Origin of the sequence: Tenacibaculum sp. 190524A05c (assembly GCF_964036595.1) — a bacterium.
In the GTDB taxonomy this organism is placed as follows: Bacteria; Bacteroidota; Bacteroidia; order Flavobacteriales; family Flavobacteriaceae; genus Polaribacter; species Polaribacter platacis.
In genome coordinates, this window is record NZ_OZ038523.1 from 3,876,347 (window position 1) to 3,934,017 (window position 57,671).

The 57,671-nt window shown below is 30.8% G+C and carries 52 protein-coding genes (2 of these 52 running past the window's edge); 24 read left to right on the forward strand and 28 right to left on the reverse strand.

Features of this window, described 5'->3' with window-relative positions:
* The 3 genes from ABNT61_RS17425 to ABNT61_RS17435 all read left to right on the forward strand — a co-directional run.
* Window positions 1-233: the 3' portion of a DUF1569 domain-containing protein gene (locus ABNT61_RS17425; RefSeq protein ID WP_348744145.1), read on the forward strand. Its footprint begins 220 nt before the window's first position; only the last 233 of its 453 coding nucleotides appear in the window; its start codon lies off the left edge, out of view; it ends in the stop codon at window positions 231-233.
* 58 nt (window positions 234-291) lie between these two features.
* Complete coding sequence (locus ABNT61_RS17430; RefSeq protein ID WP_348744146.1) at window positions 292-1,212, forward strand: SRPBCC family protein; 921 nt, start codon at window positions 292-294, stop codon at window positions 1,210-1,212.
* Between the two features lie 61 nt (window positions 1,213-1,273).
* Window positions 1,274-2,074, forward strand: a complete 801-nt coding sequence (locus ABNT61_RS17435; protein ID WP_348744147.1) for a DNA alkylation repair protein — start codon at window positions 1,274-1,276, stop codon at window positions 2,072-2,074.
* 87 nt (window positions 2,075-2,161) lie between these two features.
* Here the strand turns inward: ABNT61_RS17435 and ABNT61_RS17440 are convergent, their stop codons facing one another.
* From ABNT61_RS17440 to ABNT61_RS17470, 7 genes are all read right to left on the reverse strand, one after another.
* The gene (locus ABNT61_RS17440) at window positions 2,162-2,524 is read right to left on the reverse strand and encodes a DUF1304 domain-containing protein (RefSeq protein WP_348744148.1); all 363 of its coding nucleotides are present in this window, start codon (window positions 2,522-2,524) and stop codon (window positions 2,162-2,164) included.
* 73 nt (window positions 2,525-2,597) lie between these two features.
* Complete coding sequence (locus ABNT61_RS17445) at window positions 2,598-3,638, reverse strand: M28 family metallopeptidase (RefSeq protein ID WP_348744149.1); 1,041 nt, start codon at window positions 3,636-3,638, stop codon at window positions 2,598-2,600.
* A gap of 71 nt (window positions 3,639-3,709) precedes the next feature.
* Window positions 3,710-4,510, reverse strand: a complete 801-nt coding sequence (locus ABNT61_RS17450; protein ID WP_348713675.1) for an ABC transporter ATP-binding protein — start codon at window positions 4,508-4,510, stop codon at window positions 3,710-3,712.
* A 12-nt stretch (window positions 4,511-4,522) separates the two neighbouring features.
* Window positions 4,523-5,554: an iron ABC transporter permease gene (locus tag ABNT61_RS17455; protein ID WP_348744150.1), complete on the reverse strand. Its 1,032-nt coding sequence runs from the start codon at window positions 5,552-5,554 to the stop codon at window positions 4,523-4,525.
* 19 nt (window positions 5,555-5,573) lie between these two features.
* Window positions 5,574-6,161, reverse strand: coding sequence for a non-canonical purine NTP diphosphatase (locus tag ABNT61_RS17460; protein WP_348744151.1), 588 nt, complete (start codon window positions 6,159-6,161; stop codon window positions 5,574-5,576).
* 102 nt (window positions 6,162-6,263) lie between these two features.
* The gene (locus ABNT61_RS17465; protein ID WP_348744152.1) at window positions 6,264-9,758 is read right to left on the reverse strand and encodes a VIT domain-containing protein; all 3,495 of its coding nucleotides are present in this window, start codon (window positions 9,756-9,758) and stop codon (window positions 6,264-6,266) included.
* Between the two features lie 630 nt (window positions 9,759-10,388).
* On the reverse strand, window positions 10,389-11,159 hold the full coding sequence (locus tag ABNT61_RS17470) for a LexA family transcriptional regulator (RefSeq protein ID WP_348744153.1): 771 nt from the start codon (window positions 11,157-11,159) through the stop codon (window positions 10,389-10,391).
* A 51-nt stretch (window positions 11,160-11,210) separates the two neighbouring features.
* Here ABNT61_RS17470 and ABNT61_RS17475 point away from each other — a divergent pair, with 51 nt between their 5' ends.
* Both ABNT61_RS17475 and dinB read left to right on the forward strand, forming a co-directional pair.
* Window positions 11,211-14,204, forward strand: coding sequence for a DNA polymerase III subunit alpha (locus ABNT61_RS17475; protein WP_348744154.1), 2,994 nt, complete (start codon window positions 11,211-11,213; stop codon window positions 14,202-14,204).
* A complete protein-coding gene (gene dinB / locus ABNT61_RS17480) occupies window positions 14,201-15,418 on the forward strand; it encodes a DNA polymerase IV (RefSeq protein WP_348713398.1) in 1,218 nt (405 codons plus the stop codon). The genes ABNT61_RS17475 and dinB overlap by 4 nt, the downstream gene beginning before the upstream one ends.
* A gap of 71 nt (window positions 15,419-15,489) precedes the next feature.
* Here the strand turns inward: dinB and ABNT61_RS17485 are convergent, their stop codons facing one another.
* The 6 genes from ABNT61_RS17485 to ABNT61_RS17510 all read right to left on the reverse strand — a co-directional run bounded on the left by ABNT61_RS17485 (window position 15,490) and on the right by ABNT61_RS17510 (window position 19,523).
* The gene (locus ABNT61_RS17485) at window positions 15,490-16,125 is read right to left on the reverse strand and encodes a hypothetical protein (RefSeq protein ID WP_348744155.1); all 636 of its coding nucleotides are present in this window, start codon (window positions 16,123-16,125) and stop codon (window positions 15,490-15,492) included.
* 47 nt (window positions 16,126-16,172) lie between these two features.
* A complete protein-coding gene (locus tag ABNT61_RS17490) occupies window positions 16,173-16,586 on the reverse strand; it encodes a hypothetical protein (protein WP_348744156.1) in 414 nt (137 codons plus the stop codon).
* 35 nt (window positions 16,587-16,621) lie between these two features.
* Window positions 16,622-17,206 (reverse strand): hypothetical protein, encoded by a 585-nt coding sequence (locus tag ABNT61_RS17495; RefSeq protein WP_348744157.1) that lies wholly within the window; start codon window positions 17,204-17,206, stop codon window positions 16,622-16,624.
* Between the two features lie 41 nt (window positions 17,207-17,247).
* A complete protein-coding gene (locus ABNT61_RS17500) occupies window positions 17,248-17,949 on the reverse strand; it encodes a hypothetical protein (RefSeq protein ID WP_348744158.1) in 702 nt (233 codons plus the stop codon).
* Between the two features lie 122 nt (window positions 17,950-18,071).
* Complete coding sequence (locus ABNT61_RS17505; RefSeq protein WP_348744159.1) at window positions 18,072-18,671, reverse strand: DUF4348 domain-containing protein; 600 nt, start codon at window positions 18,669-18,671, stop codon at window positions 18,072-18,074.
* 210 nt (window positions 18,672-18,881) lie between these two features.
* Window positions 18,882-19,523: a hypothetical protein gene (locus ABNT61_RS17510; protein ID WP_348744160.1), complete on the reverse strand. Its 642-nt coding sequence runs from the start codon at window positions 19,521-19,523 to the stop codon at window positions 18,882-18,884.
* A gap of 130 nt (window positions 19,524-19,653) precedes the next feature.
* Here ABNT61_RS17510 and ABNT61_RS17515 point away from each other — a divergent pair, with 130 nt between their 5' ends.
* The gene (locus ABNT61_RS17515) at window positions 19,654-20,418 is read left to right on the forward strand and encodes an SOS response-associated peptidase (RefSeq protein ID WP_348744161.1); all 765 of its coding nucleotides are present in this window, start codon (window positions 19,654-19,656) and stop codon (window positions 20,416-20,418) included.
* A gap of 126 nt (window positions 20,419-20,544) precedes the next feature.
* Here the strand turns inward: ABNT61_RS17515 and ABNT61_RS17520 are convergent, their stop codons facing one another.
* Both ABNT61_RS17520 and rlmH read right to left on the reverse strand, forming a co-directional pair.
* Window positions 20,545-21,282: a hypothetical protein gene (locus ABNT61_RS17520; RefSeq protein ID WP_348744162.1), complete on the reverse strand. Its 738-nt coding sequence runs from the start codon at window positions 21,280-21,282 to the stop codon at window positions 20,545-20,547.
* Window positions 21,283-21,392: 110 nt separating this feature from the next.
* A complete protein-coding gene (gene rlmH / locus ABNT61_RS17525) occupies window positions 21,393-21,866 on the reverse strand; it encodes a 23S rRNA (pseudouridine(1915)-N(3))-methyltransferase RlmH (protein WP_348744163.1) in 474 nt (157 codons plus the stop codon).
* Between the two features lie 105 nt (window positions 21,867-21,971).
* Here rlmH and ABNT61_RS17530 point away from each other — a divergent pair, with 105 nt between their 5' ends.
* The 9 genes from ABNT61_RS17530 (at window position 21,972) to folE (ending at window position 31,171) form a co-directional block, all read left to right on the forward strand.
* A complete protein-coding gene (locus ABNT61_RS17530; protein ID WP_348744164.1) occupies window positions 21,972-23,357 on the forward strand; it encodes a glycoside hydrolase family 71/99-like protein in 1,386 nt (461 codons plus the stop codon).
* A gap of 80 nt (window positions 23,358-23,437) precedes the next feature.
* Entirely contained in the window at window positions 23,438-24,298 is an 861-nt protein-coding gene (gene nadC / locus ABNT61_RS17535) for a carboxylating nicotinate-nucleotide diphosphorylase (RefSeq protein WP_348744165.1), read from the forward strand.
* 15 nt (window positions 24,299-24,313) lie between these two features.
* Window positions 24,314-26,416 (forward strand): M3 family metallopeptidase, encoded by a 2,103-nt coding sequence (locus ABNT61_RS17540; RefSeq protein ID WP_348744166.1) that lies wholly within the window; start codon window positions 24,314-24,316, stop codon window positions 26,414-26,416.
* 16 nt (window positions 26,417-26,432) lie between these two features.
* The gene (locus tag ABNT61_RS17545; protein ID WP_348744167.1) at window positions 26,433-27,065 is read left to right on the forward strand and encodes a transglutaminase family protein; all 633 of its coding nucleotides are present in this window, start codon (window positions 26,433-26,435) and stop codon (window positions 27,063-27,065) included.
* Between the two features lie 14 nt (window positions 27,066-27,079).
* Window positions 27,080-27,649 carry a pentapeptide repeat-containing protein gene (locus ABNT61_RS17550; protein WP_348744168.1) on the forward strand — a complete coding sequence of 190 codons (570 nt, stop codon included), beginning with the start codon at window positions 27,080-27,082 and terminating at the stop codon, window positions 27,647-27,649.
* A gap of 29 nt (window positions 27,650-27,678) precedes the next feature.
* Window positions 27,679-28,014 carry a hypothetical protein gene (locus ABNT61_RS17555; protein WP_348744169.1) on the forward strand — a complete coding sequence of 112 codons (336 nt, stop codon included), beginning with the start codon at window positions 27,679-27,681 and terminating at the stop codon, window positions 28,012-28,014.
* Between the two features lie 55 nt (window positions 28,015-28,069).
* Window positions 28,070-28,999 carry a YihY/virulence factor BrkB family protein gene (locus ABNT61_RS17560; RefSeq protein ID WP_348744170.1) on the forward strand — a complete coding sequence of 310 codons (930 nt, stop codon included), beginning with the start codon at window positions 28,070-28,072 and terminating at the stop codon, window positions 28,997-28,999.
* 69 nt (window positions 29,000-29,068) lie between these two features.
* A complete protein-coding gene (gene hisS / locus ABNT61_RS17565) occupies window positions 29,069-30,433 on the forward strand; it encodes a histidine--tRNA ligase (protein ID WP_348744171.1) in 1,365 nt (454 codons plus the stop codon).
* A gap of 48 nt (window positions 30,434-30,481) precedes the next feature.
* Window positions 30,482-31,171, forward strand: a complete 690-nt coding sequence (gene folE, locus ABNT61_RS17570) for a GTP cyclohydrolase I FolE (protein ID WP_348713416.1) — start codon at window positions 30,482-30,484, stop codon at window positions 31,169-31,171.
* A gap of 62 nt (window positions 31,172-31,233) precedes the next feature.
* On the opposite strand, the gene ABNT61_RS17575 is transcribed toward folE, so the two are convergent.
* The 3 genes from ABNT61_RS17575 to ABNT61_RS17585 all read right to left on the reverse strand — a co-directional run bounded on the left by ABNT61_RS17575 (window position 31,234) and on the right by ABNT61_RS17585 (window position 36,156).
* Window positions 31,234-34,104, reverse strand: a complete 2,871-nt coding sequence (locus ABNT61_RS17575; protein WP_348744172.1) for an FAD-dependent oxidoreductase — start codon at window positions 34,102-34,104, stop codon at window positions 31,234-31,236.
* 180 nt (window positions 34,105-34,284) lie between these two features.
* Window positions 34,285-35,055 carry a hypothetical protein gene (locus ABNT61_RS17580; protein ID WP_348722122.1) on the reverse strand — a complete coding sequence of 257 codons (771 nt, stop codon included), beginning with the start codon at window positions 35,053-35,055 and terminating at the stop codon, window positions 34,285-34,287.
* A 6-nt stretch (window positions 35,056-35,061) separates the two neighbouring features.
* Window positions 35,062-36,156, reverse strand: a complete 1,095-nt coding sequence (locus ABNT61_RS17585; RefSeq protein WP_348744173.1) for a Nif3-like dinuclear metal center hexameric protein — start codon at window positions 36,154-36,156, stop codon at window positions 35,062-35,064.
* Between the two features lie 52 nt (window positions 36,157-36,208).
* Between ABNT61_RS17585 and lpxK the strand changes: the two genes are divergently transcribed.
* Genes lpxK through ABNT61_RS17600 form a run of 3 tightly spaced genes read left to right on the forward strand, consistent with a single transcriptional unit; the run spans window position 36,209 to window position 38,447 of the window.
* Window positions 36,209-37,228 (forward strand): tetraacyldisaccharide 4'-kinase, encoded by a 1,020-nt coding sequence (gene lpxK / locus ABNT61_RS17590; protein ID WP_348744174.1) that lies wholly within the window; start codon window positions 36,209-36,211, stop codon window positions 37,226-37,228.
* Between the two features lie 54 nt (window positions 37,229-37,282).
* Complete coding sequence (locus tag ABNT61_RS17595; protein ID WP_348744175.1) at window positions 37,283-37,735, forward strand: thioredoxin family protein; 453 nt, start codon at window positions 37,283-37,285, stop codon at window positions 37,733-37,735.
* Window positions 37,736-37,775: 40 nt separating this feature from the next.
* Window positions 37,776-38,447, forward strand: a complete 672-nt coding sequence (locus tag ABNT61_RS17600) for a hypothetical protein (RefSeq protein ID WP_348744176.1) — start codon at window positions 37,776-37,778, stop codon at window positions 38,445-38,447.
* 16 nt (window positions 38,448-38,463) lie between these two features.
* Here ABNT61_RS17600 and ABNT61_RS17605 read toward each other — a convergent pair whose 3' ends face one another.
* From ABNT61_RS17605 to ABNT61_RS17625, 5 genes are all read right to left on the reverse strand, one after another.
* Window positions 38,464-40,335, reverse strand: a complete 1,872-nt coding sequence (locus tag ABNT61_RS17605; protein ID WP_348744177.1) for a hypothetical protein — start codon at window positions 40,333-40,335, stop codon at window positions 38,464-38,466.
* Between the two features lie 377 nt (window positions 40,336-40,712).
* Window positions 40,713-41,789, reverse strand: coding sequence for a mannose-1-phosphate guanylyltransferase (locus ABNT61_RS17610; protein WP_348713428.1), 1,077 nt, complete (start codon window positions 41,787-41,789; stop codon window positions 40,713-40,715).
* A 14-nt stretch (window positions 41,790-41,803) separates the two neighbouring features.
* Entirely contained in the window at window positions 41,804-42,397 is a 594-nt protein-coding gene (locus ABNT61_RS17615; RefSeq protein ID WP_348744178.1) for a SprT-like domain-containing protein, read from the reverse strand.
* Window positions 42,398-42,406: 9 nt separating this feature from the next.
* Entirely contained in the window at window positions 42,407-43,093 is a 687-nt protein-coding gene (locus tag ABNT61_RS17620) for an SDR family oxidoreductase (protein WP_348744179.1), read from the reverse strand.
* A 6-nt stretch (window positions 43,094-43,099) separates the two neighbouring features.
* Window positions 43,100-44,071, reverse strand: coding sequence for a YjgN family protein (locus tag ABNT61_RS17625; protein ID WP_348722110.1), 972 nt, complete (start codon window positions 44,069-44,071; stop codon window positions 43,100-43,102).
* Between the two features lie 120 nt (window positions 44,072-44,191).
* Between ABNT61_RS17625 and ABNT61_RS17630 the strand changes: the two genes are divergently transcribed.
* Both ABNT61_RS17630 and ABNT61_RS17635 read left to right on the forward strand, forming a co-directional pair.
* The gene (locus ABNT61_RS17630) at window positions 44,192-45,475 is read left to right on the forward strand and encodes a metal-dependent hydrolase family protein (protein WP_348744180.1); all 1,284 of its coding nucleotides are present in this window, start codon (window positions 44,192-44,194) and stop codon (window positions 45,473-45,475) included.
* Window positions 45,476-45,539: 64 nt separating this feature from the next.
* Window positions 45,540-46,541 (forward strand): hypothetical protein, encoded by a 1,002-nt coding sequence (locus tag ABNT61_RS17635; protein ID WP_348744181.1) that lies wholly within the window; start codon window positions 45,540-45,542, stop codon window positions 46,539-46,541.
* Between the two features lie 190 nt (window positions 46,542-46,731).
* Here the strand turns inward: ABNT61_RS17635 and ABNT61_RS17640 are convergent, their stop codons facing one another.
* A complete protein-coding gene (locus ABNT61_RS17640; RefSeq protein WP_348744182.1) occupies window positions 46,732-48,240 on the reverse strand; it encodes a hypothetical protein in 1,509 nt (502 codons plus the stop codon).
* An 8-nt stretch (window positions 48,241-48,248) separates the two neighbouring features.
* The gene (locus ABNT61_RS17645; protein ID WP_348744183.1) at window positions 48,249-49,292 is read right to left on the reverse strand and encodes a glutaminyl-peptide cyclotransferase; all 1,044 of its coding nucleotides are present in this window, start codon (window positions 49,290-49,292) and stop codon (window positions 48,249-48,251) included.
* Window positions 49,293-49,480: 188 nt separating this feature from the next.
* On the opposite strand from ABNT61_RS17645, the gene ABNT61_RS17650 reads away from it, so the two are divergent.
* The 4 genes from ABNT61_RS17650 (at window position 49,481) to ABNT61_RS17665 (ending at window position 52,880) form a co-directional block, all read left to right on the forward strand.
* Entirely contained in the window at window positions 49,481-49,732 is a 252-nt protein-coding gene (locus ABNT61_RS17650) for a type B 50S ribosomal protein L31 (protein WP_095070479.1), read from the forward strand.
* A 110-nt stretch (window positions 49,733-49,842) separates the two neighbouring features.
* On the forward strand, window positions 49,843-51,354 hold the full coding sequence (locus ABNT61_RS17655) for an FMN-binding glutamate synthase family protein (RefSeq protein WP_348744184.1): 1,512 nt from the start codon (window positions 49,843-49,845) through the stop codon (window positions 51,352-51,354).
* A 27-nt stretch (window positions 51,355-51,381) separates the two neighbouring features.
* Window positions 51,382-52,470, forward strand: coding sequence for a class I SAM-dependent methyltransferase (locus ABNT61_RS17660; protein ID WP_348744185.1), 1,089 nt, complete (start codon window positions 51,382-51,384; stop codon window positions 52,468-52,470).
* 128 nt (window positions 52,471-52,598) lie between these two features.
* A complete protein-coding gene (locus ABNT61_RS17665) occupies window positions 52,599-52,880 on the forward strand; it encodes a hypothetical protein (protein WP_348713440.1) in 282 nt (93 codons plus the stop codon).
* Between the two features lie 82 nt (window positions 52,881-52,962).
* On the opposite strand, the gene ABNT61_RS17670 is transcribed toward ABNT61_RS17665, so the two are convergent.
* The 3 genes from ABNT61_RS17670 to gcvP form a co-directional block, all read right to left on the reverse strand.
* On the reverse strand, window positions 52,963-53,610 hold the full coding sequence (locus ABNT61_RS17670; protein ID WP_348744186.1) for an outer membrane protein: 648 nt from the start codon (window positions 53,608-53,610) through the stop codon (window positions 52,963-52,965).
* 201 nt (window positions 53,611-53,811) lie between these two features.
* Window positions 53,812-54,609: an EcsC family protein gene (locus ABNT61_RS17675; RefSeq protein WP_348722095.1), complete on the reverse strand. Its 798-nt coding sequence runs from the start codon at window positions 54,607-54,609 to the stop codon at window positions 53,812-53,814.
* Between the two features lie 432 nt (window positions 54,610-55,041).
* A protein-coding gene (gene gcvP / locus ABNT61_RS17680; RefSeq protein WP_348744187.1) for an aminomethyl-transferring glycine dehydrogenase crosses the window boundary here: on the reverse strand, window positions 55,042-57,671 show its 3' portion. The gene runs 226 nt beyond the window's last position; only the last 2,630 of its 2,856 coding nucleotides appear in the window; the start codon falls outside the window, past its right edge — the gene reads right to left on this strand; its stop codon occupies window positions 55,042-55,044.

A 57,671-nucleotide genomic window follows, 5' to 3' on the forward strand; every position in this document is an offset into this window, starting at 1 on the left:
AAAAACCTTATCCTAAAAATGGAAGAACTGCTCCGCAGTTTTTAATAACAGATGAACGAGATTTTGAAACTGAGAAGGAACGTTTAATAGAATATATTCTAAAAACTCAGGAATTAGGCGTAACTTATTTTGATGGAAAAGAATCTCATTCTTTTGGAAAGCTTACGAAACAAGAATGGAATAATTTATTTTATAAACATTTGGATCATCATTTAACACAGTTTGGTGTATAAGAGTTTACTTAGGGTATGTAGTTTTTTTATAACTTTATAAAAACTAAATTCTACTACCATGCCTAAAATGAATGTTACCAAAAGCATTACCATTAATGCTCCTCAACAAAAAATAAAAGAATTTTTAGCTGATTTTCACAATTGGAAAAATTGGTCGCCTTGGTTAATTTGTGAGCCTGAGGCTACGATTAACTATGCCGACGATGGAAAGTATTATAAATGGGAAGGAAACAGAGTAGGTAGTGGCGAAATGAAAGTTACAGCTGAGAATGACAATCGAATTGATTATGATTTAACTTTTTTAAAGCCTTGGAAATCGAAAGCAAAAGTTGCTTTTAATTTTAAGGAAGAAGATAGTGAAACAAAGGTGAATTGGACAATGGATAGTTCTTTACCATTCTTTATGTTTTGGATGAAAAAAGCCATGGAGATTTATGTTGGTATGGATTATGACCGTGGACTTAAAATGCTTAAAGAAGAATTGGAAAAAGGAAAGATTGATAGTGCTCTCGAGTTTGTTGGAGATACTAATTTCGAAGGATGTAATTTTATTGGAATCAAAACATCAACACCATTTTCGAAAATAGGAGATGCAATGACGAAAGACTTTTCTGATTTACACGAATATATAAATAAGAACAATATTGAAGCTTCAGGATTACCTTTTTCTGAGTATCAAAAGTTTAATATTCTAAAAGATAAGATTGTTTATGTGGCGGGTGTTCCTACAAATTCTAAACCAGATAATTTGCCAGAGAATTTCTTTTTTGGTTCATTGCCTAAAATGAAAATGCATACTGTTCGTCATAAAGGAACATATGATCATATCGGAAATGCTTGGACAGCTATTATGATGATGGAACGAAATAAAGAGTTTAAGAAAAATAAGAAAGCAGCACCATTAGAGATATATCATAACAGCCCAGAAAATACTGCTCCAGAAGATTTAGTAGCAGATATTAGTATGCCGATTTTATAATATTTTCAACTAATAAATATAAAGGGTAACTTATTGTAGTTGCTCTTCTTTTTACGTAAAAATGATACCAGAATATATATTAAATAGAAAAGGAGCAAGAAGCGCAAAAGATTTAAATCCTGAAGCTATTGAATACTTGAATAAAGGATTGATTGAAACTAAAAATTTAATGGAATGGCTTGCTATCGATCAATTAGCTTTATTAAAATTAGTGCTTAGTGAAATCGGAAAATTTGAATGGTTTTCTGATTTTGAAGCTGCGGTAAATCAACAGAAAAAACCAACTGCAAATAGCAATACAAAAGTTATTGGTCAGAATTTTGGAGTATTAACTCAAAATCAAGAAATATATAAAGTTCTGAAAAATCATACTTCAGATGTAGTGCGTTGTTGGTCGTGTTGGGCGGAAAGTTTGCATTATGATGAGGTTTCAACCTTATTACCTGTGATGCAACAATATACTGCCGATACTCATTTTGGAGTCAGAGAGGTTGTGATATTCGCAACTAAAGAAAGAATGATTGAAGATTTGGATAGAGCAATTTCAATACTAACAAAATGGACAAGTGATGACGATGAAAATATTAGGAGATATGCTGTAGAATCTTTACGTCCCGTTGGAGTTTGGACTAAGAAAATTGCAGAATTTCAAGAAAATCCAGAAAAAGGAATTGGGCTTTTAGAACCTTTGAAATCTGATAATTCTAAATATGTTAGAGATGCTGTAGCAAATTGGTTAAACGATGCGAGTAAATCGAAACCAGATTGGGTTTTAGCTGTTTGCAATCGTTGGGAAAAAGAATCTTCTACGAAAGAAACAGCTTATATTATAAAAAGAGGATTACGAACAATAAATAAGTAGTATAGTCATCGCGAGGAACGAAGCGATCTCTATAATTAGATAAAAGAAAAGATTACTTCAGTCTCAAAGACTTCGTAATGACGGTTTTTATCTTAATAAAACTAAGATTAAAGCGATAATAGCAGGTAATCCTTGAACAAAGAAAATTTTCTTACTAGCAGATAGAGCTCCGTATATTCCTGCCACAGCAACACAGCCTAGAAAGAAGATCGCAACATTAGTTTTCCATTCTACATTTTCAATAAAAAAAGTCCAGATTAATCCAGCTGCTAAAAAGCCGTTGTATAATCCTTGGTTTGCTGCTAAGGTTTTGGTTTTTGGGAATAATTCAGCAGGAAAGTGTTTAAAAACTTTTCTTCCGCGAGTTTCCCAAGCAAACATTTCAAACCATAAAATGTAAATATGAAAAACAGCAATTATTCCAATGAATAGGTTTATAAGTAACTCCATAAGTTGATTAGTTTCTGTTAAAAATAAAAAAAACTCGCAATAAAGCGAGTTTTCAATATATGTTTCTAGTAGTTTACTTTGCTTTTTTGTCTACTACTAAACGATTTTCTCTGTTTGCTACTTCCCAAGCAGTATAGAATACCAAACGTGTTCTGTTCTCTAATAAATTATAATTAATTCTATCAGGAGTATCAGTAGGACGGTGGTAATCTGCATGAGTTCCGTTAAAGTAAAATATTACAGGAATTCCGTGCTTTGCAAAATTGTAGTGATCTGAACGGTAGTAAAAACGATTTGGATCATTTTCATCATTATACTTATAATCTAAATCAATATTCATGTACTTTTTGTTCACTTCTTCAGAAAGTTCATGTAATTCAGTACTTAATTTATCAGAACCAATTAAATACACATAATTAGGATTTCCTTTATGACGAGCATCAATTCTACCAATCATATCAATATTTAAATCAGTAACTGTATTTTCTAGAGGGAAAATAGGATTATCAGTATAATATTTAGATCCTAATAAACCTTTTTCTTCACCTGTAACATGTAAAAATAATATAGAACGTTTTGGTCCGTTACCATCTTCTGCGGCTTTTTTGAATGCTTGAGCAATTTCTAAAACAGCAACAGTTCCAGAACCATCATCATCTGCTCCATTACACACTTCTTCATCCATAAATCCGATATGGTCAAGGTGAGCAGAAATTACTACAATTTCATCCGGTTTTTCTGAACCTTTTATAAAAGCCAATACGTTTTCAGAATCTTTTAATTTCATTCCCATTCTTCTTCTCTTGAAAAAAGAAGCAGGAACATCTTGAAAATAATTATCACCACCTAATGGAGATGCAATTTCTTCATTAATGTAAAAATCTTTTAGATATTTAACGGCTTTCTTTTGTCCAGGTTCACCTGTATTACGACCTTCAAATTCATCTGAAGCATAAACAAATAAATGGTTTCCTAAATCTTTTGCTGTAATTGTTTCTGCGTAGTACGTAGGATCATTTTCTACTTTTTTACTACTGTTTTTTTGAGCTGAGCTTTTGTTTGAAGCACATCCTATAACTGACAATAACAGTGATGTATAAATAATTCTTTTCATAAAAATTGGGCTTGAATTGCGAAGATACTTAATGTATTTTGACTAAATAGATAAAATCAAAAGAATTACGGTTAGTTTTTATTAATTACAAATTGCTGTAATTCTTTATTGAAACTGATAAGTTCTTTCGGGAATAATGAAGAGAAGGCGTTTTGTTTCATCAGTTCTTCAGCGTTTCCGCTGTAAAGTTTTTCATTAGCAATTAACACAAAAGAGTCGGCAAGTTTTAGTGCTAAGTTAACCTCATGTGTTGAAATGATTATGGTTTTTTTAGTGGTTTTAACCAGTTCTTGTAGTAAAGAAAATATCTTATACGTATGATGAATATCTAAATGAGCAGTAGGCTCATCAAGAATAATTAATTCGGTATCTTGAGCTAAAGCACGAGCTATTAGTACTCGTTGTAACTGTCCATCACTTAACTTATAAAAAGGTCTATCTTTCAAATGCAGAACATCCGTGATTTCTAAAGCGTGAAGAATTTTTTTTATGTCTTTTTGAGATAGTTTATCAAGCCAATTTGTGTAAGGCTGTCTACCTAAAGCAACGATTTCAAAAACGGTAAGCTGACTTTGAGGTAAACGTTCCGTTAACACAACACTCATTACTTTAGCTAAATCGTGTTGCGAGTACTCATTTAAGTTTTTTTGATTGATAAAAATATCTCCTTCTAATTTATGCTGAACTTTACTTATGGTTCTCAATAGTGTGGATTTTCCAGCACCATTTTTCCCTAATAAAGCGATAAACTTTCCTTTATTGATGTTGATGTTAATATCATCAATAATTACCTTATTGCTCTTTTTATTAGGATACCCAATAGCTAAATTTTGAGTTTGTAAAACGATATTTTTATGATGTTCTGAAATAATTTACTTTTTGAATTAAACGTATATCTTCTTTTTTCTAACTAATAACCAAATTACAACAGGAGCTCCAAATAATGAAGTAATTGCATTAATTGGTAACGTAAATTCGTTTCCTGGCATTTGCGCTATACTATCACAGATAAGTAAAATAATTCCCCCGACAATTGCTACTGCAGGAAGTAAAATTTTATGATTTGAGGTTTTGAATATCAGCTTGGTAATATGAGGAACTGCTAACCCGACAAATGCAATAGGTCCGGCAAAAGCAGTAATACTTCCCGTTAACAAACTTGTAATTAACAAGATGATTTGTCTACTTTTCTTTGTGTTTATACCTAAACTTTTAGCATAACTTTCTCCTAAAAGAAAACTATTTAATGGTTTTATGGAAAGAAGTACCCCAATGAAGGAGATTCCATAAATTCCTAATAGAATGCATATTTCTAACCAAGTTAAATTTCCTAAACTTCCAAAGCTCCAGAACGCAAACTCTTTAATTTGTTCAGCATCACTAAAATAAGAAAGTACACTAATTAGTGCAGAAGCTAGTGAGCCGAACATCAATCCAATGATTAATATTGACATTGTATTTCTAACTTTTTTAGCTGCAATAATTACAGCAAATAAAACAAAGAAAGAACCAATACTAGCAGCGGCAGGTAAACCCCAGTTTGTTATAGTGGCGTAAGCAACATAATTACCAAGTAAACCCGATCCTAATAAGAAAATAGCAACTCCTAAACTTGCTCCAGAAGAAATTCCCAAAACAAATGGTCCGGCTAGTGGATTACGAAATAAGGTTTGCATTAAAAGACCACACAAGGATAATCCTGAGCCTACCAAAATGGCAGTAATTGTTTTTGGTAAACGGTAATTTATGATAATAGTATTCCAGCTTTCCTTGGTAACTGTACCACCAAAAATACTATTGATAATATCTTTTAGAGGAATGGAAACAGAACCTATACTTACATTAATCATGGCGGTTAAGAGTAACAAGACTCCTAATACCACAAAATATTTAGTATATGTTTGTTTTTTTTCCATACAATCTTACTTGAAGAGTTTAGTTGGTTGGCTGATATGTTTTTAGAAAGTCAATTAATTTTTGAATGGCTAATCCTCTATGGCTAATTTCATTTTTAGCCTCAGAACTCATTTCCGCAAATGATTTGTTGTATCCTTCAGGTTGAAAGATTGGATCATATCCAAATCCTTTTTCTCCTTTTTTTTCGGTTAAAATTTCTCCTTTGCAAATTCCGTCAAAAAGAAATTGTTTGCCATCAAGGTTTAAACAGATTGAAGTTCTAAAATGAGCTTTCCTATCAACGGTTTCACCTAGGCTAGAAAGTAATTTTTGCATATTATTTTCTGCATTTGCAGGCTCTCCTGCATAACGTGCAGAATATACGCCAGGTTCTCCGTTTAAGGCATGAACTTCCAAACCAGTATCATCTGCAAAACAATTGAAATTATAGTTATTCGTAATATGGTTTGCTTTGATTTGTGCATTGCCTTCTAAAGTAGTAGCTGTTTCCTCAATATCTTCGAAGCAACCAATCTCTTTTAGAGATAATAATTCTATAGATTCAGGTAGCATTTCCTGAACTTCTTTTAATTTGTTTTGATTGTTGGTTGCAAAAACTAGTTTCATAGAGTATTGGTAAAGCAACAAAAGTAAGCTATTGTTAGAGAAAACAAAAAGATGTACCGAAGTACATCTTTTCCTATTGACAAATATTAATAACTCTAAGAGTTATTTGAAGAACAAACTTCCAACTTCAATATAATCGTCTTGTTTATCTAGTTTTACAGTAAGAGTTTCTTTCTTTTCATTTCTTTTACCGTAGTTCATGTACATGGATACTTTCAATATTGTTGGTCCAGATATTTTTTGAACATTATCAGCAAAGTAATCGATCATAATTTTGTATTTTCCTTTGATGGCTTTTTTTAGCATATATTGTTCAGGTCCATATCCTTCTGTCATATCATCTGACATGAAACTACCAATAGTTGTTTCTTTGTTATTATAATATGCTTTCTCATTATTTGGATCAATTACCCATAAATCAATATCAGTATCGTTATGATTCCAGTCGACAACAATTCTTATATCTACAGGTAATGGTTTAAAGAATTTTTTCTGATGCCTGTTTAGTTTTAACTTATTTCCGTGCTTGTTTACTAATCTTGTAAGCTCAACAAAAGCGATGGATTCAATTCCATAAAACCGTTCATCAGTATCTTTTGATAGAAGCTCACCGTTGTATATTTTGAAGAGTAAATCAAAACTTTTCTGATAATCACCTGCAAATTCATAAGCTAAGGCTAAATCTCTGTAAGATTGAGGTTCTTCAGGTCTTAATTCAAGAACTTTTTTGTACATTTTTTTAGCTAAATCATATTCTTTAAAATATTCCAATTTATAGGCTAAAGCTTTGATGAGTTCGTAGTTGTCAAGATCAATTTCTATTAAATTTGTCAATATTTGAATAGCTAATTTTCTAGATCCTTTTTTATCGAAAAAATCTGCTACATCAATAAAAAACATAGGGCTGTTTGAATAAATAGACCTTATTTTTAAGTATTTACGGTATGCTGCTGCAATTGAGTTTTCTTTTTTAAGAATTTCTAAATAAGGAGTGTTATTATCCCATGCTTTTAATTCAATTTTATCTTCAATAAGTTTATTTAGAGATTCAATTTCTTCTGAATTTATTTCTAATCCTTTTTTTGTGATAAAAATTACAACTCCATTTACAGCTCTACTGCCGTATATTTTAACTGCTTCGGCAGGTTTGTATACTTGCACACTGCTAACCTCTGAAGGTTTCAAAGATCTTATTGGATTTGAACTTACAATTTTACCATCTAGTATAAATAATGGTTGCTCATTTGTAATGTTTCCAATATCTCCTATTCTAATAGGTTTTTCTTCTGTATTTGAATTATTCACCTTAATCCCAGATGCTTCTCCTGCAAGTGCTATAGCAACGGATGTGTTAGTAATGCTTTTTCTAACAGATGTCCCATATCCAACAACAACAACTTCATCTAGTAGGTTATCACTTTCCAATTGTGTATTAATATTATTAGATGCGCCAATTACTTTTTCTTGAGTTTTTAGTCCTACAAAAGAGTAAATAAGAATGTCACCAGCTTTTGCATTAATAGCGTATTTACCATCAAAGTCAGTTTCTGTTCCTTGTGTAGTTCCTTTAATTAAAACACTAACACCAGGTAATGGTCCAGATTCATCACTTATTACACCTGAAATAACATTCTTAGAATAATCAACATTTAAGTTTGTAGAGCTTTCATTAGTGGTGGTTGGTGTATTAGAGCTCGTATTTTGACTATTTGTGTTTGATGTATTTGAGGTATTGTTATTGTTTGTTGTATTTATGTTTGAGTTTGTTCTGTCTGTATTTGTTTCGTTGTAGAGAACTCTATTCGTTACTTCACGACTGGTTACTTCTCGAGTTGTATTTTTATGATTTTTCTTTTTGAATGAAAAACGTTTGTTATGCCATTCGATGATATCTTCATAATCCTCAAAAATTTCTTCTTTTCTATCTAAAATATCTTGATTTTCAATTTTGTCATATTCGAACTGGGCAGCTAACATTTTTTTGTATTGTGCTCTCAATTCTTTAGGAGGTTCAATTTTGTAGCGAACATAATCTTCAATTCTATCTAAGATTAACATTGATGTATAATCTGTAATTAAATGATATTGTTTGGATAAAGAAATTATTTCGTTTCTATTATTTTCCTTTTTAATATTGAGATGATTTAGTTTTTCTTTAGCCCATAATCTTTTGACTTGATTGGATTTTTTAGAATCATTGAGATTGATTGGTATGGTTTTACTTACCTGTCCTTGAAATCCGAATTGCAACTCAATTGGAGTTGCGGATTTAAATCTTCCAGAAATTACAAAATCATCAGTTATATTAACCGAACCTTTTGGGTATACTTCACTTATCTTATCATTAGTTTTATAACCTAGAAATTGTAATCTTTCTTCCTGTAATAATGTAAGAGCTGATGTATCTGTTTGTTTTCTTAGGTTAATGTAAATACCTCCGTTTTTTGTTGCGATAGTATTCAGATAAAAATGATTTGCAGAGGTTAATGAATTTATAGTATAGATTGTTTTTTTATGTAGACTTTCTAAGTCCCCTAGATTCGCTAATCCGTCTGTAAAAAGTAATACTTCATTGGCGTCTAATTTGAGGTTTTTTAAAGACTCTAAATTCGTTCCTCCATCATAAGTTAATGAAGTAATTGTACTTTTTAATTGTTCCCAATTTCCGTTAGAAATTTGAAATTTTTCCTTTTTATTGATAGTGCTATTAAATGTTATGAAATGTATTTCTACATTTTGTAAATAGTTGATGTAGTTTTCTAAAAGTTGAAGTTCCTTTTTTAAGTTTTTGAACTTCATAGAATATGATACATCCCAAAGCAGACTAACTTTTGTGGGTTTTGTCTTTTTTCTATGTTCGCTTTTTACCGCAATATTGCTGTAGAAATAATCTTCGTAAATAAATGTATTTGCAACAGTGTTTTTAGTATTTGTCAATACTATTTTAATTGGGTTTTTAGGTATGAAATTTTGTTGAGATGTTGAAATTCTTGTTGTTTTAGTGTTAGTTTTTATATTGAACTTAGAAATTGATTTACAGGTAACAATAGGTTTAAAACTATTGTCTGTTACTTCAATATCAACGGAAAAGTTGTTAATAGAATCGGTTATCCCCAGAGGTAGCTCATATAATAAGTTATTGTGAGTACGAGTTAATTTCTCTTCATAAGTTAACACAACTCTTTTGTGACTTTTTGGAAAAATTGGATAAACTCTTGCTTTGTAATTATTACCAGCTGTTTTTTCTAATAGTACGGGATCGATATTTTGCCTAACGGTGGTTTCATATGCTACTCTGGCAAGTTCTTTTTCAATAATTACTGCTTCACGTAACGAACCATTTAAATCCATGGCAAGTTTATATACAGATTGTCCTTGACCTAAAGGAAAAGCTAACTCTCCTTCTAATGTTCTGTTATGACCATTGTAAAAAGTCATATCGTAAGTAGTGAAAGCAGAGTTACCTGTGATATTAACTTTAATTTTAAGATCCGATAGTTTGAGGTCTTTGTCTTTTTCTATTGCTATTTTAGGGACATTTTGGGAAAATATTTTACAACTCAGTAAGAGAAGAGTAATGAGTATTGTTTTTTTCATAACAAACGTTTTTAAGTTTCAGTAAAACTCAATATTTATTACAAAAAATAAAACAGATAATGAGTGTATTGCTCTTTTTGATGAGTGAAGTTTTTAAAGAAGTAGATTGTATTGTTATACCTAATAATTAAAATACACCTGTTTTTCTTTCGATTAGTTTATGATTACCATCATACCTTAATATCAAATTAGCATTGGATTCTAAATCAACAAACCCTAATTCGGTCATATTATTTAAGGACTTGTATTTATATAAAACTACGCCTTTATGTTGCCTTTCTAGTGAGGTGTTTATATCGAATTTAAAATTGAGCTTAAGAAAATTAATGCTTTGGTTACATCTATTTTTGATGATGAACGATAGATCGTTTTTTAAACTTAGATTATGGTATATGTAAAAAATCCTAGTTCTTCTTTTACAGATTTTATAGTAGTCTTGAAATTCGTGAGAAAGTATAGCGTGTTTTATTGTTTGTTCATAAGTGTCGGTAGTCTTATTACAAGAACTAAGTACTACGCATCCAACTAAAAATATCAAAAGCCTTATGTTTTTAAAAAAAGACTGCTTTATGTATAACATGTGTTTAGTTTTATGATTTATTCATTTATATAACACAAAAAAGCAAGTAATTATTTCAACTCAGCTAAAGACTTTAATTCAACACCCAATTGGGTAAGCATAGCAGCGATACTACTAATTTTTAAATCCTTTTCATCGTATTCTTGGGTATTAATACTACAAGTAAATTCCCATAATTCTACAACTTCAGTTATAGGTACATTATACGATTCGTAATTTTTATTATCAGGAACAAGCAATAAAGAATTGCTTTCTTCTATTTTGTTATACACACGTTTGTAGGTCATTCCATCATTTTTAGTAACGATGATATATGAAGTACCATCTTTAACATCGGTGATATCTTCTACGAAATTCGCAACAACATAAGAACCATCTTTCATAGGATGCATAGAATCTCCTTTAATAGGAAACGCTCTGTGTTTTCCTGTAGGTAAAAAAGGAAGTTTTATTTTTTGAAGTTGTTCGATATATTCAGGATCGTCATAACCTAATAAATATCCAGCGGAAGCTTCTGTAGGAACAACTTCAATCATGTTGTCATTTGCACTGTCAACTGCGATAGGAAAGAGTACACGTTGATTTCCAATTTCTATAAATGAGGTATCGGTAGCATAAGTCAAATCATTTTTAACCAATATATCTATAGGTAAGTTGAAATAACTAGAGAAGTTGATTAATGTTTCTATTGGAGGTTCAGAACGACCTTCTTCATAGGAAGAAACCCTAGATCTTGTAATTAATAAATCCTCAGCAAATTGCTCCTGAGTTAACTTTTTTAACCGACGTAAATGACGAATGTTTTTTGCTATATTTTTCATTTGCTACAAATATAAGCAATCTCTGCTACAAATTGTATGTAATTTTGCAATATGTTTTTAAATTGTCACACATATTACAGTTTACGTTATGGTTCAATAGCTATAGAAGAACTTTTAGAACTTGCTAGAAGTTTTAATATTAGTACGTTATCGTTAACTGATATCAACAATACTTCTGCTTGTTTAGAGTTTTTAAGAACAGCTTCTAAGTATGGTGTGAAGCCTGTTGTTGGTGTAGATTTTCGTAATGGAGCTAACCAAGAATTTGTGCTTATTGCGAAAAACAATACTGGCTTTGAAAACATAAATGCATATTTATCTGAGTTTTTACATCAGGATACATATCAGATTCCACAGCGTTCTAAATTAATGCAAGATGTTTATGTGGTTTACCCTTTTCAGAAGAACATCGATTTTGAGTTATTACCGAATGAATTTATTGGCATTTCGTATCAAGAATTAGCAAAACTTCCTTTTTCTAAATGGAAAAATAAGTTAGATAAATTGGTGGTATTACACACCGTAAGTTTTCAGAATAAAAAAGGATTTAATACACATAGATTATTAAGAGCGATTGATAATAATGAATTATTAAGTCGGTTACATGAATCTGAACAAGGTGAACTATGGCATCAATTTGTTTCAGAAGAAACGATAGAGAAATACTTTGAACATTATCCAGATATAATTTCGAATACTAAAGATCTACTGAGTAGTTGTAATGTGGTGTTTGATTTTTCTGGAGAAGTACCCAATAATCAAAAATCATATACGGCCAATGAAGCTTTGGATTATAAACTTCTTGAAAAGTTAAGCTATCGAGGTTTAGAGTATCGCTATCCTAAAGCTGACGAAAAAGTGTATGTACGAATTAAAAAAGAATTGGAGATTATTAAGGAGAAAGGTTTTGTTTCATACTTTTTAATTAATTGGAAGATTTTAAAATACGCTCGATCTAAAGGGTACTTTTATGTGGGAAGAGGAAGTGGAGCCAATAGTATTATCGCCTATTTACTTCGAATTACAGATGTAGATCCTATAGAATTGGATTTGTATTTTGAGCGTTTTATCAATCTATATAGAAAAAATCCTCCCGATTTTGATATTGATTTCTCATGGCAAGACCGTGATGATATTACCAACTTTATTTTCAAAAGATTTCCGAACACTGCTTTAATTACCGTTTATAATACGTTTAAATATAGAGCGGCGATAAGAGAATTGGGAAAAGTGTTTGGTTTGCCCAAAAGTGAAATAGATGTATTGTCATCTGGAACTTATAATTATCAAACGTTAGATAAGTTATCTCAACTTGTTGTTATTTACAGTAAATTCATTCAAGGTTTTCCAAACTATTTAGGAATTCATGCAGGAGGAATTTTAATTTCCGAAAAACCAATTCATCATTATTGCGGAACTTTTTTACCTCCAAAAGGATTTGCGACTACTCAAATAGATATGGTAATCGCTGAAGATATCGGATTGTATAAGTTTGATATTTTAAGTCAGAGAGGATTAGGAAAAATTAAAGATGCAGTTGGAATTGTTGCGAAGAATCATGCAGATTTACCTCCAATAGATATTCATAACATAGCAAAGTTTAAAGAAGACCTTAGAATCAAATACTTGCTTAAAAATGCTAAAGCTATAGGTTGTTTTTATGTAGAATCACCAGCCATGCGAATGTTGTTGAAAAAATTACAAGTAGACAACTATTTGGGTTTGGTGGCAGCGAGTTCTGTAATTCGACCAGGAGTAGCACAATCAGGAATGATGCGAGAATATATTTTACGTTTCCGTTATCCTGAAAGAAGAAAAGACGCTCATCCTGTACTGCTAGATATCATGCCAGAAACATACGGAGTTATGGTGTATCAAGAAGATGTAATTAAAGTAGCGCATTATTTTGGCGGATTAACTTTAGGTGAAGCCGATATGCTCAGACGAGGTATGTCTGGTAAATTCAGATCTAGAGATGAGTTTTTAAAAGTAAAAGAACAATTTTTTTCTAATTGTAGAAATACAGGAAAAGATTTGAATTTCACTCAGGAAGTTTGGCGACAAATAGAAAGTTTTGCAGGCTATGCTTTTGCCAAAGGACATTCGGCTTCTTATGCTGTAGAAAGTTATCAAAGTTTGTACTTGAAAGCTTATTTTCCATTAGAATATATGGTGGCAACGATTAATAATTCTGGTGGTTTTTATAGTGTTGAGCTGTACATTCACGAAGCGCGGTTACATGGTGGAAATATTTTAGCTCCTTGTGTTAATCATAGTGAGTATATAGCTGTTATTGAAGGAAAAGATATTTATCTAGGTTTTATGTTTTTGCAATCTTTTGAAACAAAAACTGCAATTAAAATTATTAATGAAAGAATTAATAATGGACGTTTTTTATCACTAGATGATTTCATTGAACGTGTACCAATTTCTATTGAACAGATTACCATTTTAATTAAAATTGATGCTTTTCGTGACTTCGGAAAACACAAACGTGAGTTGTTATGGGAAGCGCATATGAAAATTAATAAAGTAACTTTTGATGAGTTCAATATTTCACTTTTTCAAGTAGAGCGAGCTGCATATGAAATTCCCAAATTAACATCTACTCAATTAGAAAATGCTTTTGATGAAATTGAACTGTTAGGATTTCCACTTTCAAATCCGTTTAATCTTTTGGTAGATAAGAACCTGAGTGCTTTCCGAATGAAAAACCTTGTGAATTACATTGGAAAAATAATTGTGATAGAAGGATATTTAGTAACTGTGAAAAAGACAAAAACATCTAAAGGAAAGCAAATGTTTTTCGGAACTTTTTTAGATGTAGATGGTGATTTTATAGACTCGGTACATTTTCCTCCAGTAGCGCAAAAATATCCTTTTAGAGGAAAAGGAATTTATAGAATTACAGGAAAGGTTATGGAAGAGTTTGATTGTATTACTGTAGAAACAACAATGATGGAAAGGCTTGCTATTGTTGAAGATCCCCGATATGCCGATAGTAGAAAAGCACAAAGACCTAAACCTAAAAAAAGAGTGTCATGAATACAAACAGATCAATAGTACATATGGATTTAGATACATTCTTTGTTTCATGTGAACGATTGTTAGATAGTAAATTGAATGGAAAACCCGTATTAATTGGCGGAACTTCCGATAGAGGAGTAGTGGCTTCATGTAGTTATGAAGCAAGAACGTTTGGAATTCATTCAGCAATGCCAATGCGAATGGCAAAGCAATTATGTCCGGAAGCAATTATTATTAGAGGAAATTCTCATATATATTCGAAGTATTCTGATTTGGTAACCGAAGTAATTAAAGATTCGGTGCCGTTGTATGAGAAAACTTCGGTAGATGAATTTTATATTGATCTTACGGGAATGGATAAGTTTTTTGGTTGTCATACATTGGCTTCTGAATTGCGTCAAAAAATTATACGAGAAACAGGATTACCCATTTCTTTTGGACATTCCGTTAACAAAACGGTTTCTAAAATTGCGACAGGAGAAGCAAAACCTAATAATCAAATTCGAATTGAAAAAGGAACTGAAAAACCTTTTTTATCTCCACTTTCTGTGAAGAAAATTCCAATGGTAGGAGAGGTTACCTACAAATCGTTATGTGATTTAGGAATTAAAAAGATTAGAACCATACAGGAAATGCCATTAGAAATGATGGCGAAAGTATTTGGTAAAAACGGAGTTTCTATCTGGAAAAAAGCAAATGGAATTGATAACAGTCCGGTTATTCAGTACCATGAAAGAAAATCGATTTCTACGGAGCGAACTTTTGATAGAGATACTACGGATGTGCGAAAGCTAGAAAGTATTATTGTGGCTATTGCAGAGAATTTAGCATTTCAATTGCGAAGAGGAAATAAATTGACGTCCTGTATTACGTTTAAAATTCGTTATTCCGACTTTCAAACCTATACGCAACAACAACGAATTCCGTATAGTGCGGCCGATCATAAAATAATTCCTGTTGTAAAAGAATTGTACAAGAAGTTATACAAACGAAGAATGTTAGTTCGTTTAATTGGAGTTCGGTTTTCGCATTTGGTTGAAGGCGGACATCAAATTGACTTGTTTGATGATGACGAGAAGATTCTAAATTTATACACAGCCATGGATAAATTAAGAGAACGTTATGGAGACAGAGCCGTAATGCGAGCAAAAGGAATGGAAGCAAAGAGTATTGCGCGATGGAATCCTTTTAATGGAAATCCGCCACCATTATTAGCGAATAGGAGGAGGTGAATTATTAAGAAAATAAAAAATCTCGGAAAATTACTTTCCGAGATTTTTATAATATATTTTTAGTTTCAAAACTATTCTTCAGGCATTTTTATAATGTTCATTCCTTTTGGAAGTTCAAAAATAGCATCATCTAATTCTTTGTTTTCTACTTTTACGGCTTCGATTGTAAGTTTTAGTTCTTCAGTATCCATAATAAGTTTTACAGGTAAAGAGCCATTAGCTTTATCTAAGCAGTAATACCATAATCCATATTTATGATTTTTATAGTCTTCAGGATTTACTTTAAAGTCATAAGTAAAATAGTATTGAGTTGTTCCTTCATTAGTTTTAATATCTAATAAATCACAATTCTTGCCCATAATTTTAGCAGCAGATTTTTTCTCTTTCATTGAAAGAACTTCTTCTTTTTGCTCGTCTGATTTTAAATACATTAAATTATTTCCAGTAGCCATTCTAGTATAAATAGAATCTTTCCCAGTATAATATTGGCTCATACTTAACATACCATTCATTACAGATTTGTACTTATTTCCTTTAATGTAATAAACTTGTTCTGATCCCATAAATTGAGCAGCTTCCTCATCTGACATTTCACCAGTTTTATCATGAAAGCTTAATTTATAAGTAATTACTCCTTCAAAGCTTTTTTGTGCGACGATACTATTTACGACTAATAAAAGTATAAACGATAAAAATTTAGTTTTCATAATGTGTTTTTGTTAATGGATGCAAATATAGGTTTCTAAATTTTGACTTATTTGAACAGTTTCATAATGAGGTATGCTCCATATATAAGTACTATTAAACTTATTGAAAACATGAATACAGAGGCTCTATTTCTTCCTTGAATATCGAATAACGAGATTATTTTGTTTTTTGATGAAAAGTTATAAAGAGGAATTTGATTTCCTGTGCTCAATTTTCGATATTGATTTGAACTAATATTTATGGTGTATTTTTTATTCTTATAGTTTATAGTCAAGGAATGTCCTTTGTTCGTACTTTTATCAGAAGGTCTACTTGTTTTTCTAGTTTCAATAATAGTATATGAAATAGGTTCTTGGGTTTCGATTATTTTTCGATACTCCTTTATTTGAGTTTGTAAGTTCCAAGTATAATAGAAGCCAGCTAGACAGATTAGAAGGCTAACAATAATTTTAATTTTCATAATTAAATAAATTTTAAAATTCTTGCTATTTATAGTTATTCAGTTCTAACTTCATAAAAGTCAATAATCTTATTATTGTTTATTATTGTAACAATTGGTTTTGAATATCTAAAATAATCATCTCCAATTGTTTCGTCTTTCTTAATTCGTTGTTCTGAAGGATTAATTCCTTCAATAATCTGACTATATAAATTAAAAATATCTGGATAATCCTTTTTAAAGGTATCTAAATCATTATATAGATTCGAAGAACTATTATAGCTTACAAAAACAGTATTCTCTTTTTTGTTAAAAAGAAATGAATTATATTTAAAAATACCGCCAGCATAACGTTCGATCAAAATATATTTAGAAGATTGATTAAAATCATTTCTTTTTATCATTAAGTCTCTGTCTTCAATAAACATGTTTTCTAATCTATTAAAGTAATCTCGATGCTCATTAATTTCTTCCTTTGTTTTAGCTCTACTTATAATAATACTGTCATGTTTCTTATGTAAATAAGAAGCAATTATACTATTTGACTCTTCTTTAAATTTTTTATAAGTCTTACAAGAAGAAACAAATACCAAAAAACATAAAGTGAAACTGTAAAAATTAATTCTCTTGATTTTGCGCATCTTTTTCTATAATTTTATTTCAGTTAAACATAAACTTTGGATTAAATAGCTAGAAAGAATTTTATTAGTATTTCATTTTCTTTTTTCCACTTGACCCAACCTTCTCTAGTTAAACCTAGTTCTTTATAGCTTTTTTCTCCAGGAGGAGTATCGGGATTTAGTTTAACCTTTATCCAATCTTCATTAACTTCAATAACTCTATAATCATAATTTAAAAAGTCCTCTATTTCATTTGAAGAATCTGATTTTTCTTTTCTAAGTGGACTTTGAGTTGTTAGTCCGATAGGGAATTTTCTTAGAAAACTTTCAATACTATAAAATTGTACGTTCGAGTTTTCAATGAATTTGTCACCATCTTTTGAATTAATAATAAACTTATTACCCTTTTTTTTAGCAAGAACATACCAAGCCAAGTATTCTGGGTAAAAAATTATGGAGTGAATGGGATTTTCATAAGTGCTTTCGTCTATCTCTATTAAATTGAAATCGGATTTGTTAAAAGAATATTTTCCTCTTTTTAATTTAGAATGAATAGTACCATCTTGATTTAAAATTTGGATTTCATCAGTCTTGTTTTCATATAAAAACTCACTAAGAGAAATAACAACATCTGATTCCTTTGAATTTTTTACTTCAATTGAAGTTTTGTTTTTCACTGATTGCTTGGGATGAGATTTTGCAATTTTGTTTTGACATGAAACGAACAAAAAGAATAAGCTAACTATTGATATAAATCTAATCATATTACATTTTTACCTCAATAAAAGAAATATATAATGATAAATCAAATCACGCAGTTTATTTGTTTTTTGCAAAAACAAAGTTTAGTTATAAATATGTATATTGTTGTAAATTAGTAATTTGTTTATGTTGATTCGTCTAAAATCTCAACCATATACCAACAATTAGAAATTAATTTAAAAGTATATGTGTTCAAAATTCCGTTATCATATCCTATATGACGATATTTAACGAGATTTTTTGATTTTTCAATTTCAACATTATACTTATCATAACTTCTTTTCATAGCATTTTTATCATTAGAGAAATCAAAATATTTATAATCATTTTTTGTATAGTAAGTTTTTACGATTATGATACTATCAATTTCATAATCATTATATAATAAATTTAACGGATATTTAATTTTGCTCTTTTGGAAAACACTATCCTTAGCAAATTTTTTAAAAAAGCTATCGAATGTTTCATTACAGTTCTTAAAAACTTCAGTAATTTTTTCTTCACTATATTTTATGTTCTCAGTATCTAAACGATTTTTAGAGACGATTGAATCATTATTTCTTTCATCGAATATCTCTCGATTTTTTTTGCCGATTTCAGGATTTATTGAATCCGTTTTTTTCGCAGTTATAAAACTTCTTGATTTTCTCTCTTCTTTTTTAAAAGAGCAATTACTTATTAAAGTAATTAAAATAATTAAAGAGATTGATTTGCATTTACTCATTATTATTGATTTATAGCTTTTGATCTTTTGTGTAATAATGGATTTAAATAGGTTTTGTTGGTATTGATATGTTTTTTTGATCTTCCAAAGCTTTCTTTCATTCTGGTACCTATATCATAAGGTGTTTTTTGTTAATGGATGTAAATATAGGTTTCTAAATTTTGACTGATTGATGAAGCTTCCGTCAGTTATGAAAATGTAGAACATATTTTAACTATCTAGAGCTTCCTTTAAATACTTTTTAACTAGTTCATATCTTTCAATATAAATATCAGCCATTTCTTTAATTAGTTCATTGTAGGTTTTTTCTAACTCATCATAATTTTCTCTATTGTTTAGTCTTGCAATAATTAAGCCTAAAGAATATCTATTGTATTGATCATTTCTATGAACAGAAATAATATTTGGAGAATCATTTAATATTTTATCAATAACATGTAAACTGCCATATTTATTGAAATATGGATTAGCAATACTATCATAAAGATTTAATATAATATTAGATGCTTCTTTTACATCGGCCTCCGATTCTATAACGATGTTTTCCGAAAAATGACTTTTAATCTCATTTTCATCATTATCTCTAATTTTACCGATCTCGTTGCCGATTGTACCTACCAAGTATTTAAAAGAAGTCGCTTTTTTATATATTTTACTTGTAGGTAAATGTTCGATATAAATAGACATTTCTATAGCCGTTTCATAACTTCTAGTATGGGAGAAAAATCTAATAATAAATTTAAAGTCACCTTGCTTTTTCTCATAAACATCTTTAGACTTAATAAGTTTGAAACCATTATCTTTTAAAAAATCACTAATATTTAGATGAATTTGACTTAGATGTTTTCCCATAAGCATGAATTTTACTTAGATCTAACTACTATAGTTAAGTTTTTAGATGTTTTATAAAAGTAGTAAGAAAAATAAAGTAATTATGTTTTGTCGTTAATTGTGTATCTTGTTGTAATTCAATAATGTACTTATGTGTTATGATGTTAAAGCGAGTTTAGAAGCCCAATTGAAAAGAGCAAAACGATTAGGAGATTGGTCTGCTGTAGAAGAAATTATGGAAAGATTGGTTCCGGATACAGATTTACCAATCCATCATGCCTCAGGATTTAGTCATCCAGAAATGCTCATTTACACAGATAAAGATCCTGAATTTCCTGTTGTTGCTACTTGGGGATTGGTTCCACATTGGGTGAGTGATGAAGAGCAAATGAAAAAAACATGGAATAATACATTAAACGCAAGAGGGGAAACCATTTTTGAAAAACCATCTTTTAAACAAGCCGCAAAAAACAATAGATGTTTAATTTATATAGATGGTTTTTATGAACATCATCATTATAACAAAGCTACTTATCCATTTTACATTTATAGAAAAGACAAGGACCCAATTGTATTAGCTGGGCTTTGGAATGAATGGAAAAATCCTGATAAAGGAATATTTACGTCATTCACTATAGTTACTACAGCAGCAAACGGACTGTTATCTAAAATACACAATAACCCAAAATTAAAAGCGCCTCGAATGCCTTTAATTTTAACGGAGGAAACTGAAGAAAAATGGCTAAACCCAATTACGGAGGATAGTGAAATATACCAAATTGAAAACCTCATTGAATCATATCCAGAAAGTTTATTGAATTATCATACCGTAAGTAGATTACGAGGAAAAGAATATGTAGGGAATATTGAAGAAATCTCAAATGAGTTTGTGTATGAGGAATTAGATTTTGAGTAGATGATTGTAGTTGTTAACTCACAAAAAAACCACTCTACCTTTTAAAATAACGTGGTTGAATATAAAACTAATTATGTTTCTTACTTATATCAATAATTATAAGCTAGAGAGAGTGATCGCTTAGAATTAAAGCCCATAGGTTAGTATTTTCTTTATTTCAGAGTCACCATTTATTTCAAACAGTAATTCTTTGTTAAAAAGAGCCTGTTTATCTACGATTATTCTCGGACTATCACTTTTATCTGTAATTACAATATTTTCATCTATTATGATATTTTTAAACATTCCTTCGTAGATTGAAGATCCAGTTTCTGTTCGCATTATAATACCATTAATCATCTCCTCTTGTGTGCTTATTTTCTTTCCTGTTAACCATAATTGGAAAGAATACGTTGTTATTTCACATGTGAGGATTAATTCTAAATCATCTCCTTTAAATTTTTTCTTCTTATGAATCCACTTGTTTAAGCAATTTTCTTTTTTAAATTCATCTATCAAGTTTAAAAGATTTTCTAAGGGAATTGGTTTAAACTTCCAAGCTTTTTTAAATCCTTGTTCCAGTAAATCTAAATAATAGCTACAATCTTCAGATGTTTTCGCTTTTTCATACCTTAATTTATCAAAAGCTAAATTCACTCGTAATACTTTAGAAGGTACGATGGCTGATGATTGCAAATCATATTCAGATAAAGCAACGTCAATCATGTTAAAAGTACCATCAGTTTTGAACTTATATTTTCGAATTCTTTTAGAAAAATAATCATTAATAAAATCTACATGCTTTTGAAAATCATAACGGAGTTCATTATCAGTAACAATATAAGTATTGTAATCTAGACTTAATGAAATATAATTTAAATTCATAACTATTCAGCTTTTGGTCTTTTTCATAATGACAGATTAAAGTTTTTATTGGAGCTCGACCATAATTAAATTTCAAATTAAACCTCTAAGGTTTGTCTGTTGATTTATTCTCATTCATGATGATATGGTTCATTCCTTAAAATGGTAAATCCGCGGTAAATTTGCTCTACAATAAATAATCGAATCATTTGGTGGGAAAAAGTCATTTTAGATAAAGATAATTTTCCGCCGGCTTTTTTATAAACCGCTTCTGAAAAACCATAAGGTCCGCCAATTACCAAAACCAATTGCTTAATTCCAGAGTTCATTTTCTTTTGAAGAAACTGAGAAAATTCAATGGAAGTATATTGTTTTCCTTTGTCGTCAAGTAAAATAAGTTGATCGGTATTTTGAAGTTTAGAAAGAATTAAATCACCTTCTTTTTCTTTTTGCTGAGCTTCAGATAAGTTTTTAGCATTTTTTATATCAGGAATAATATCAAGTTCAAACTTAACATAATGCTTTAACCGATTTTGATATAGTTCAATTAACTGGTTTAAATTCTTGTCATCTGTTTTACCAACAGCAAGTAATTTGATCTTCATAAAAAATATTTAAAGCAAAACTACATCAAAAAACAGTGATATTCCTATAAATTACTAGAATAGAATTAAATAAATTTATGGCTGTAAATACTTGATTACCAAACTATGATTAAAAAGTGCCCCCCGAAACTAGTGCTTTTAGGTATATGTCTATTTATCCTATCAGCATGTGAAACAGATGACTTCATCGAAAACAATACAACAATTACAAATACTACAACCCCAGAAGATGTTAAACTCTATGAAAAATGGTTTGACAGTGCAAAACTTCCTGATATAGAAGAGGTGTTTTCAGAAGAATCATTAATATCAGATAAGCAGTTAGATGCTCAGATTACAATTCAAAAATCATCAAATTCTCAGCCTGTATATGTGCATTATATGCCTTGGTTTCAATCTAAAGAAACAGATGGGTATTGGGGACAACATTGGACGATGACAAACCAAAATCCAGAGGTAGTTCATGAAGATGGCAGACGACAAATTGCTTCTCACTATTATCCTAAAATTGGTCCATATTCTACTAAAGACAAAGATTTACAGCAATATCACTTATTGTTAATGAAATTGAGTGGTGTTGATGGAGTTATTTTCGATTGGTATGGAATGAGGGATGTGTTAGATTTTAACAATATAAAAGAAGGAATGGAAAGTTTCTTAAAACAATTGAATAAGACGGATATTGAGTTTGCTGTGATGTATGAGGATAGAGTAATTCATGAACAAGCAAGAGCTTTAACCCCAATTCAAATAAGTCAAGCAAAGAATGATTTGCAGTATATCGAGAGCACTTATTTTGATATGGATAATTACATTAGAATTGATGATAAAGAATTGTTAATGATATTCGGTCCAAATTATATAGATGAAGAACAAGATTGGAATGAAATTTTAGGTTCTCTTGAAGAAAAATATAATGTCTTAACCTTATGGGGTGCTCAAGATGTAATTGGAAGGCAAAACACGAATGGAGAATTTGCTTGGATTGATAGAGGGCATTTAAACACATTATATGGTTATTACAATTATAATGTAGATTTCAATGATGTGATAGGTGGAGTTTCTTATCCTGGGTTTCATGATTTTTATGTAGAAGGAGGTTGGAAACCTGCAGATTCAAGACAGTGGTCTATTGATCGTTTTGATGATGAACCTTTAGTGAATTCTTTTGTTGAAACTACAAAACATCCTGTTGATTTCGTTCAAATTGCGACATGGAATGACTTTGGCGAAGGAACTATGATAGAACCAACCGAAGAACATGGGTATAAACATGTAGAACAATTACAAGATCTTACTCGAATAGGGTATTCTCATGAAGATCTAAGGATTCCTTATTACATTTATAAGATTAGGAAACAATTTCCGAAAGAACGTTATGTGAAATTCTTAACAAAAAGAGCCTACAAATATGCTATGAAGGGAAAGTTATCAAGAGCAAAATGGATCATTAGCATTTTGTTAATGTACTACGGAGATTCTTATTTATAAACCACTTCAAAAGAGTTGTGTCTTAAAGATATTATTGGTTGTATAGAAAATGCTATTTTTACATCTATAACAACAATAGAATGATATCACAAGAACAATTTAATACAGAACTCGATTTAATTATTTCAAATGCTATTCGCGAGGATATTGGAGATGGAGATCATACTTCATTATCTTGTATACCTGCAGATGCTTCAGGAAAGGCTAAATTATTAGTAAAAGATGAAGGAATTATTGCTGGTGTAGCATTTGCTAAAATGGTATTTGCATATGTTGATGCTAATCTTGAAGTTGAAACATTAATCAATGATGGAGAAAAAGTAACCTATGGTGATATTGTATTTTACGTATCAGGAAAATCACAGTCTATTTTACAAGCAGAGCGTTTAGTATTAAATGCTATGCAACGTATGAGTGCGATTGCTACGAAAACTCGTTTCTTCATGGATCTTTTAGAAGGAACAAAGACAAAAGTTTTAGATACTCGTAAAACTACTCCTGGAATTAGAGCACTTGAAAAATGGGCCGTAAAAATTGGAGGAGGAGAGAATCATCGTTTCGCTTTATATGATATGGTTATGATTAAAGATAATCATATTGACTTCGCAGGCGGAATTACTCAAGCCATTACTAAAACGAAACAGTACTTAAAGGAGAAAGAACTCGATATTAAAATTATTGTTGAAGCTAGAGATTTAGATGAAATTAAAGAGATTTTATCTAATGAAGGAGTGTATCGTATTTTGATAGATAATTTTAATTATGAAGATACTCGAAAAGCCGTTGAACTTATTGGAGAACAATGTTTAACAGAGAGTTCTGGAGGAATTAACGAAGAAACAATTCGTAAGTATGCAGAATGTGGAGTAGATTTTATCTCTTCTGGTGCGCTTACACATTCAGTATATAATTTAGACTTAAGTCTAAAAGCTATAGATTAATCAAATACATAATACATGAAGAAATATATTTTCATTGCAACCATTGCTTTAGCGGTTAGTTGTAATACCAAAGAATCTAAAAAAGAAACAAACGATATGAGTACTTCAGAAAATCCATTATTAGTAAAAAGTACTTTAGATTACGGAGCACCTGATTTTACAAAAATTAAGAATGAACATTTTATGCCTGCAATTTTAAAAGGTATGGAAATTCAAAATGAAGAAATTGCAAAAATTGCAGCGAATACAGAAGCACCAACTTTTGAAAATACCATTTTGGCTTTAGAAGAAAGTAGTAAAACATTAGATAATGTAACTGCTGTATTTTATGCTTTAGCTGGAGCACATACGAATGATGTTATTAAAGAAAATCAGAAAGAATTAGCACCAAAGTTTTCCAAGCATCAAGATGAGATTTTATTAAACACGAAGTTGTTTGAAAAAGTTAAAACCGTTCATAGTAACTTAGAATCTTTAAATCTTGATGATGAATCTAAACATTTAGTGAAAGAAACGTTTAAAAGGTTTGCAAAAGCTGGAGCTAACTTATCTGAAGAAGATAAAGCGAAGCTAAAAGATATAAATGCAAAACTAGCAAGCTTATCAAATGACTTTGGAAAGAAGTTATTAGATGCGAGCAAGAAAGGTGGAATTGTAGTTGATAATAAAGATAAATTAAAAGGATTTTCTGAAGAAAAAATCAAATCGCTAGAGAAAGATGGAAAGTATGAAATCCAATTAATTAATACAACGCAACAACCTTCATTACAAACTTTAGAAAACAGAGAAGTTCGAGGAGAGTTATTCAATAAATCTATTCATAGAACAGATGCAGGAGAATACAATACTTCAGATTTAGTAAAAGAAATGGTTGTTTTACGTGCTCAAAAAGCTAAAATTCTCGGGTTCGATAATTATGCTAGCTGGAGTTTACAAGGAACAATGGCTTCTACTCCTGATAAAGTTTTTGATATGTTCAATAACTTAATTCCAGGTTCATTAGAGAAAGCGGCATCAGAAGTAAAAGAAATCCAAGCTGAAATTAAAAAGAATGGTGGAGATTTTAAATTAACTCCATACGACTGGAATTTCTATGCTGAGAAAGTTCGTAAATCAAAATATAGTTTAGATGAAAATGAAGTAAAACAATACTTTGAAATCAATAATGTATTAGAAAAAGGAGTATTCTTCGCTGCTACAAAATTATATGGATTGACATTTAAAAAGCGTACAGACATTCCTGTGTATCATCCAGATGTAGTAGTTTATGAAATCTTTGAAGAAGACGGAAGTAAATTAGGATTGTTTTATGGCGATTTCTTTGCTAGAGATAGTAAAAGAGGAGGAGCTTGGATGAGCGCTTTTGTAAAACAATCGAAGTTACGTAATCAAAAGCCAGTTATTTATAATGTGTGTAATTCTCCAAAACCAGCAGACGGTGAGCCTGCTTTAATTAGTTTTGATGAAGTAGAAACGATGTTCCATGAGTTTGGGCACGCATTACATGGTTTGTTTGGAGATCAGCAATATGCTTCAATTTCAGGAACAAGTACAGCAAGAGATTTTGTTGAATTTCCATCTCAAGTAAATGAAAATTGGGCAACACATCCAGAGGTTTTAAATAACTACGCTTTACATTATAAAACAGGAGAAGTTATTCCAGATACTTTATTGAAGAAAATTAAAGATGCTGGAACTTTCAATCAAGGATATTCGATTATTGAAAACTTATGTTCTTCTAACTTAGATATGCAATGGCATACAATTAGTGTTGATTCAAATGTTGATGATGTTGCAAAATTTGAAAAAGAAGCTTTAGCGAAAATGAAATTAAATGTAGATGAAATTCCACCAAGATATCGTTCTACATACTTTGCACACATTTTTAGCGGAGGATACGCTGCAGGTTACTATTCTTATTTATGGACAGAAATGTTAAGTCATGATGCATACGATTGGTTCAAGAATAACGGATTGTTAACACGTGCTAACGGAGATAAATTCCGTAAAGAAGTATTATCAAGAGGTAGCACAATGGATTATGCAGAAATGTATAAAACTTTTGCAGGTAGAGATCCTCAAGCCGAACCAATGTTAAAGGCAAGAGGATTAAAGTAAATTTTCATATTAAAATATGAACTACTTAAGAGAGACTTATTTTTTCGATTATAGTAATGAAGTAATTCAGAATGTAATCTCAGAATTTAAAGATGAATCGTTGACAGATAAAGAAAAAACGATTCGTATGTACACAAAAATTCGAGATGAATGGCGTTATGATCCGTATACAATAAGTCTCTCTAAAGAAAAATATAAGGCCAGTCATATTGGTCAGATTTCTTCAGGGAATTGTGTCGAGAAATCCATTTTACTAATTGCTTGTTTAAGAGCTCTAGAAATTCCGGCAAGATTACACTTAGGAAAAGTAAAAAACCATATTGCTGTTGAACGTTTAACTGAAAAGTTTGGTTCTAATGAATTGACTCCTCATGGAATGGTTAATGTAGAGTTAGATGGGAAATGGTTGAAAATGTCACCGGCATTTAATACAGCTTTATGCAAAATGTTTAATGTTGATCCATTAGATTTTGATGGAGAAAATGATTCATTTTTGCAGCAGTATAACAGTTCTGGAAGCCTGTTTATGGAATATGTTGATGATTACGGTCATTTTGAGGATGTTCCAGTAGAATTTATGGTGAATAATATCAAAGAACACTATCCGCATATTTTCGATGTAGATAATATTACAGAATTCAAATTATAGTTTTCGAAATTTATATGAACGAATATTACGATAACGAAACATTTACCAAAGTCAGTTTTACTAGTGAGCAACTTAGTAAAACTGACTTTGATTCTTGTACCTTTAAAAGTTGTGATTTATCGGAGCTTCATATCAATAATTCTGAATTTCTAGAATGTGAGTTCATTGACTGTAACTTGAGTAATACTCGTTTAAAAGATTCTAGTTTTAAAGACACTCATTTTTACAATTCAAAACTTTTAGGTGTCAAGTTTTATGAAGTTGATCCTTTCTTACTAAGAATGAATTTTAAAGATTGTCAATTGGATTATGCTTCTTTTTATCAATTAAAAGTGCAAAATTTTCAGTTTGTAGATTCAAGTATCAAAGAAGTAGATTTTACCCAAGCAGATGTTCAATTTTCTTATTTTGATAATTGTGATTTATTGGGATCTATTTTTGAAGAAACAGATTTACGAAATGTAAATTTTAAAACATCACGTAACTTTTCAATAGATTTGGAAACTAACAAAGTAGAAAAAGCTATATTTTCAAAGGATAATGTTGCTAACTTGTTAGAGAAGTATAAAATCAGGTTAGAATGATTTTTGAATAAACAGAAAATAAAAGTGCTATGATTGATTTTGAAAAGTATTATGGAAATTTAGATGTTTATGGTTTGGTTGAAATAATTGAATCTATAGATGAATATGATCCTAAAGTCATCAAGTATTGTTTGTATAGACTTGATGAGTTGAAAGTTCCTAAAGAATCAATTTTAGAGGCTTCCGAAACAGCTTTGTCTAGGAGGTTTTTTAAGTATTTTTCTACGTTTAAATATCTTAAAAAAGAAACAATTTATCTTGACAGCTATTTTTTCAGTGAAGAAGAGGTGAAGAATATTTTTTATGCAACTCACCATAATTATATTCAATATGTAAATAATGCTACATTAAATATGCCTACATAAACAAAAACTTGAAAAAACAAAGTAAATTTACAATCAGGATTTATTTCAAAAATTAATGTCAAAAGAAATAGAACAAAGTCTAGAAAAAATACCAGTAATTAATTGGTTAGTAAGATTTGGGAAACAAATTAAAATTCCAGGTCTAGAAGGACTATCGTTGTATGATGTTCTTGAAATGTATGTCATTGGAATTGTAAAAGGTGCATTAACTACAAGAGCAGGAGGAATTGCGTTTAGTTTTTTTATGGCAATCTTTCCTTTTTTACTTTTTATACTTACGTTGATTCCGTATTTACCTATTGATGGATTTCAAGAAGGTTTATTTGATTTAATTCGTGAAGGATTACCTCCAAAAACTTTTGATGCAGTTAATGGTGTGATTAAAGATATTTTAAATAATCAATATGGAGGATTACTATCCTTTGGTTTTTTAGCGTCCATATTTTTAATGACAAATGGAGTTAATGCAATATTCGGAGGATTTGAATACTCTTATCACGTTCGAGAGTTCAGAAATGTATTTAGAACTTACGTAGTTTCGCTTGGAGTTTCATTACTAATGTCTTTTTTCTTAATCATTACTGTTACATTAATTATCTTATATCAAATAGCATTATCTAAAATAGATGACATTGGTTGGTTTGATACCGGAGAACTCAACCTGTTTTATTTAGGAAGAGGATTGTTATTCTTAATAATGATTTACACTGTAGTGTCTTTATTATTTAGATATGGAACAAAACAAGGAAAGCAAATTAAGTTTTTTTCACCAGGAGCTTTATTAACAACAGTAGTGTCTTTGTTTACATTTTATCTTTTTGGTATTTATGTGGTTAAGTTTGCTAAATACAATCAATTATACGGTTCAATCGGAACTTTATTAATCTTAATGTTATTCGTTTGGTTGAATGCAATTGTATTATTACTTGGTTTTGAATTGAATGCGTCTATATATCAGTTAAAACGTCGAAATAAAACTTCATAATCCGCCAATAAATTCGGATATTTGCAGGCTGAAATAAACACTATTTATTTTTTAATCGATTTATAACTTATGAAACCAGGAATTCCAAAGGGAACAAGAGACTTTTCATCTACTCAAGTAGCAAGAAGAAACTTTATATTTAATACGATAAAGCATTCTTTTGAATTGTACGGTTTTCAACCTATTGAAACACCGAGTTTCGAGAATTCATCAACCTTAATGGGTAAGTATGGAGAAGAAGGAGATCGATTAATCTTTAAGATTTTAAATTCTGGAGATTATTTAAATAAAGTAGATGAGAATTTATTAACAGAAAAGAATAGTACTAAAGTAACTACTCAGATTTCTGAAAAGGCATTACGTTACGATTTAACAGTGCCTTTTGCACGATATGTTGTACAGCACCAAAATGAAATAACCTTTCCTTTTAAGCGATATCAAATTCAGCCAGTTTGGAGAGCAGATAGACCGCAAAAAGGACGTTTTAGAGAGTTTTATCAGTGTGATGCAGATGTGGTAGGAAGCCAATCGTTATGGCAAGAAGTTGAATTTGTACAATTATATGATTCAGTTTTTAGTAAGTTAAATGTTCAAGGAACGACGATTAAGATCAACAATCGTAAAATACTATCTGGAATAGCTGAAGTTATTGGAGCAAAAGATAAACTTATTGATTTTACAGTTGCATTAGATAAACTAGATAAAATTGGTAAGGATGGTGTTGTAAAAGAAATGTTAGAGAAAGGTATCTCTGAAGAAGCCATTGAAAAAGTTCAACCTTTGTTTGATTTTACAGGAACCAATAATGATAAATTAAATTCTTTAGCTGAAATGTTATCTTCTTCTGAAGAAGGAACAAAAGGAGTAGAAGAATTACGTTTTGTAATTGATAGTGTAGCAGAATTAGGATTACAAACTTCAGATTTGGATGTAGACGTAACCTTAGCTAGAGGATTAAATTATTACACAGGCGCAATATTTGAAGTTTCAGCTCCAAAGGAAGTGAAAATTGGTTCTATCGGTGGCGGAGGAAGATATGACGATTTGACTGGAATTTTCGGCTTAAAAGACGTAAGTGGTGTAGGAATTTCATTTGGTTTAGATCGAATTTATTTGGTAATGGAAGAATTAGGGCTATTTGAGGCAGTTGAATTACCAAAGCCAAAAGTATTGTTCTTAAACTTTGATGAAAGCGAATCTTTAGCTAAAATGAAGGCAATTAATGAGTTACGAGCTAATGGTGTGAAGACAGAGCTATACCCAGATGTTGCTACAAGTAACAACCAACAAAAGAAGCAATGGAAGTATGTTGATAAAAGAGGCATAGAATTTGTAATTACTTCCATTGAAGATGAGCAGTTAAAGTTCAAAAACACAAAAACAAGAGAAGAAAAACTCCTTACAATCAAGGAAATAATTAAAATAGTACAATAAAAAGAACTTTTTGTTTTATCTTTACAAAAAAACATTAAACAAAAAGTTATGTTCGAGATCCACAATAATATGACAGACGATAGAATAGACGAAATAGGTGAGAACCACGTTGGAACATCTGCAACAACGCCATTAAGAGCTGACGCATTTGATATTTCAGATGAAGAAAAGATTGCAAAAATCCAGGAAAGCGTAAAAGATATTCTTATAACGTTAGGTATGGATTTAACTGATGACAGTTTACAAGGTACGCCAAAACGTGTTGCAAAAGCTTTTGTTAATGAGTTATTCATGGGATTAAATCCAAAGAATAAACCAAAGGCATCAACTTTTGATAATAATTATAAATATGGAGAGATGTTAGTAGAGAAGAATATCATTGTGTATTCTACTTGTGAACATCACTTATTACCAATTATAGGTAGAGCTCATGTTGCTTACATCTCTAATGGAAAAGTAATTGGTTTATCTAAAATGAACCGTTTAGTTGAGTATTTCGCTAAGCGTCCACAAGTTCAAGAGCGTTTAACTATGCAAGTAGTACAAGCAATGCAAGAAGCTTTAGGTACAGATGATGTTGCGTGTGTAATTGATGCAAAACATTTATGTGTAAACTCTCGTGGTATTAAAGATATTGAGAGTTCAACTGTAACGGCTGAATTTGGTGGGAAATTCAAAAACAAAGAGACTAAAAGAGAATTTTTAGACTACATTAAATTGAATACAACTTTTGATTAGTTTTTAATCTAGTAAGTATATATAACAAACAGGAAAAAGCGGCTTTTAGCCGCTTTTTTTATTTACCATCCTAAGTAATAATCTTTATCTAACCAATCTGGACATTCTAAGTCATATTTCTCTCGCATAATATGTTCTGTTACACAAAATGCTCCTTCAACCCATCCCTGCTGATCTGAATAGGCTTCTCCAGCAATAAATATGCGCTCTTCTTCAAATGGTTGTCTTATGTAAGGCATTACATCCCAAACTTTATATTCGTTTTTCCAAGCGTGATATCCTCCTCCATAAGGATCTTTAGTCCAATCTTTATAAGCTGAGGTATATGGTGGTGGTACTTCTACATTTGGTCCATGTAGTTCTCGTACTTGATTCATTACTTCTCCAACCATCATTTTACTTGCGTGTTCATAATTAGCATAATTGCTGTTTTTTGCACGTACTAATTTCGTTTCTCTAGTTTGAAATTTCTCTCCAGCTTCTAATGCTTGCCAAAAAGTAACAGTTCTCATATCATTATAACTAGCTAAAAATAACGAGTGAGAATTTACAGGATCAACACCAAAATAATAACATTGTCTCATTGGTAAATCTGTAATAGATTCTCCTGCCATTGCTCCTAAACCAGCTTCCCACCAAGGTTCTTCAAAACCAAGTAATATTTTAACTGATGGTTCTGGAATAACAGAGTTTAGATTGTTATGCAGTTTGTGATTTTTTTCTGGATTGAAGAAGAAATTGTCTTGATCTAGTAACTCCAAAGAACGTTTTGGCATTCCTAGAATGATATCCTTAGCTTCAACTTCGTAGTATTCTTCTTTCTTTAAATTGTAAAAAGTCAAAATGTATTTGTACTCACTAAGTTTATCTTTGTTTCTTCTGAACGTTTTTAGTTTATTTCGAGTGTAAATCGTTCCACCTTGTTGAATGAAATCATCTCCTAAACAGGTTAATATTTGATCATATCCACCTTCAATAGTTTTATATTTCACGGAGTCACTAGCAAAATCTCCCACCATGTATGGGAAAGCTTCGGCAGCATTCCAGTTGATCGTATTTGAATAATAGCCTCCTGCTTGTGCTAAGAACTCATAACATTCTTGAGAAGAACGGTCTTTTAATAAGTTCCAAAATCCGATTTTATAAACTTTTATTCCTTTGTATGGTCCATCAAATTGATAAACAAGTTCTTGTTTAACACGGTTCCATTCTTCACGTGGATTAGGATTTTCTTGAATTTGTTTTAATGAATATCCATCTGCTTCTAGAACCTCACTAATAATTTCTGTGAAAATATCATCTGAACTCTTTCCTTCAAACCGTTCTTCAACAAAATATCGAGTTTTAAACTTTTCTCCAGTAATTTGAGATTGAGAAAATCTATTGGCAAAGAAGCGTTGCTTTCTTAAATAATATAAATGATGATTAGCATCACCCATTGGAAAATCAATTGGATTTAAACCATACTGAGTAGAAAATACATCTTCAATTAACGCAGTTACAATTTTCTGTTCCGTCATATATCGCATTCCTCCAAGTTCTCCAACTACATTCATTCCTGGAAGTTTTACGGATTCTAATCTTCCTCCGATACGATCACTCATTTCGAAAATAGCCACCTCTAAATCCAGTTTTTCTCCTTTTGTATTGGTTCCGTTTAATAATCTGTAACCAGAATACAATCCTGAAGCTCCAGCACCAACAATAGCAACGTCTAATTGTTGTCTTTTTGCTTCTTTAGTTAAAAATCGATTACTGATTTCACCTCGTACAACTGGCCATTGAATTTTAAAATGTGATATATCAAACTTTGTTTTTCCTTTAACAGCTAAGTCAGAAAGAATTTTACCTAATAAAGGAATGAATTTAGCAGCCCAACCACCAGTGTATACAATAATGTTTTTATGATTATGTACCCAATTAGGAAGTGTATCTAACATCAACTCTTTATTGTTATTGTTTAAAGTGATTAAACAAGTAGAGGTGAATTCTGGATTATCATCCAAGCCAATCATATGGTCTCTAACCCAAGCTGAGTTTAGTGCTAAACTTTCTTCACTCGGAATTCCGGTTCTATCTGAAGGATCTTTAAGAATGCGATCTGGAATATCTGGTGCTACACGAATGTATCCTGGATTTGCCCAATTTTCCTCAGGGAAACCATAAAATAAACTTGTGTTTTGTGGTTTTTGAAATACAAACCAAGTTGGTAATTTTATATCCTCAGTTTTCTTATAATAAGCTGAAGACATTTCCCAGATATCAACATTTACAGATAGTCCGAAATGTTTTAGAATATCGTTTACAAAAGCTCCTGGAGTAATAACTAATTTTTCTGTAGTGTACAGGTGTTCTGCAGTTTCTACATTTATTATTCCAGTGTTTAAGGATTGAATGTTAGTTACAGGAGTGAATTCTAACAAATCAATATTTCCTGCGTTATTTGCAATATTGAATAAAGCTTTTAATGTTGCTTTTAAATCAATGATTCCGCCATCATTTTGAAAGAATCCATTATAGTCTTCTGGAATATCTTTGAAAGGAAACTGTTCTTGAATTTGAGCAGCGTTTAAAGGAGTGTAGGGGATATGTAATTTATCCATTACATCCATGGCAGCTTGAATTCCTCCTTCTTGAGAACTAATACTTGGATCTCCAAACCATAATGATCCTACTTTGTCAATCAGTTGCTCGTCTGTTGTTTTTTGAAGTTTCTCCCAATATGGAATAGATTCTAAAGCGAGTTTAGACATGTATTCTTGAGCATATTGAACTCTAAATTGACGGGAAAGTCCGGCAGAACTTCCTTTGTCATTAAAAAAGCCAAATTGTTCTAAAACAAGTACGTTTTTGTTGCTGTTAGCTAACTCAGCCGCTGTTGCTAATCCCATGGCACCACCACCAATGATAATAATATCGTATTCGGTTTTCATGATAATCTCTAATAAAGGTTAATAGTAAGTTTTGATAGCATTAAATTACTGACTATCTGACTTCGCTTGTGAGATTAAACCATGACTGTAACAGATTAAGGTATAAGTGAAAATATGTGAATCTTATAAATAAAAAAAGCGGCTAATAAAGCCGCTTTTTAAATATTGTGTATCTCTTAATTACGAGATTAAATTGTCAATTTTTTCCTTCTCTTCCGCAGCAAGAGCAGCATCAACCAAGATACGTCCACTGTGCTCATCGATAGTAATTTTCTTTCTGTTAGCAATTTCTAATTGAACTTGTGGTGGAATTGTAAAGAAAGAACCTCCAGCAGCTCCACGCTCAATTGATACAACAGCTAATCCGTTTTTCACTTTATTACGAATTCTTTTGTAAGCAGTTAATAGGTGAGCATCGATTGATTGAGAGAACTCTTCAGACTTTTGAATTAATAATTGCTCTTCTTTCTCAGTTTCCTTTAAGATAGCGTCTAACTCAGATTTTTTAGCATTTAAATGTCCTTCTTGTAAGTTTAATTTCTCTTTTGTAGAATCAACAACTTGTTTCTTTTGAGAAATCTTTGCTTTGAATTCCTTAATTCTTTTTTCTGCTAATTGAATTTCTAATTCTTGGTATTCAACTTCTTTACTTAAAGAGTCAAATTCTCTATTGTTACGAACATTCTTTTGTTGTTCAGCGTATTTTTTAATTAACGATTTAGACTCTTCGATAGCTAACTTTTTGTTACTGATATCTGTATTTAAGTTATCAATATCTTGTGCTAAGTTTGAAAGTCTAGTATTTAATCCGGCAACGTCATCTTCTAAATCTTCTACTTCTAAAGGTAATTCACCACGAACACTTCTTATCTCATCAATTCTAGAGTCAATTAATTGTAAGTCGTATAGCGCTCTTAATTTTTGTTCTACCGTTACTTCTTTTTTTGCCATTGTCTATTAAATATAATATATTGGATTTGTTCTCTTTTCGCTTAAACGAATCGCAAAATTAGTAAATTTTTTTGTAAGATGGTCAACTAAAAGGTTTTTTGTAAACTGTTCACTTTCATAATGTCCAACATCTGCTAATAAAATGCGGTTTTCAGCTTTATAAAATTCGTGATATTTAAAGTCTGCGCTGATGTAAGCATCGGCTTTTTCGCGAATAGCATTTGAAATAGCAAAACTACCTGCGCCACCTAAAACAGCTACTTTTTTAACTGATTTTCCTATTAGTTTTGAGTGACGAACACATCCTGTTTTAAATGTTGATTTTACCAATTTTAAAAACTCATTTTCATCAATTGCTTCTTCAAACTCACCGATCATTCCCATTCCAACATTTTGTTGTTTGTTGTTTAAAGTAATAACTTCATACGCTACTTCTTCATAAGGATGATTTTGAAAAAGTTGTCCTAAAATTTTACCTTCAAGATGACTTTCAAAAGTTACAGTGATACAGGTTTCTTCCTCATATTGTAACTCACCTTTTTTACCTACAGTAGGGTTTGAATGTTCATTTCCTCTATAACTTCCTTTACCTTCAACATTAAAAGAACAATTGTCGTAATTCCCAATATTTCCAGCGCCAGCTTCGAATAATTTCTCTCTTAGGTTATTTGCGTCTCTAAACGGAACATAAGTGGTTAGTTTTTTTATGTTTCCTTTTTTAGGAATTAAAGTTTTTGTGTTTTGTAGTTGTAAAACTTCACACATTTTAGCAGAAACACCTACATTAGAATTGTCTAAAGCTGTGTGTGTCGCATAAATAGCAATATCGTTTTTTATAGCTTTTAAAACCGCTCTTTCGACATAATTATTACCATTTAATTTTTTTAATCCACCAAAAATAATTGGATGGAAGCTTACTATTAAATTACAGTTGTTTTCTATTGCTTCATCTACAACTTCTTCTAACGTATCTAAAGTTACTAATACACCCGTAACTTCTGTTTTATAGTTTCCAACTAATAAACCAACATTATCAAAGTCTTCAGCATAAGAAAGTGGAGCAATTTCTTCAATATGATTTGTTATATCTCTAATTGTCATCGTATGAATTTATCAATATCAAAGTTAAGATTTTTAATGTATTTTCGTTTCGATGAAACTAATTCGTTTTTTATTATTTCCATTTGCTATTGTATATGATTTTATCACGCGTTTGAGAAACTTTTTGTTTGATATAAACGTTTTAAAATCAACTTCATTTGATATTCCAGTAATTGCTGTTGGCAACTTAACAGTTGGAGGTACTGGGAAAACTCCTCAAATTGAATATTTGATTCGATTATTAAAAGACCAATATAAAATAGCTGTTTTAAGTCGAGGGTATAAAAGAAAAACAAAGGGTTTTCAGTTGCTTAATGACAAACATTCTGCAGAAGATGTTGGTGACGAGCCATTGCAGTTTTATTCGAAATTCGATGGAATTCATGTAGCTGTAGATGCAGATAGAACAAATGGAATAACTGAATTACAAAAACAGATACAACCTGAAATAGTTCTATTGGATGATGCATATCAGCATAGAAAAGTGAAAGCTGGATTTTATATACTGTTAACCAAGTACAATGATTTGTATGTAAATGACTTTTTATTGCCAACAGGTAATTTAAGAGAAAGTAGGAGTGGAGCTAAAAGAGCGGATATGGTAGTGGTAACTAAATGTCCAAATGAACTTTCAATGCAGGAGCAGGAATCGATTCGTTTAAAATTGAAGTTAAATGGCAATCAAGAACTGTTTTTTAGTAAAATAGAGTACAATCAAGAGTTAAAGGGGAATATCAATCCTTTGGCTTTAGATAGTTTAGAAGAAGAAGTTGTTTTGGTTACTGGAATAGCTAATCCGATTAGTTTATTTGAGTATTTAAAAGAGGGAAAAGTAAACTACACACATATCAAATATCCTGATCATCATCATTTTTCAGAACATGATATCGAAGGGATTAAAACAGCTCAAAGTAGATTAGAAACTGAGCATAAAATAGTATTAACTACTGAAAAAGATTATGTTAGATTAAAGGGAAAATTAGAGAACCTTTATTATCTAGAAATTCATAATTCTTTATTTAATCAAGAGAAAGCGTTTGCTTCAAGGATACTAGAATTTGTTGAAGGCTAATTTTCCGTATATTGGCACTGTTTTTGAAAGGTTTATGTTGTAAAGATTTTTTAAATGAAACACTTTTTACTTTCTACGATATTGTTTTTTACAATTTCTTCCGTATTTGCTCAAGAGAAAATTCATATCAATTGGCAACCAACTTTACAAGATGCAATTGAAAAATCCAAAGACGAAAATAAACTTATTTTAGTTTATTTTACGGGTTCAGATTGGTGTGGGCCTTGCATCAACTTGGATAAAAATCTATTTCACACCGAAATATTTAAAAAGTTTTCAGAGGAGCATTTAGTATTATATATGGCTGATTTTCCTAGAAATAAAGATTTAGTTTCTAAAGAAAATAGAAAAATAAATAAACAGCTGAGTGAAAAATACGGACAATCTTCGTTTCCAACAATTTTATTTGTTGATGATAAAGGTACTGAATACGGCCGAAAAAATGGATCGTACTTACCAGAATACTACTTCCCGTTTTTTGAAGAAATGGTTAATCAGTTTAAATAGTTAAGTTTGTTGTGTAAAGCAACCATTCTATCTCACATAAATGAAGTCATTCATATATCTATTTCTATTTTTAGGTTATATCAATATAGCTTATGGACAATTGGCAATTATTAAAGACGTTGATGGCTATACAAATGTGCGAGAGCTCCCTAATATTGACTCTAGAATAATTTATAAGTTAACAGAATCTGAGGTGTTTATTTTTGAATTACCAGAAGAAAATAAGGATTCGAATTGGATTCCTGTATTTATTTCAAAGAACAAGTATTCTTTAGGTAATTCAAAAAATTTAAATTATTTAGAAGGGTTTATTCATAAGTCACGTTTACAACCAATAGAAGAACTTCCCGATTACAATGGGAACAATTTTTTCTTTAAATACAAATTAGAGAGTTTTAGTGATAAGAACAAAATTTGTGATTACAAGGATAATTTTCTAATGCAGATTAATGGCAGGAATATTTATGGGACAGATGGAAATAAACCTAAAACTGAGGTTAAAGGAATTGATATAAAATATAATGGTGTATTAGTAGAAGTCCCAAAAATATTTTATGAAGATATTTTTGAGTGCTCCAATAATTTCAAAGTGATTAAGAATAAAGAAGACTTTATTTTGTATCAATGGAATAGTGATGGAGCTGGAGGTTATCTAATTGCATGGGTAATTGGAGATAATTCCATCAAACAGCGCCTGGTATTTATACCTTAACAACTACTTTTAAATATTACTTGCTACAATTCTCGCAATAGGTAGCTCTCAAATATTCATCTTCTAATAACTGAAATGTAACTCCTTTTTTAAGTGCAGAGTTATATAAACTACAAAAACGTTTCTGATTCATATTTATAGCATTTAACATAACGGTTCTATATTCTTCTGTACTTGTGAGTTCTTCTTTTGTAATAGTTAAATTCAAATAATAGAAAAGTAAATCTTCATCAACAGTAATGTCATTCACTTTATTTTCTATGGTGTGAATTGCATCGTAAATACTAGAATAATATGTAAAGAATTGAGCGATACTCAAGTAATCAAAATCCGATAAGACTAAATCTTGATACGATTTTAAAACATAATCCACAGATTTATCTTTTCCGTCGTGATCGTTCTTACGTAAATCTTCTTCTGCTTTTATGATATGATAGTTAACAATCATCTTATCAATTAAGTCTTTAGAAATCCCATATTTTTCAAGATTTAAAATTTGATTCTTAAACTGATTTCTATCTATTTTTCTGGCTTTATGCTTCCAGATAATAAACTTTAAAACCGCCAAATTGTATTTTAATCGTTTGTCGTTAGGTTCTAACTTTTCAAGCTGTAATAACTCTTTTTCAACATTTAAAGTTTGTCTTAAGTCTACGAAATACTTGAAAATACAATTTTTAGTAAGTAAACGTAAGTATCTTTTACTTTTAGGAATCTTCATGTTTTTCAATACCTGAGGTTTGAACTTATCACGAAGGCGATCTAAAATAGAATTTTGAATAGCGCATGCATCCTCTAATTTATCAGCGCGAACAGCTTTGTTGAAAAGTGTTACTAGTTGATCTACATGTAACTTCTTGTACTCGTCTTTCTTTTCTAAAGACAATACAACAACGGCTTTTCTGTGGTTTCTTAGTATCGGTTCTAAGTTAACGGCATATTCATTTATAAGTTTAGCTTTTACCTTTTTCTTCGGTAATGAAACTAATTTCTTATGCTTAGTTTTTTTAATGTCTTTAAAGAACTCTACCCAATTTTCCGAAGTAGAAATTTTCGTTACAATACTTGGTTCTTGAAAGGATTGTAGAGAACCAGCAATACTTTTGGCTCTTTGATTTTGAAGAGTGAAATTCCTTTCAGTACTTCCTTCTACAGATGCATAAGCATTAATGTCAATCTTTTTGATATTGTAATCTGTGAGTTGTAACGAATCGTATAAAGGCTTTATGTCTTCTGGTTTATACTCTGATTTGTCTTTTTCAAAAGGTATAGAAAACGTTAGTTTCTTGTACTTTGTAACAATATCATTTTTGTTAGATGTAATTTTTTTGTTCTTGTAGGTAATATCATCTAAATAAACTCCCATATCCAATAAACCTCTAGGATACTTTTCTAAGTTGTAAATTGTATAATATTTACAAAAGGCTTTATTGTGTAAGAATAACAAATTGAATTCGATTTCTTCCTTTTGCAAGTTTGGAGGAACTTTACCGATATAAACGCGATATCTATTTCTACCAGCACTCTTTAATTTTCCAGGCTTATTAATTTCATAAACTGGAGGTAATAACACTCCACGAATTTGAGAAGGTTTTACTTCTTTATCACAAGAATATCGTTTTCTTCTAACAATATCTACTGCAATTCCATCGCCTTTTTCTTTAAATAAAGCGTTGTACCAACTTTTATTGTTAACCTCAAAATATAGCTTATTGTCTTCTAAACGCACACCAAATCTTACGTAGTTAGGTTTTTGTTTAAAAACCTTTGTAAACGCATTACATTTATTTTCTCTGTCCCCATCAGGAAAATAAATACCATAGGTATGTTGTTGTGCACTTGCTATTAATGAAATAGCAAATGCTAGTAGTAAGAGTTTATTTTTCATTTTTCCCCCAGCTTAAGATACGAAAATCTATAGCTATCATGTTAATATAGTATTACTTAATGAATTGAAGCCCCATTCAATTCAAAAAGAAAACGCCAAAATTAACATAAAATTGTTCATATTCTAATTTTTGTTAAAATTTATATGGATTAGTTGTTGAATAGGAGGGAGTTGAGGTTTTTGAATTTACTATTGAAATGATATTTAGTTAAAAGAATTCGGAATTGTAATTAGGATACTTTGTGTTATTAGTTAGTTAATTGGAAAAGGATTGAAGAATTCATAGCAATAAAACAATAAACCTCTGAGAATCTCAGAGGTTTATTGTTTCTAAATATTTTAAATTGTAATGGTTAAGAACCTAAAGTGTTTACTATCTAAACAAACTTTTTACCAAAAGAATCTCTTGCTTCAGCCATTATTTTTTTAATGTCTTGATCATCTTTTCTAGGACAAATCATAATAATGTCCTTCTTTTCTACTACAATAAAATCTTCTAATCCTTGAATAACAACTCGTTTCCCGTTTTCAGTACGAATCATATTTCCTTTGGCATCTCTAAAGATTACGTTTGCACCAACTACAGCATTTTCATCTTCATCTTTTTTAAGCTTTCCGTATAAAGATCCCCAAGTACCTAAATCGTTCCATCCAAAATCAACAGGAAGTACATGAACATTTTTCGCACGCTCCATAATTCCAAAGTCAATTGAAATGTTTTCGCAATTTTTATAGTTGTTCTTGATGAAGTCATCTTCAAAATCTGTGTTGTATACATTATTTCCATCATCAAGTACATTTACCATATCAGGTAAATATTCCTTAAAAGCGTTTAAAATGCTTTTAGCAGACCAAACAAAAATACCAGCATTCCATAAATAATCACCACTAGATAAAAATGATTCAGCTGTTTCTAAATCAGGTTTTTCGGTGAAGTTTTTTACTTTTTTTATTTCAGATTCAGCATTTTCATACTGAATATAGCCATATCCTGTATTTGGATGATCTGGTTGAATTCCTAAAGTCATTAAAATGTCATCTTTAGCGCAGGCTTCAAATGAAGTTTGAATATTTCTTAAGAATTCACCTTCGTCTTTAATCCAGTGATCTGATGGTGCTACTAAAATCACAGCATCTGGATTTTGATTGTATATTTTTAAGGCAGAATACAAAATACAAGGTGCAGTATTTCGCATTACAGGTTCCAATAATAATTGTTTTGTATTAAGTTGGGGAATTTGTTGAAGTACTAATTTTTCGTAATTCTCATTCGTTGCAATTAAAATATTACTTGTTGGTACAAGTTCATTAATACGTTCAAAAGTTCTCTGGATTAAAGATTGTCCAGTTCCTAACATATCGTGAAATTGCTTTGGAAATTTTTGTGTACTTACTGGCCAGAATCTAGATCCGACTCCACCAGCCATAATTACTGCATAAAAATTGTTCTTCATAGGAAAGTTTGATTTTATTGGTTAACGGGTATAACTTCAACATTTTGATTAAAAAGATAAACGCGTTTGTCAGTTAAGTTAAGGCATTCATAGCGCGTTCTTCTTTTATATCCACGTTTGTAAAGTGTATTTCTATATTGAAAAATACTGCCTTGTGGAATATCAAATATAAAACTCTTTCCCGGTTCTGCCATACCTTCTCGTAATGCTAATGATAATTTTACATCTGCATCGGTACTTGCTTTTGGGTTTTTCATATGATTTGCTAAGTACGGAAGTATGTTTGTTGGGTAAATATCTGGACGCAAAAAAGGTAGCATTAAATGCTGAAATACAGTTTTCCATTCTTTTCCATGAGGCTGCACACGTCCAAATTTTTTATACGTAACATGATGAGCAATTTCATGAATTAATGTCAATAAAAACTGATGTTTATTTAGGTTGTTATTAACTGTAATTTGTGTTTTTCCGTTTGGTAAGGTTCTGAAGTCACCATGTTTGGTTTGTCGTTGATTTACAATTTTCAGGTTTACCTTGTGTTCGTTAATTAAATAGATAACGATCGGAACAGCATTTTCGGAAATGTATTTTTGTAGGGTGTTCGTCAATGTTTTTATTTATGGCGTTGAGCTAGAAACTTGTAATACTTTACCATTATAAATTTTGTTACCAGTTAAAGCAAAATTAAAAATGTAATCGGCCATTTCTTTCGCAGTTATTGGCGCTTGATAACCAGGAAAAGCTTCTTCTAACATTTCTGTTTGAACAGCTCCTAAAGCTAAAACATTAAATGCAATTCCTTTTTCTTTATATTCTTCAGCAAGCAATTCTGATAGTGTAATAACGGCTCCTTTTGCAGAACTATAAGCAGCTAACCCAGGGAATTTCATACTTCCTTGAATACCTCCCATACTACTTATCGTTACAACATGACTTCCTGATTTCATTGCAGGAATTAGTTTTTGTGTAAGTTGAGCAACAGCAAAAACATTTACTTGGTATACTTTTAAAAAATCTTCAGCTGTAATCTCTTCAAATGGTTTGTTCACTAGCATTCCTGCATTGTTGATTAAAACATCAACTCGACCAAATTTTTCAAGTATAATTGAAGCCGCTTTTCCTAAAGAATTTTCATCCATTAAGTCGGTTGCGATAGGAAGTATATTGGCATTGTTTACTTTTTCTAACGGACCACTATTCCTTGATAGTGCAATAACTTGATGTCCTTCCTGCGCAAATTGTTGTGCTAGTTGAAAACCAATTCCTCTACTAGTTCCTGTAATTACAATATTTTTTTTCATCATTTGGTTTTATAAAAGATCAAGTTCTAAGAAATCTAAAAAACTATCTCCAGAAGCATCGCTATAATTGTCGTAGTTTATTTTTTGAATTGAGTCGGTGTTTAGTCCTTCTTCAATTTCAATAAATCTAAAGATAAAGGTTTGAGTTCTTACAATAATCCATGGTGTTGCTAGTCCTAATGTAAGAACAGCTAATAAGAAATTAACTACTAATAATTCGAATATATCACCAGCTTTGGCCGTGAAATTAAATCCAATGTTTCTTCCGTTTTGCGTTATTTTCGTGTTCTCTGCATAATAGCTATACAATTCTTTGATATACCAAATTGTATAAATTCCTAAGGTTAAATAAAACAAGAAAAAGAACTTTAGATTAATCCAGAAAAGAGTATCTCCTTTTCCTTCAAAATCAAATGATAGATTTCCAAATCGTAGGTGACTAAAAATATATTTTCTTAAATCAACACTAAACCAAGCTCCATATATCCCTAAAGTTAGAATTGTTAATAATGTTCCGATTATACATTTCCAGAATAACTCCATTTTATCTCCTAAGTATGAAAAATGAATTCCTTTCCATGAACTTTTTGAAGAACGATATTTTACAGCACCATGTATAGCGAATGGAATTAATAAAATAAGCAAAAGGTAAAATACTGCTACCGTTATACCGGTGAATTTAGGATTATCTGTAAAAGTTCCGTAAAACAAGAATGCGTAAAATAAGAATATTACAGCATAGACTTTAAGGAATCCCGTGAATACTTCTTTACCTGTACCATGAAAAACAAAGCTATTTTTCTCTATTTCTGTTGATTTATAATGGTATTGTAACAGTTCTACTTTTGCCCAAGGATAATAAATACCAAGTGTAATTATAGTTAAGAAAATGTTCTTGAAAAAAATCAGCGCAAACTCGCTTCCTTTTCCAAAATAATTAAATTGTTTCTTATCCGAAAAAAGTCCAGAAAAACCTTCCATAAAATAACATGCTTATTAATAAATCAAAATTGCGATTTTATTTTCTGTTACACAACTTTTGACTTTTTATTACGAAATTATCTATTTTAGAGTTCTATTAAACTTAATTTTTTATTAAAAATGAGAAAATTACTACTTCTTAGTCTTTTTTTATTTTCTGTAATGACCTTGGTAGGTCAAACTACATATATCCATTGTGGGAAATTGATAGATACAAAAGCAGGAACAATTAAAACGAAGCAAACTATTATCGTTAATAAGAATAAAATAACTGGTGTTTTAGATGGGTATGCTGTTCCTAGAAACGGTAAGGATAAGATTATTGATTTAAAAGATAAAGTTGTAATGCCAGGATTAATTGATTTGCATGTGCATATTGAAAATGAGTTTGGACCAAGAACAAGATTAGAAAGATATGTTCTTGATGAAGCAGATGTTGCTTTTAATTCTGTAGGATTCGCGGAGACAACTTTGTTAAAAGGATTTACAACCGTTAGAGATTTAGGTGGAACAGGAGTTAATATTTCAATTAGAAAAGCTATTGATGCAGGTAAAATTCCAGGACCAAGAGTGTTTACTGCAGGAAAAGCTTTAGCAAGTACAGGAGGGCATGCAGATCCAACTAATGGAAGTAGAAGAGTCTTAATTGGAAACCCAGGTCCAAAAGAAGGAATTGTAAATAGTGTTGAAGATGCAAAGAAAGCGGTTCGACAACGATATAAAAATGGCGCAGATTGTATAAAAATTACTGCAACGGGAGGAGTTTTAAGTGTAGCGAAAAGTGGAGATAATCCTCAATTTACAATTGAAGAGGTAAAAGCAATCTGTGATATGGCAAAAGATTATGGAATGCATGTAGCTGCTCATGCTCATGGAGATGACGGAATGCAACGCGCGGTTCTTGGTGGAGTAAAAACTATTGAGCATGGAACATATATGAGCGAAGCAACAATGGATTTAATGAAGAAATACGACGTGTATTTAGTTCCTACGATTACAGCGGGTAAAGAGGTTGTAGATAAAGCTAAGGTAAAAGGGTATTATCCTGAAGTTGTTGTTCCTAAAGCATTGGCTGTTGGACCTCAAATTCAAGGAACATTTGCAAAAGCATATAAAAGAGGAGTTGGGATTGCATTTGGTACGGATGCAGGTGTTTTTAAACATGGAGATAATGCAAAAGAATTTGGTTTTATGGTGGAGGCAGGAATGCCAGCAATGGAAACAATTCAAGCTGCAACAGTTACTAATGCTAAAATTTTGAAAATGGAAAACGAAATTGGTCAAGTTAAAGCTGGTTTTTTCGCCGATATTGTAGCGGTAGACGAAGATCCAACGAAAAATATAAATACTATGGAAAAAGTAGTTTTTGTTATGAAAAATGGAGTGGTCTACAAGAATGAATAAAAAGTTCAAATTACACGTAACATAACCCTAAATGTTTCTACTAATACGTATAAATAGATTAGTTATGTTTACACTAAATAAATACTGGAGCAGGTTTAATTTTATAATTATCCCTGCTCTTCTTTTTTTAAGTCTGATAGTATTGTTGAAATCTGGTTCTTACAGCTCTCAATTATCTAATTATATTATTATAGATTTTTTGATTACTATTCCATTATGCTATTTCTTTTTAATCAGAAAGAAGGAGATCCCAAAAATTACTATTGTCTCTGTATTTATTATTGGAACGATTACTGCAAGCTTACTAATACCGAAAGAAGATCAGTCTTTATTAGATTGGGTGAAAGATTTTATTCTACCTGTTGTGGAGTTAGGAGTGTTAAGTTTTGTAATCTATAAAGCCAGATTAATTTTTAAATCGTTTAAAAAGAAAAAAGAAAATCTAGATTTCTATGATGCAATTCAAATTGCAACCAAGGAAATACTTCCTGAAAAAGTAGCTCATTTTCTAGCAACAGAACTTACTGTTTTTTACTATGTTTTTTTCGATTGGAAGAAATTAAAACCGAGTAAAAATTCATTTACATACACTAAAGAAGGAACATACTCAGGAGTATTGTTAGGATTGATATTGGTAGTTGTAATAGAAACTTCGGTATTACACGTTTTAGTGTCAAAGTGGAATGTAGGTTTAGCTTGGTTTTTATCTATTGTAAGTGTGTATACATTATTACAACTTGTAGCTCTTTTTAAATCGATGTTAAAAAGACCGTTAGTGTATAATGAAGAGAATAGAGAGTTACTGTTACGATTTGGTTTTGCCAGTTTTGCAAATGTTTCAATAAACAATATTGAAAAAATTGAATTAACCTCAAAAGAAATAGAGGATGATACTATTCAATACTTTTCATTTTTAGGAAAGTTATGCGGACATAACACAATTATTCATTTTAAAGAACCGATTGAATTTGAAAGTATTTACGGAATAAAAAAAGAAGCAAAATCACTGGCTTTAATTGTTGATGATAAACAAGCTTTCGTAAACTTAATTTCAGAATTGATTTGAATCAAAATAGGGTTAAATAGAAAGGACTACTCGTTATCCTAACAAATAGTCCTTTACAAACCAAATTAACTACTATAAATAATTATAATGAAACAAACTTTGATACAAATATACGTCAGAATTTCAGTGTGTTAAGTGAAATTCGATAAACGGTAGGAAGTGTTTAGTTAAATTAAAAAGGTCAAATAGATTATTCGGAAATGATATGTTGATATGCACCAATATCTGGAGCAGTGGTTCTATCCATTCCTAATAAATCTATAGATATAGAAGTTGCTTTTGCTTTGTTAATTGCATCACTATCTCCACCAATTCTAAAATCTTCATCAAATCGTCCAATAAAGTCTGGATTTCCATTAATGATATTGTTTAAATAATGTGTAGTGTCGTTAAAGTTTAATTCGTTATTGTTTACGAATGAGTTATTAAAATCATCGAATTTAATTAAGTTGTTTTCGATGAAATAATTGAATAACCCACCATCTAATTTATCTAAAACAAATTCAACATTATTACTACCATCAATAATACAGTTTGTAAAATTCGCAGCAATTAAATCTCTAGTTTCAGCAACCTCTTGGCCTTGATCATTTTCGAAAACAAAAAAGTTGTTAATTAATACGGCTGGTAAAGTTCGTAAACTATTGTTCCAGTAGTTAGCAAATGTAGAATGTGTAAAATTATATGAACCACCAACAGTTCCTGCTAAAGAAGCCTGTCCTGCATCTCCAATCACAGCATTACTTCCTTCAATTTGAGCTTCTCTTCCTAAAATTCCAAAACTAGAATTATTATAAATTTCGGTATTATCAATTTTAAGTGTTGGTACACCAGCCGTTCCTAAACTATCTACTAAAACCCCGATAATACCATTTTTAATTACAGTATGATTTAATTCGTTGTCTTTACTTCCAGCTCTCATCCAAATAGTTCCCCATTGTCCTGGTACATTGTCAAAAAATGGTTCTAATCGATCGCCTTCAAAAGTAACCTTATCACTTAAAGTTCCGTTTACTTTTAACGTTCCTTCATCATCAATAATTAATCCTGAATTGTCATGAAAATGAATTCGTGCACCAGCCTCAATAGTTAATGTTTTGTTTGCAGGCACTGCTGCATATCCATAAATTACATAAGGTTTTTCGTTAGTGAAAGTAAGTTCACTATCCTCTAAATATCTTCCTTGAATAGTTGTTGCCTGACCATCTAAGGTTAGTTGGTCTATTTCCATGGTTATAGGATCTCTCTCAGGGAAAATAAAAGTAGCATCTTGAACAAGTGTCACTAAATCTACATCTTGTTGATTATCTCCGTTATCAAAAAGAATTTTATCGGTGTATAAAGGATCTGGAACTGCGCTGAAGTCTATTGTAGTTTCAACAAAAACGAAAATACTATCGTTCGCTAAAATTTCAATATCCTGAAATATTTTTCCAGGAATTCCATCAACATTTAATCTATAATTTGAAGTAATACCATTTTCTAATCGAATTTGAGGAATACTAATTGCATCATCACTACGATTATAAACTTTTAAATTATACGTAGATGAACCGATATTACTGAAAATAGTATCTAAAAATACAGTGTCCTTTGAGAATTCTAATTTACCAGAGCTAGCAATTGTACTAAAATCTTTTCTACAAGAACTAACAGCAATGATAGCTACTAAAATAAGAACAGTCTGTATATACTTCATAATTTGGATTATTGCTTAATGATTTCTATTTCAAATAATTTACCCCAATTCTTCCCAGTTACAAATAAACGATTATTCTCTTTATCAAAGGCGATTCCATTTAAAACATCATCACCATCGTTAATCTTTTGTGTTTTTTTGATTTCTTTTACTAAATCTTTTAAAACAACAACTCCATCAACAACTCCATTTTCAGGGTTTATTATAGCTATAAACGGTTGTTGCCAATAATTAGCATATATTTTTCCATTTATATACTCTAATTCGTTTAATTTTTCTAAAGTTACTTTAGGAGTATATACCTGAATGCTTCTTTCTTCTTTTTGAGTTTTAGGATTTAAGAACCAAATTTTATTGGTTCCATCAGATTTTATAAGTTGAGTATCTGAATGTGTTAATCCCCAACCTTCAATACTTTTTTGATATTTAAACTCTTTAATTATTTTAAAAGTATCTAAGTCAAAAATAAAACCTTTACCTGCTTTCCAAGTCAACCAAAAAATTTGATTGTCAACAATAGTCATACCTTCACCAAAATATTTATCACTTAAATCGTATTGCTGTAGTACTTTTCCTGTTTCAATTTCTACTTTTCTTAACCAAGATTGTCCATTTCTTCCTGTTGTTTCATAGAGAAAACCATTATGATATTCTAATCCTTGTGTAAATGCTTTAGGATCATGTGGGAATGTATTAACTATTTTATATGTGTAATTGTCATATTCTTTATTAGAGAAAACTTCAACTGAATTATTCACTCTTTTTACTTTTCCTGGTATAAAGGCTAATGCTGTAATAGGATGTTTACCAACACCAAGTTCGGTAGTGTTAATCGTTGCTGAATTATTTTCTAAAGCTAAACGTTTCGTTCCTGCAAAAACATGAACACTGTCTATTTTGTTTCCATTTAATTGTTCAAATTTCACATTTACAGTTTGACCTAATGTCGTTTTATTTGGAACATTTAATTTGAAACGATAACTTGCTTCTCCACAAGAATTTAAAGTTAAAAGAAGTAAACTAAATATAGAAGCTTGTTTGATAAATTTCATATTACTTTGGTTGTGGATTGTTTTTGTGTAATTTAATTACAAATAAACTAATTTATTTGTTTGCAATTTAAAAAAAAGGGTTAAATTTGCACCCTCAAATAGCCATTGCAGGTTTTTTGATTTTTCTGAAGGCGTTTAAAACCTTACCAATTTTAAACAAATTCAAATTAAATAAAAAGTTTACAAAGATGAAAAAAGGTATACACCCAGAAAATTATAGAATGGTTGCATTTAAAGATATGTCTAACGGAGATGTATTTTTAACTAGATCTACAGCAAATACAAAAGAAACTTTAGATGTTGATGGTGTAGAGTATCCATTAGTAAAATTAGAAATTTCTAGAACTTCTCACCCGTTTTATACTGGTAAGTCTAAGTTAGTTGATACTGCTGGACGTATCGATAAGTTCAAAAACAAATATGCAAAGTTCAAAAAGTAATTTTAACTTTAGCACAATGTCAAAAGGCTCTAACTTTCAAGTTAGAGCTTTTTTTATGCGATAAATCTTGTATTTTTAAGCTCTAGAACACTAACAAAATTCGAAAAAAGATGAGAGATACAATTCTAGCAATAGTGATTGTTATTAACGCACTTTGTGGCGTATTAGTTTGGTTTATGCCTGATTTAGGAAATTATATTTTATTAACCATTGCTTCCGCATTTACAGTTTTAGGAATATATGATGCTTTTCTGCAAAAAAAACATTCGCTGTTAAGAGCCTTTCCAATTATAGCTCGATTAAGATGGTTTTTCGAAGAAGAAAGAGAAAAGATTCAGCAGTATTTTATAGAAGATGATTTAAACGGAACGCCTATAAATAGGGAAAAAAGAAGTATTGTATATCAAAGGGCGAAAAAAGAAATAGAAACAATTCCGTTCGGTACTCAACATGATCTTTATGAAAAAGGTTATGAATTTGTAAAACATTCTATTTTCCCAACAGATCATCATAACGTCATGGGCGAAGAAATTGTATTTGGTTCAGACAAGTGTACTCAAAAGTATAAAAGTTCAATTATTAATATATCGGCAATGTCTTTTGGTTCTCTAAGTAAAAATGCGATTATGGCATTAAATCAAGGAGCTAAAATGGGAAATTTTGCACATAATACTGGAGAAGGAGGAGTTTCTCCATATCACTTACAAGGAGGAGATTTAATTTTCCAAGTAGGTACAGGATATTTTGGGGCAGGAAAAACAATAGATGGTAAGCGTTATTTTGATGATGAGATTTTTAGAGAAAATGCAATCAGGCCAGAGGTAAAAATGATTGAAATTAAGTTGTCTCAAGGAGCAAAACCAGGTCATGGAGGAATTTTACCTGCTAAGAAAAATACTGAAGAGATTTCAAAGATTCGTTCAGTAGAACCTTTTACTCGTGTAGATTCTCCTCCAAGTCATTCTGCTTTTTCTAATTTCGAGGAAATGATTTCGTTTCTTCAAAAAGTAAGAGAATTAAGTAATGGAAAACCTATTGGAATTAAGTTTTGCGTTGGTAACAATGAGGAAATAGAAGAAATGATTACAAGTTTCGCTAAGGCTGGAAACTATCCTGATTTTATTGCTGTAGATGGGGGAGAAGGAGGAACAGGTTCAGCTCCGTTGGAATTCACAAATTACGTGGGAACTCCATTACTAGAAGGTTTGTCTTTTGTTCATAAAACTTTAGTGAAGCATAATTTAAAAGATCAAATTAAGATTATTGCAAGTGGAAAAGCTATTGATGCTTTCGATATTATTAAACTTAAAGCAATGGGAGCAGATGCTATTGGAATGGCTAGAAGTTTTATGTTAAGTTTAGGTTGTATTCAAGCTAGAGAGTGTAATTTAGATACTTGTCCTGTTGGAGTTGCAACTCAAGATGAAGATTTAGTAGAGGCTTTAGTGGTTGCTGATAAAAATGTTCGTGTAAAGAATTATCATGCTAAGACAATAGCGGCTGTTAAAGAAGTGGTTTCTTCTATGGGGAAAAAATCAATTGAAGAGGTTACGTCAAAAGATATTTTTAGAAGAAATAAAGCGGGAGATATTTCCTCGTTAGAGGAAATATATTTTAATTAATTGTTGAAGTAGATACTTAAATAACTTTTGGAGAAAATACTACAAATCAGTTCCAAAGAATTTGAATTAATACGTTATCCTGAAACCAATGATAATGCACTACGTGCATGGAGCAATGCAGAGCTTTTAGCATTGGATTATGTTAAGGATTATAAAAAGAAGAAATTCCATTTGTTTAATGATAGATTTGGTGTTTGGAATTGTGCATTGCATGATAAGCAAACCGAAACTATTTGGACTTATGCAAGTCAGAAAAAGGCTATAAATCGAAATTTAGAAAGGAATAACTTAACTACAGATATTCAATTTAAAACACCTTTAGACAATTTGGAAGTAGTTGATGTTGCCCTAATCAAAATTCCAAAGTCGTTAGAATTATTTGAGCTTTTTTTAAATCAAATATTTCAAGGGTCTTATGAAGGTACTGAAGTTGTTTGTAGTTTTATGACAAAGTATTTTTCATCTGCATATCTAAAAATTGCATCCCAATATTTTGAGAATGTTAGTCAGACTAAAGCTTGGAAAAAAGCTAGATTGTTAATTCTTAAAGAACCTAAATCAGATATACAGAAGGAGTTTATAAATAGAATCAACTGGAATGATCATTTATTAAAACAATATTATGGTGTTTTTTCTTCTGATAAAATAGATATAGGAACTCAGTTTTTATTAAAACATTTAGAGGTAAGTAATCATGAAATTGATGTTTTAGATGTTGCATCTGGTAATGGAATTATTTCACATGAAGTTTTGTTACAAAACAAGAAAGCTAATGTTACCTTAGTTGATGATTTTAACTTAGCAATTGAATCGTCTAAGCTTAATCTGCCTGAAACCAAATCAAAATTCATTTGTACGGATACTATTGAAGGAGTACAGGAGAATAATTTTGATCTGATACTTTCTAATCCACCATTTCATTTTGAACATGAAAATAATATCGAAGTTACCCTAAGATTGTTTCAGAAGATAAAGACTTGCTTAAAGAAAGAAGGGCGTTTTGTAATGGTTGCTAATATTCATTTGAACTATAAAACTCATTTAGAGAAACTTTTTTCAAAGGTTTTAGTAAAAGACAAGAATACGAAATTCGTTATTTACGAATGTTATTGTTAATAAGTTTTTAATTAAATAAGGTTATTTTTGTGTTATTCTCATTATATTGCGTCCGTTGAATATAATGTGTTAGTAGTGCACTATAAATAATTACAATATTCCTTATAATCCCTTAATTAAAAGTATTTATGATTTCAAATGTTCAAACAATTGAAAAGGAGCAAATCAAGTTCCTTAAATTCCCTAAGAGTGAAGTTTTGCAAAAAACAAAAGATCGTGTAAATCGTTTATTAGAATTACAAAGAGCACTCATTCTTGGGAATTTAGAACGTCAAAAAGTTAAAATTGTCTTTGCAGATAATGGAGGTTACAAAAAGGTTGAAACCACTATTTGGGGTATTACAGATAAGTCTGTAATACTGAAACAAGCAACTTTAATTCCGGTACAAAGAATAGTAAGCGTAGCATAAATACACAAGCTTAGTATAAAATAAAACCTCTCTAATTCGAAATTAGAGAGGTTTTGTTTTTATAAAAACTATATTGTTGGTTTTACAGATAAAAGGTCAGTCCAAATAAAATGTTGGTGGCTTTTAAATCAAAATCAAAAGAGTCTTCGTAAGCATTATCCGAACTTGATTTATTTCTTGAATTTTGGTGGCTATAACCTAATCTTCCTAAGTTCGCTTCAAATGCTAGGTTGTCAGTAATTAAATAGGTAATTCCTGGCCTAAAAGTTATACTGTATCTATTACTGATACTACCGGATGGATCATTCTGACTTGAAATATATTTGCTATCAGTATAAGTATAACCTAGTCCACCTTGAAGAGAGAACGAGAGTTTTTTAGAAACCGGCACATATTTTTTGATGTAAGAAGAAACGGAATACAAATTATTTATATTCACGTTGTTTGTGCTAGAGGATTCGAATTCTGATTCGTTGTAATTATATGCCAACCCTAATCCTATTGACAAGTTATCCGAAATAAAGTATTCTGCACTAGGAAGTATATTTAAATTAAATCTGGTACTTTCATTATCAGAAGCACTGTCAAATGTGGCTCTATCAGAACCTAATGAGAACTTTCCTGTTAATGCCCAAGTTCCTTTTTCTAGTTTAAATTTCTCATCTTTTTCCTGAGCATTTAAACAGTTCGTCATAGCTAATAACATAGCAGTTAGTAGTAGTTTTTTCATAATTTTTAATTTTAAATTTATTCCAAAACTATTTATGAAAGAGATAATAAGTTCTTAATAGGGAGTTAAGATGTCGTTAGATATTTTATAAAAAATGTCCCAGAAAATAGCTGTTTATGATAAATTATATTAACATTTCGGCTTTTAACTAAAGATTTGTTTAAAGAAGAAAAATAATTTGGGAGGAAGTTATTGTTTTTGTTAAATCTTATGATATAACGCTTTAATTGTCCCTTGGTTATATTTTCGTTCTAATTTTCTTATAATAAAATGGCCTTGAGCCATATCTTGAAAGTGACTAATAAAGACAGTGTTGATTACTGCTCCTCCAGCAGCACCAATAATTGGAACAGATTGAGCTATTGTTTTTTCTGTAACCTGTACTCCAAATTTTTTAGCGATCTTACTAATAATGTTAAGGAAAATAGGAGCACCTTCATTAATAATACCTTGCTCAGTAACATACTTAGTAGCTTGACTCATCGAGTTTGATAAAAAAGTTCGTGTAGCATAGTATCCGGACTCAAGAGTGCTTTCATCTATTTTATCTCCGCCTAAGGCGAATACTTCTAAACAAGCCAGTTTAGTTTCAATTTCATTTATGCTTTCCCCGTTAGATCTAGCTATATCTGCTACTGATCTCAGTATTATTGTTGTTGTGATTGGTAATTCAATAGCTAGACCAGCAATTCCAAATACGCCGCCCATTGCACCTGTAGCTCCAGCAGAAATTTTATGAAATAGGTTTTGAGACGCCTTATTTTTATGTTCTTTTTTAAGGGTAAAAACAGCGGTATCTGCTGCTTTCAGTAATGCATTAGTGGTAATCTCACTAAGTTTTTCATTCCAGTTCTTTGGTAAAAAACCCATTCCTTGTTGAATTGGACTGCCTAACACATTTGTAATTTTCATTGCAATTCCAGGATTTTCTAATAATCTCTTCGCAAGGTGTAATTCTTCTTTTTCTTTTGTGGTTAGTTGAAGGCTTAAGTTACTCATGATATTTAGCAATTTCATTTAAATAGTAGTCTAAAAATAGAAGTATTTAAAGAATCGTCCAAACCGATAGGATTTAATCTGGAATATAACAATAGAAGTTGTGAATATATTAACATTTAAATTTTTGCTGGATTAGCAAAAAGAGGTAAATTGCTGTAGCTATGAAACGTGTTGCTATGTTTTTACAAAACGTTTTATTATAAAAATGGTTTACTAAAATTTTTTTAGTGAAGAATATTTCCTTTTTGCCTGTATGAGGTAATGAGGATACTACAAGTTTAATACTAGATATAAGTAGGGGTTTAACTAGTATTAATTTTTCTCATACATTAGTTTTTGACCGCAATTATTCTTTAATAGTTGCGGTTTTTATGTATAAAAAAACCACTATATATTGAATATAGTGGTTTAGTAATATTTATTACTTAAGTTTTAAGCTTCAGCTTCCATGTAATCTTCAATAGGATTACAAGAACAAATTAGGTTACGATCTCCGTAAGCATCGTCAACTCTTCTAACTGAAGGCCAAAATTTATTATCTGCGATATAATCTAAAGGGAATGCAGCTTCTTTTCTTGAGTAAGGTAAATCCCATGAATCTGAAGTTAACATTTCTTGAGTATGAGGAGCATTTTTAAGTACATTATTAGGGTTTTCTTTAGTTGCGTTTTCAATCTCTTTTCTAATTGAGATTAACGCGTCACAAAAACGATCTAATTCAGTTATACTTTCACTTTCTGTTGGTTCTACCATTATTGTTCCAGCAACTGGGAAAGAAACGGTAGGAGCGTGGAATCCATAGTCCATTAACCTTTTGGCAATATCAACTACCTCAATACCTTTTTGCTTGAACTCTCTACAATCCAAAATCATTTCATGAGCAGCTCTACCCATTTCACCTGTATATAAAGTGCTAAAATGCCCTTGTAAACGTTCTTTCATATAGTTGGCATTTAAAATAGCCACTTTTGTAGAATCAGTTAATCCTTGAGCGCCTAACATTGTAATGTATCCGTATGAAATTAAACAAGCTAATGCAGATCCCCAAGGTGCAGCTGAAATTGCCGTAATAGGATTATCTCCACCAGTGTTAATAACTGGATTAGTAGGTAAGAAAGGAACGAGTTGAGGAGCAACACAAATTGGTCCAACTCCAGGTCCACCACCTCCATGAGGAATTGCAAATGTTTTATGTAGATTTAAGTGACAAACATCAGCTCCAATTGTAGCAGGATTGGTTAATCCAACTTGAGCGTTCATGTTTGCTCCATCCATATATACTTGTCCTCCATTATCATGAATAACTTGAGTGATTTCCTGAATAGCCTTTTCAAATACACCGTGTGTAGAAGGATAAGTAACCATTAAGGCAGCTAAATTATCTTTGTGTAATTCTGCTTTTGCTTTTAAATCTTCTACATCAATATTACCTTTCTCATCGGTTTTTGTAACCACTACTTTCATTCCAGCCATTACAGCAGATGCTGGATTGGTACCATGAGCAGAAGCAGGAATTAAACAAATATTTCTGTGGTCATCACCGTTAGCTAAATGATAAGCTCTAATAACCATTAAACCTGCAAATTCTCCTTGTGCACCTGAGTTTGGTTGTAATGATGTTGCAGCAAAACCTGTTACAACATTTAATTGGTGTTCTAAGTTTTTAAGAACGGTTTGATATCCTTCTGCTTGATCTAAGGGAACAAAAGGGTGAATATTACCCCATTGCGGATTACTTAAAGGAAGCATTTCAGATGCAGCATTTAATTTCATTGTACATGATCCTAAAGAAATCATAGAATGATTTAACGCTAAATCTTTACGCTCTAATTTTTTAATATATCGCATCATATCAGTTTCAGAATGATATGAGTTGAAGATTTCATTGTCTAAGAATGAAGTATTTCTTTTAATACTTGAAGGAATTACATCAGTATGTGTAAACTCAGTAATAGTAATATCTTGAATGTTAAAAGTTTGTTCAAAACAATCAACAATAGCATTAATTTCTTTTAAACCAACAGTTTCGTTAACAGATATTGAAACGTGATTCTTATCAACATAATTAAAGTTGATTCCGTTTGATTCTGCAACAGGTTTTAACTTCTCAGCTTCAACTTCAACTAAGATTGTATCAAAATAAGAACTGTTCTTTTGTTTGAAACCAAGTCTTTCTAAAGCGGCTGTTAATGTAGTAGCTGCTGTATTTACATTGTTTGCTATATATTGAATTCCTTCTTTTCCATGATATACAGCATACATACCGGCCATTACAGCTAATAATACTTGTGCAGTACAAATGTTTGATGTTGCTCTTTCTCTTTTAATATGCTGCTCACGAGTTTGTAGAGCCATTCTAAGTGCTCTTTTCTCATTTGCATCCTTAGTTACTCCAATGATTCTTCCTGGAATACTTCTTTTATAAGCTTCTTTAGTAGCAAAATATCCCGCGTGAGGACCACCATATCCTAAAGGAATTCCAAATCGTTGCGTCGTACCAACTACAACGTCAACTCCAAATTCACCTGGAGCTTTTAAAAGTGCTAGTGATAAAATATCTGCTGCAACAGCAACTTTGATATTATTAGCATTAGAATTTCCTACGAAATCAGTATAATCATAAACTTGACCATGCTTACCAGGATATTGTAGAATTGCTCCAAAATAATCATCGGCGAAGTCGAATTTAGAGTGGTCTCCAATAACTAATTCAATTCCGATAGGAATAGCTCTAGTCTTTAAAACAGATAAGGTTTGAGGTAAAATTTCTTCCGATACAAAGAATTTATTTGCTCCAGCTTTTTTCTTCGCTCTATCTCTAACATCAAAAAGTAAAGCCATAGCTTCTGCTGCAGCTGTTCCTTCATCCAAAAGAGAAGCGTTTGCTAACTCCATACCTGTTAAATCACAAACCATAGTTTGATAATTTAATAAAGCTTCTAAACGACCTTGGGCTATTTCAGCTTGATAAGGAGTGTAGGCTGTATACCAACCTGGATTTTCTAAAATATTTCTTTGAATTACACCAGGTAAAATTGCCTCATGATATCCTAATCCTATAT

Coding starts and splice junctions, on each gene's coding strand:
- ABNT61_RS17555 (WP_348744169.1), top strand. CDS start 27,679: ATGATTGATTTTGAAAAGTATTATGGAAATTTAGATGTTTATGGTTTG.
- ABNT61_RS17465 (WP_348744152.1), bottom strand. CDS start 9,758: ATGAAAAAAACAATACTCATTACTCTTCTCTTACTGAGTTGTAAAATA.
- ABNT61_RS17485 (WP_348744155.1), bottom strand. CDS start 16,125: ATGAAAACTAAATTTTTATCGTTTATACTTTTATTAGTCGTAAATAGT.
- ABNT61_RS17430 (WP_348744146.1), top strand. CDS start 292: ATGCCTAAAATGAATGTTACCAAAAGCATTACCATTAATGCTCCTCAA.
- ABNT61_RS17560 (WP_348744170.1), top strand. CDS start 28,070: ATGTCAAAAGAAATAGAACAAAGTCTAGAAAAAATACCAGTAATTAAT.
- ABNT61_RS17635 (WP_348744181.1), top strand. CDS start 45,540: ATGTTTACACTAAATAAATACTGGAGCAGGTTTAATTTTATAATTATC.
- ABNT61_RS17530 (WP_348744164.1), top strand. CDS start 21,972: ATGATTAAAAAGTGCCCCCCGAAACTAGTGCTTTTAGGTATATGTCTA.
- ABNT61_RS17605 (WP_348744177.1), bottom strand. CDS start 40,335: ATGAAAAATAAACTCTTACTACTAGCATTTGCTATTTCATTAATAGCA.
- ABNT61_RS17460 (WP_348744151.1), bottom strand. CDS start 6,161: ATGAAACTAGTTTTTGCAACCAACAATCAAAACAAATTAAAAGAAGTT.
- ABNT61_RS17490 (WP_348744156.1), bottom strand. CDS start 16,586: ATGAAAATTAAAATTATTGTTAGCCTTCTAATCTGTCTAGCTGGCTTC.
- ABNT61_RS17540 (WP_348744166.1), top strand. CDS start 24,314: ATGAAGAAATATATTTTCATTGCAACCATTGCTTTAGCGGTTAGTTGT.
- ABNT61_RS17595 (WP_348744175.1), top strand. CDS start 37,283: ATGAAACACTTTTTACTTTCTACGATATTGTTTTTTACAATTTCTTCC.
- ABNT61_RS17625 (WP_348722110.1), bottom strand. CDS start 44,071: ATGGAAGGTTTTTCTGGACTTTTTTCGGATAAGAAACAATTTAATTAT.
- ABNT61_RS17600 (WP_348744176.1), top strand. CDS start 37,776: ATGAAGTCATTCATATATCTATTTCTATTTTTAGGTTATATCAATATA.
- ABNT61_RS17650 (WP_095070479.1), top strand. CDS start 49,481: ATGAAAAAAGGTATACACCCAGAAAATTATAGAATGGTTGCATTTAAA.
- ABNT61_RS17580 (WP_348722122.1), bottom strand. CDS start 35,055: ATGGCAAAAAAAGAAGTAACGGTAGAACAAAAATTAAGAGCGCTATAC.
- ABNT61_RS17620 (WP_348744179.1), bottom strand. CDS start 43,093: ATGATGAAAAAAAATATTGTAATTACAGGAACTAGTAGAGGAATTGGT.
- ABNT61_RS17545 (WP_348744167.1), top strand. CDS start 26,433: ATGAACTACTTAAGAGAGACTTATTTTTTCGATTATAGTAATGAAGTA.
- ABNT61_RS17500 (WP_348744158.1), bottom strand. CDS start 17,949: ATGATTAGATTTATATCAATAGTTAGCTTATTCTTTTTGTTCGTTTCA.
- ABNT61_RS17645 (WP_348744183.1), bottom strand. CDS start 49,292: ATGAAATTTATCAAACAAGCTTCTATATTTAGTTTACTTCTTTTAACT.
- ABNT61_RS17655 (WP_348744184.1), top strand. CDS start 49,843: ATGAGAGATACAATTCTAGCAATAGTGATTGTTATTAACGCACTTTGT.
- nadC (WP_348744165.1), top strand. CDS start 23,438: ATGATATCACAAGAACAATTTAATACAGAACTCGATTTAATTATTTCA.
- ABNT61_RS17435 (WP_348744147.1), top strand. CDS start 1,274: ATGATACCAGAATATATATTAAATAGAAAAGGAGCAAGAAGCGCAAAA.
- ABNT61_RS17440 (WP_348744148.1), bottom strand. CDS start 2,524: ATGGAGTTACTTATAAACCTATTCATTGGAATAATTGCTGTTTTTCAT.
- folE (WP_348713416.1), top strand. CDS start 30,482: ATGTTCGAGATCCACAATAATATGACAGACGATAGAATAGACGAAATA.
- ABNT61_RS17520 (WP_348744162.1), bottom strand. CDS start 21,282: ATGAATTTAAATTATATTTCATTAAGTCTAGATTACAATACTTATATT.
- ABNT61_RS17470 (WP_348744153.1), bottom strand. CDS start 11,159: ATGAAAAATATAGCAAAAAACATTCGTCATTTACGTCGGTTAAAAAAG.
- ABNT61_RS17640 (WP_348744182.1), bottom strand. CDS start 48,240: ATGAAGTATATACAGACTGTTCTTATTTTAGTAGCTATCATTGCTGTT.
- ABNT61_RS17670 (WP_348744186.1), bottom strand. CDS start 53,610: ATGAAAAAACTACTACTAACTGCTATGTTATTAGCTATGACGAACTGT.
- ABNT61_RS17585 (WP_348744173.1), bottom strand. CDS start 36,156: ATGACAATTAGAGATATAACAAATCATATTGAAGAAATTGCTCCACTT.
- ABNT61_RS17550 (WP_348744168.1), top strand. CDS start 27,080: ATGAACGAATATTACGATAACGAAACATTTACCAAAGTCAGTTTTACT.
- dinB (WP_348713398.1), top strand. CDS start 14,201: ATGAATACAAACAGATCAATAGTACATATGGATTTAGATACATTCTTT.
- ABNT61_RS17610 (WP_348713428.1), bottom strand. CDS start 41,789: ATGAAGAACAATTTTTATGCAGTAATTATGGCTGGTGGAGTCGGATCT.
- ABNT61_RS17675 (WP_348722095.1), bottom strand. CDS start 54,609: ATGAGTAACTTAAGCCTTCAACTAACCACAAAAGAAAAAGAAGAATTA.
- ABNT61_RS17505 (WP_348744159.1), bottom strand. CDS start 18,671: ATGAGTAAATGCAAATCAATCTCTTTAATTATTTTAATTACTTTAATA.
- ABNT61_RS17495 (WP_348744157.1), bottom strand. CDS start 17,206: ATGCGCAAAATCAAGAGAATTAATTTTTACAGTTTCACTTTATGTTTT.
- ABNT61_RS17445 (WP_348744149.1), bottom strand. CDS start 3,638: ATGAAAAGAATTATTTATACATCACTGTTATTGTCAGTTATAGGATGT.
- ABNT61_RS17510 (WP_348744160.1), bottom strand. CDS start 19,523: ATGGGAAAACATCTAAGTCAAATTCATCTAAATATTAGTGATTTTTTA.
- lpxK (WP_348744174.1), top strand. CDS start 36,209: ATGAAACTAATTCGTTTTTTATTATTTCCATTTGCTATTGTATATGAT.
- ABNT61_RS17515 (WP_348744161.1), top strand. CDS start 19,654: ATGTGTTATGATGTTAAAGCGAGTTTAGAAGCCCAATTGAAAAGAGCA.
- ABNT61_RS17475 (WP_348744154.1), top strand. CDS start 11,211: ATGTTTTTAAATTGTCACACATATTACAGTTTACGTTATGGTTCAATA.
- ABNT61_RS17665 (WP_348713440.1), top strand. CDS start 52,599: ATGATTTCAAATGTTCAAACAATTGAAAAGGAGCAAATCAAGTTCCTT.
- ABNT61_RS17630 (WP_348744180.1), top strand. CDS start 44,192: ATGAGAAAATTACTACTTCTTAGTCTTTTTTTATTTTCTGTAATGACC.
- ABNT61_RS17575 (WP_348744172.1), bottom strand. CDS start 34,104: ATGAAAACCGAATACGATATTATTATCATTGGTGGTGGTGCCATGGGA.
- ABNT61_RS17455 (WP_348744150.1), bottom strand. CDS start 5,554: ATGGAAAAAAAACAAACATATACTAAATATTTTGTGGTATTAGGAGTC.
- rlmH (WP_348744163.1), bottom strand. CDS start 21,866: ATGAAGATCAAATTACTTGCTGTTGGTAAAACAGATGACAAGAATTTA.
- hisS (WP_348744171.1), top strand. CDS start 29,069: ATGAAACCAGGAATTCCAAAGGGAACAAGAGACTTTTCATCTACTCAA.